Genomic DNA, 56,312 nt, shown 5'->3' with positions numbered 1-56,312 from the left:
CCTTCGACGACGGGCCGGAGGTCGTCACCGAACTCACCCTGGCCGCGTTCGGCAACACCCGCAGCTACGGCGGCGGCATGCTGATCTGCCCGGGGGCCGACCCGACCGACGGCTTGCTCGACATCACGATGGTGCACTCCGCGTCGCGCACCAAACTGATCCGGCTGTTCCCCACCGTCTTCAAGGGCACCCACGTCAATCTCCCCGAGGTCACCACCAAGCGGGCGGCCGCCGTGGTGGTCGACTCCCCCGGCATCAACGCCTATGCCGATGGCGACTTCGCCTGTCCACTTCCGGTGACGGTGTCGGCGGTGCCGCACGCACTGAAGCTGCTCCGCAGCTAACTTCCGGGTGGTTGCCAGCCACGCGTGCAACGATCTCCTGCCAGGACAGGAGGATGTCGTGAACTCAGCCACGCGACGGTGGCGCGCCGACGACGACGAGGCCCCATGCGGTTCTTCGGTCCGCCCGGCGACGTCACCCGACCATCTCGCAGCCGTGGCGCATCTCTTCGGGGTCGATCCGCCACCGGTGGCCGGCGCACGCATTCTGGAGATCGCCTCCGCCGCGGATCTGCTGCCTTCGGCGGCGGATCTGGCTGTACTGGGACAGTTCGATTTCGTCATCTGCCACGGTGTCTACAGCGGGGTGCCCGCACGCATGCGCGACGCCATCCTCGCGACCATTCGCACGGCGCTGGCCCCACAGGGCGTGGCCTATGTCAGCTATCACGTCCAACCCGGCTGGGAGTTCGGGGAAGCGCGCCACGATTCCTCGATCACGCCGTGCTATTTCGTCGATTTCGTGGAGCATCTGGACACCTACGACCTGGTTTACCTGGCCGACGCCCGAGCCGAGACGATGTACGCCGCCGACCACCACGAGGACACCGCCCAGGAACTGATCGACGGATGCCAGAGCCAGCTCGAACTGGAGCAGTGCCTGGATTTCGTGCGTCACCGCACGTTTCGGCAGTCACTGCTGGTGCATGCGCATCGTGCCGCGCGGATCCGCTACGACATCGGCCCGGATCGATTCCCGGCGCTGCACTTCGCCAGCAGCCTCCCGGTGGCCGACGGGTTCACCCGGTTCGACCATACGACCCAGCATTACGGTGCGGCCGGTACCCAGCAGATCTACACCAATGATCACGGCGTGAAAGCCGCCATCGACGTGCTGTCGGCACGGTGGCCGCACACCGTGGCCTGGCCCGAACTCACCGCGTCGACCCGGGACCGCCTCGCCGCGGCCGGGCTGGAGGTGCCGGCGGACCTGCAGACCCGCATCGACACGTTGTTGCAGATGCTGCTCGTCCGCGGACTCGTCCGCTATCGACTGAATTCCGTTGCGCCCATCGGCGATCCGATTACCCCGGGCGTGTTCACCAGGTAGCGCATCGCATCGGGCCACCTTTCGGATACCGTCGGCATCTGAAAGGTAGGCCCGATGACCCGCAGAGTCCGTATCGTCATCATCGGTGCCGGGATGGCTGGGATCGCTGCCGCGCATACGTTCCGCCAAGCCGGTTTCACCGATTTCACAGTGGTGGAGAAGGGCTCCGACGTCGGGGGCGTCTGGCACTGGAATCGCTATCCGGGTCTCACCTGCGATGTGCCCTCGCAGATCTATCAATTCGGTTTCGCGCCGAACCCGGCGTGGAGCCATCTGTGGGCCACCGGTCCCGATATCCAGCGCTATCACCGCGAGATCGTCGACCGCTTCGGGCTGGCCGCACACCTGCGGCTGAACACCGAGATCACCGCGGCGCGTTACCAAGACGGCAGCTGGCTGCTCACCACCTCCGGCGGCGACACCATGACCGCCGATTTCGTGGTGTGCGCGACCGGGGTGCTGCACCATCCGTTCATCCCCGACATCCCCGGCATGGACCGGTTCGCCGGCCCGGTGGTGCACACCGCGCGATGGGATCCCGACATCCAGACCAGCGGCAAGCGCGTCGCCGTGATCGGCACGGGTTCGACCGGGGTGCAGGTGGTCTCGGCGCTGCAACCCGAGGCCGCCGCGGTGCTGCACTTCGCCCGGTCACCGCAGTGGATCCTGTGGGCGCCGATGTGGCTGCGCCAACCTCGGGCACTGACGACGGCACTGCGGCGCTGGCCGGCGTTGCACGCCTTCACCTTCGACCGCCTGCAGTGGATGTCCAACATCCTCGCCGATGTCGTGACCACGCCGTCGTGGCGTCGTCGCGCCGTGCAGGCCTATGCCCGGCTGAGCCTGCGGGCCCAGATCCGCGATCCACACCTGCGGGCCACGTTGACCCCCGACTACCAGCCGCTGTGCAAACGGCAGGTGGTGTCGGGCAGCTATTACCGCGCGATCACCCGGCCCAACGCCCTGCTGGTGAGTGATCCGATCACGGAGATGACCCCGACCGGTGTCCGCACCGCCGACGGCGCGCACCACGAGGTCGACGTGGTGGTGCTGGCCACCGGGTTTCACGCGCACAACTACATGCGGCCGATGTCGATCGTGGGGCGCGACGGGATCACCCTCGACGAGGCCTGGGTGAAAGGTCCGCGTGCTTACCGGATGACGGCGATCCCCGGGTTCCCGAACCTGTTCACGGTGCTGGGTCCGAACTCACCGACCGGATCGATTCCCCTGCAGTACTCCGCGGAGACCACGGCCCGCTATATCGTGGCCTGGCTCACGCGGTTCCGCGACGGCGAGATCACCGAGGTGGAAGTCACCGAGGAGGCCACCGAAGAGTTCAATGCCGCGGTCGCCGACGCGATCGGCCCCACCGTGTGGAACACCGGATGCAATTCCTGGTATCTCACCGAGGCGGGCACCATCGACCTGTGGCCGTTCGACCGCGCCACGCTCACCCGGATGTTGGCCGAACCGGACCCGGGGCACTACCGGGTCAGCTAGCCGACTCCCCTGTTGAGCCAGGTCATCTCGCCGGTGTCGCCGCCACCGCGGTAGGGCTCCAGCGATTCGTCCCATGCGGTACCCAGCACGGTGTCCAGTTCGGCGGCCAGCGTGTCGGCGCCGGAGGCCATCAGCGTGCGCAGACGCTGCTCGCCGACGATGACGTCGCCGTTGGCGCTCATCGCACCGCTCCACAGGCCGAGTTGCGGGGTGTGGCACCAGCGGTGTCCGTCGACGCCCTCACTGGGATCCTCGGTGACCTCGAAGCGCAGCACCGACCACGACCGCAGGGCGTTGGCCAGCTGCGCGCCGGTACCGACCGGTCCGATCCAATTCGTGACAGCACGAAGCTGCCCCGGCATGGCCGGTTGGGGCGTCCATTTCAGGTTCGCCCGCGCCGACAGGGTCGACGAAAGGGCCCACTCCACGTGTGGGCATACCGCCGCGGGCGAGGCGTGAACGTAAACCACGCCAGTCGTCGCATCGGCGAACTGGTTCGACGCACGCATCATCTGCTCCTTCGGCTTCCACTAGGGACGTCTTCCCCAACGACCTGGTGTTACCAAAGCGATGCAGTTGTTTCGTGCGTGTCTATTGTGCCTTGTGGGGCCACAGTTGCGCTAGTGTGCTGCGAATTCTCTCAGGACCTCATCAGAGATTGCCGGCCACAGCGGGTAGGTCCAGTCGCCGAAATCGCGGTCGGTGAGCACCACGAGCGCGAGGTCAACGTCGGGATCGACCCAGAGGAACGTGCCCGACTGCCCGAAATGCCCGAAGGTGCGCACCGAATTGCGGGCCCCGGTCCAGTGCGGAGACTTGCCGTCCCGGATCTCGAACCCCAGCCCCCAGTCGTTGGGCCGCTGTGACCCGAACCCGGGAAGCACCCCGGCCAGGCCGGGGAACTGCACCGTCACCGCGGCTTCATGCATGGCCGCGGAGACCAGCGCGGGCCGCAGCAGCTCCCGGGCGAACACCGCCAGGTCTGCCACCGTGGACCGCCCGCCGTACCCGGCGGCCTCGGCCCCGCCCGCCAGCTCCGAATCGACCATGACGAGCGGATCGAACACCGCTTCGCGCAGGTAGGCGCCGAACTCGATCCCGGTGGCCTCCTGCAGCGCCGCCGCCAGCAGCGTGAACCCGTAGTTGGAGTAGATCCGGCGGGCTCCGGGCGTCGCGAGCACGTCGGCACTGTGCATCGCCACGCCGGAGGCGTGCGCCAGCAGATGCCGCACCGTCGCCCCGGGCGGGCCGGCCGGGGTGTCGAGTTCGAAGGCGCCCTCCTCCACGGCGATCTGCGCCGCGCGGGCGACGAGCGGCTTGGTCACCGATGCGAGCCGGAACGGATGGCGGACGTCACCGTGGACGGCGAGGATGCCGGACGGTCCCACCACCGCGGCGGCAGCGGCGGGCACCGGCCAGTCGGACAGGGCGTCGAGGGCGCTCACCCGCGCCAATCTAGCCGGGCGTCAGCGGGACGCGACCAGCAGATCCTCCAGCAGGCCGGCCACCGCGGCGTCGACCTCCGCGATCACCCGGCGCAGGTCCATGACCCGGCTCGCGGGCGGCTCGGCGTCCAGGCCGGCCCGCAGCACATTGCAGATGGCGCGGTAGGCGGCGGCATCGGTGGCCTCACTCCAGCGCTGCATCGACTCCGACCAGGCCCGCAGCCGGGCGGCGTCGGCATGCCCGCGGGCAAGGAGCAGCGCACGCCGGTACACGTCGCCCGCCCATTCCATCGGCAGCCGCTCGTCCAGCACCGGCAGCAGTGCCTCGTCGAGGAGGGCGTATCCCTCGGCGTGGCGCCCCTGGGCCAGGGCCGCGACACCGTCGGCGGCACGCGCCAGCGCCGACAACGCCGGGTCGGCGGCGCGACCCGCGATCGCGTGCAAGGCCGCGACGGCGTCGTCGTCGGACGCCAGCACGACGGTGAGATAGGCGACGTAGCCGTGGGCGGCGCTCTCCGGGGTTCCGGCGAGCAGCAGGGCGGCACGGTCGGCCCAGTCTTCGGCGACGGCCACGTGCCCGCGGGCCAGCCAGGCCAGCCCCAGCTCGGCGGCCTTGACCGCGGCCTGCACCGGATCGGTGCGCACCAGCAGCGCGTGCACCCGCTCGTTGATCCGCACGGCCTCGCGGCCGTGGCCCTGCCGCCACGCGGCGCCGGCGTAGGCCGCCAAGTCGTCGACCGCCAGGGTCTGCAGGCCCTCGACGCGCGCGAAGGTTTCGTAACTCGTGTGCCAATCGCTGCGCCGGAACGCCGAGCGCGCGATGACGAGGAGGTCGGCTCCCGTTCCGGCCGACGAAGACTGTGACGCCATGTCCCACGGTAACGCGCCGAGCTGCGCCGCGGTGTCGCCTTCGCGCTTCCCACCGGCAACCGGACATTTGTTTGGACACCATTCCATTTTTTGGCGGAGGCATTAGGTTGTACGCATGCCTCAGACAGTGCGCGGTGTGATTTCCCGGTCCAAGAAGCAGCCCGTCGAGCTGGTCGACATTGTCATCCCCGACCCGGGACCCGGTGAAGTGGTGGTCGACATCACCGCCTGCGGTGTCTGCCACACCGACCTGACCTACCGCGAAGGCGGCATCAACGACGAATACCCCTTCCTGCTCGGCCACGAAGCGGCGGGCACCGTCGAATCCATCGGCCCGGGCGTCACCCACGTCGCCGTCGGCGACTTCGTCATCCTCAACTGGCGTGCCGTCTGTGGGGAATGCCGGGCCTGCAAACGCGGCCGCCCCCACCTGTGCTTCGACACCTTCAACGCCACCCAGAAGATGACCCTCACCGACGGCACCGAACTGACCCCCGCCCTCGGTATCGGCGCCTTCGCCGACAAAACCCTGGTACACCAGGGCCAATGCACCAAAGTCGATCCCGAAGCCGACCCCGCCGTGGCCGGCCTGCTCGGCTGCGGAGTGATGGCCGGCCTGGGCGCGGCCATCAACACCGCCAACATCGGCCGCGATGACACCGTCGCCGTCATCGGCTGCGGCGGCGTCGGGGACGCCGCCATCGCCGGGGCCGCGCTGGTCGGAGCCCGCACCATCATCGCCGTGGACACCGACAACCGAAAGCTGGACTGGGCCAGAAGCTTCGGCGCCACCCACACCATCAACGCCAAAGAGCTCGACCCCGTCGCCACCATCCAGGACCTCACCGACGGGTTCGGCGCCGATGTCGTCATCGACGCCGTCGGACGCCCCGAAACCTGGAAACAGGCCTTCTACGCCCGCGACCTGGCCGGCACCGTGGTGCTGGTCGGTGTCCCCACCCCCGATATGACGCTGGAGATGCCGCTGGTGGACTTCTTCTCCCGCGGCGGCGCACTGAAGTCCTCCTGGTACGGCGACTGCCTACCCGAACGCGACTTCCCCACCCTCATCAGCCTCTACCGCCAGGGCCGGCTACCGCTGGAGAAATTCGTCTCCGAACGCATCGGGCTCGACGCCATCGAAGACGCCTTCCACAAGATGCACGCCGGCGAGGTACTCCGATCGGTCGTCGTCCTGTGAGCGTGCAGCGGGTCGTGACCAGCGGTACCTTCAGCCTCGACGGCGGCACCTGGGATGTCGACAACAACATCTGGATTGTGAGCGACGGCGGAAAAAATTCAGATGTGATCGTCTTCGACGCCGCCCACACCGCCGCGCCGATCGTGGAGGCCGTCGGCGGCCGCAACGTCGTCGCCGTCATCTGCACCCACGGCCACAACGACCACATCACCGTGGCCCCCGAACTGGGCAAGACCCTCGACGCCCCGGTCTTCCTACACCCGGCCGACGAGATGCTGTGGCGGGAGATCCACCCGGACAAGGAATTCCACAGCGTGGACGACGGCCTGGTGCTCACCGCAGGCGGTATCGAGCTGCACGCCCTGCACACCCCCGGGCACTCCCCCGGCTCGGTGTGCTGGTCAGCCCCCGCCCTCAATGCCGTCATCTCCGGAGACACCCTGTTCCAGGGCGGCCCCGGCGCCACCGGACGCTCCTATTCCAGCTTTCCCACCATCCTGGAATCCATCAGCAAGAAGCTGGGCACCCTGCCGGATGAGACCGTCGTCTACACCGGGCACGGTGACACCACCACCATCGGTGGCGAACTGGTGCACTACGACGAATGGGTGGCGCGCGGCCACTGACGTAGCGCTGCGAGGAACGAGCAGTGCGGAGGGCTGTGGCCCAACAGCCCGGCCACTGACGTAGCGCTGCGAGGAACGAGCAGTGCGGAGGGCTGTGGCCCAACAGCCCGGCCACTGACGTAGCGCTGCGAGGAACGAGCAGTGCGGAGGGCTGTGGCCCAACAGCCCGGCCACTGACGTAGCGCTGCGAGGAACGAGCAGTGCGGAGGGCTGTGGCCCAACAGCCCGGCCACTGACGTAGCGCTGCGAGGAACGAGCAGTGCGGAGGGCTGTGGCCCAACAGCCCGGCCACTGACGTAGCGCTGCGAGGAACGAGCAGTGCGGAGGGCTGTGGCCCAACAGCCCGGCCACTGACCCGCTTTGCGATCACGCTGAGCGAGTCCCTACCGGCACACCGACCGTCCACCGATAGTCATGCCATGACGACATCGAGTGCACGTTCCGCGGCCATCATCGGCGCCGGCCAGACCGGCGTGACCGCGGCACTGGGGTTGCTGGACAACGGATTTGACGTCACGCTCTACAGCGAGCGGGAACAGGCCCAGTTGCGCGACGGCATCCCGGCCAGCGGCACCGCGCTGATCTTCGGGGCAGCACAGCGTGCCGAGGAGAGTCTGGGGCTCAACACGTACCTGGCCACCGCTCCGCTGTCCACCGGACAGAGCGTGCGGGTCCTCAACGACGGCGCGGAGGACGTCGCGTTCGACGGCTGGTTCGACGGTGCCCGCGGGGTGGCCGTCGACACCCGGCTCAAGGCCGACGACCGGCTCACCCTGTTCCAGCAGCGCGGCGGCCGGTTCGTGGTGCAGCCGGTCGACCCGGAACGCCTCGATGCCATTGCCGCCAAGGCCGACCTGACGCTGGTGGCCACCGGCCGTGGCGGGCTGTCGTCACTGTTTCCGGTCGATCCCGCGCGCACGGTGTACGACGCACCGCAACGCAGCCTGTTGGCGTTCACCGTCACCGGGTTGCCGCATGGCCCGGAGATCTTCGCCCACCGCAGCACCGCCGGCGGGGCGCACAACGCGTTCACCGTCGTCACCGACCAGGGCGAATCCTGGTGGGGGCCTTACCTGCACAAGGACGCGGGGCCGACCTGGGCCTTCCTGGGCTGGGCCCGGCCCGGCAGCGACTGGGAACGCCGCTTCGCCACGGTGACCAGCGCCCGGTCCGCACTGCAGGTCACCACCGGGCTGCACCGCGACTACATCGACTGGGATCTGCCCGAGGTGTCCGCCCTGCGGGTCATCGACGAGGATCCGCATTCCTGGCTGACCGGAGCCGTCACCCAACTGGTGCGGACCGCGGTCGGGCACACCGCGAGTGGTCACCCGGTGGCCGCGCTCGGCGACACCGCGGTGGCGTTCGACCCGATCGCCGGGCAGGGCGCCCAGGGCGGTCTCGTACAGTCGGCGGCGCTGGTGCGCAAGGCCGCCGCCCACGACGGGCCGTTCGACGCGGCCTGGCTGAGCGCGGCGTTCGACGAGTTCTACGATCATCGGGCGCGGGCCGCCCAACTGGTGACCCGGTTGTTCCTGGCTGATCCGGAACTGTCCGGATACGGCGGCCTGTTCTTCGCCGCGGCCAGCGGGAGTGCCCGATTCGCCTCGAAACTGTTTGGCCTGCTGGACGATCCACGCCCGTTCGAGAGCGTGACCTCCGAGGCCGCGGCCAAGCAGCTGATCACCGACTTCACGGGTGAACCCGCCGACGAGCTGTTGGCCCGCTTCGTGCCGGCAGGGACCTTCCAGCGCTCCGGGCTGGCGTTCAGCGCGGTCTAGGAGCCCAGTAGCCGGCGTTTCTCGGATTCGAATTCGTCCTTCGTCAGCGCGCCGGAATCACGGAGCGCGGCAAGCGTTTTGAGCTGCTGAATGCGGACGCCGTCGTCGGTTGGGGTAAAGACGGCGCCGGAATCGGGCACCGCGTCGATGGTGAAGGTCGGCGCCATACCCGCCGGAGCGGGACGGCGGCGCACCTTGGCGGCCCACACCCGCGCGATGATCAGGTCCACCACGGCCACGCCGAACACCGCGGCGGCCCACCAGGGCAGGTGGGGCACCGGGCTACCGTGACCGAAGGCCAGCCGCGGGCTGATGAACGCGCTGACATTGCCCTCGGTGGTGATGCGGTAGTCGCCTTCCTCGGCGATCCTGGCCACCCACACCCGCACCCGCGCATCGTTGTTGACCGTGGTGGTCGTGCCGATGTTCTCGGTCAGCACGGGCTCGGGCACGCCGGCCGGCGGGTCGGCACGCAACTTGAGGTTCGGGATCGGCAGTCCACCGCCGCTGGTGCTGCCGATGATCTGGGTGTGAAAGCTGATGTTGACCTCGCCCGCCGGAAGGTGCAGTGTGCTGCGCCCCGGGATCGGCACCTCGCCGTAGGCGTCGTACTTGTCGAGTACGAACGCGTTGAGCACCAGCGCCACGACGAACGCGATACCCGACACGATCATGGTCACCACCGCGATCGCGGTGAGCAGTTTGGGCGCAGTCGCGGCACTCATGAGGCGAAGTGTGTCATGTCCGGCGTCCGGAGGTGCGTACCGCGACGGCGTACTACCGTCATCAAGGTGTCCAGTTCGAGCCGCGAGTCCAGTGTGGTGGTGCGACCGATTCCACCAGGAAGTGCGTTCTATACCGCCGGTTCCCGGCTGCAGGCGGCCGGCCTGAAACGGGCCATCACCCTGTTCGAGCAAGCCGCCCAGGTGGTACCCATCCCCGCTGCCCCTCGGCCCATCGTGCTGGCCGACTACGGCGCGGCCAACGGGCACAACTCGCTGCTGCCGATCTCCGCCGCCATCGCGGTCCTGCGTCAGCGGACCCGAACCGAGCACTCGATCATGGTGACGCACACCGACGTCCCCGACAACGACTTCAGTGCGCTGTTCCACATCCTCGCCGAGGATCCGGACAGCTACCTGAAGAAGGACCCCGCCGCGTACGCCTCGGCGGTCGGGCGGTCCTACTACGCCCAGATCATCCCGTCCAACAGTGTGAACCTGGGCTGGTCGGCCTGGTCGGTGCTGTGGCTGGGCCGGGTGCCCGCCCCGGTACCCGATCACATCCACGCATCCTTCAGCGCCGACGCGCAGGTGCGCGCGGCACACCAGAAGCAGGCGGCGTTCGACTGGCATGAATTCGTGGCGTTCCGCGGCCGTGAGCTGTGTCCAGGCGGGCGCGCGGTGGTGCTCACCATGGCCGTCTCCGAGGACGGCGAGTTCGGTTACCGGCCGGTGCTTCAGGCGTTGATGGCCGAACTGACCGAGCTGGCGGCCCGCGGCGTGATCACCGATGCCGAGCTGAGCCGGATGAACATCCCCATCGCCGGCCGGCGCGCCGCCGACTTCCACTCGCCGTTCGCTCCGTCCGGGCGCCTGGAACAACTCGCGATCGAGCATCTCGAAGTGTTCGACGCCGAGGACCGGTTCTGGCGTCAATATCAGATCGACGGCGATGCACGGCATTTCGGTGCGGAGTGGGCGGCGTTCATGCGAGCGGCGGTGTTCCCGGCGTTGACCGGGGTGCTACCGGCGGACCGCCGGCCGGTCTTCGCCGACGCGCTCGAGGCCGGCGTCGCGGCCCGGCTGGCGGCGGCACCCGAGCAGATCCAGATCCCGCTGGCCGTCGTGGTGCTGCACAAGCGGCCGAAGACGTACTAGCCCCAGGCGGGAATCGCCGCATCGATGAGATGCGGTCCGGGTTCGGCCACCGCAACCCGGAACTGGTCGGCCAGTTCCTCGGCGGTGCTCGCACGGCTGGCGGGCACGCCGAATCCTGTTGCGAGGGCGACGAAGTCGATATCCGGATTGCCCAGATCCAGCAGCGACCGCGACTGCGGCCCGGTGGCCGCCGAACCCACCCGCGCCAGCTCCAGCTGCAGGATCGCGTAGGCATGGTTGTTCAGGATCACCACGGTGATGTCGAGCCGTTCACGCGCCATCGTCCACAGCGCCGAAATCGTATACAGCGCACTGCCGTCGGCTTGCAGGGCGACGACCGGCCGGTCCGGGGCGGCGACCGCGGCCCCGACCGCCACCGGCAGTCCCTGCCCGATCGCGCCGCCGGTCAACGTGAGCACGTCGTGACGCGGGGACGTCGCGGTCGCCGCGGGCAGCAGCACCCCACTGGTGTTCGCCTCGTCGACGATGACGGCATTCTCGGGGAGCAGCGCCCCGATGACCTGCACCCAGTTGGCGACGTTGAGCGGGCCGCTGGGCAACGCCGGTGGCTGCTGCACGGCGGGCGGGAGCGCGGGTGCGGCGAGCACATCGGCGAGCCGGTCCAGGTCGGCCGGCTCCAGCGTCTGGATCTGCGTGCCGCGGGGTACCAGTCCGCTCGCTTTCCCCGGATAGGCGAAGAACGCGACCGGGGAACGGGCGCCCACCAAGATCAGGTGGGTGATACCGGAGAGCTGTTGCTCGGCTTGCTCTGCCAGGTAGGCCAGCCGCTCGATCGGTGGGACACCGGCCCCGCGGGTCAGCCTCGCCGGGAATGTCTCGACCAGTGCCCTGGCCCCGACCGCAGCCGAAATGCGTGCCGCTGCAATGAGTCCGGCCTCCGTGGTCGCCGCACCCCCGAGCAACAACGCGGTGCCGGGACCGCTGGTCCGCAGCAGTTCGGCCACCGGCTCGATATCGGCGGCGACGTCGTCGCGCATGGGCGCTTCGGGTGTCGTGACGACCGGGACCTCGGCGGTACTCCAGGAATAGTCGGCGGGCAGGATCACGGTGACCACCCGCCCGGGCGGCCCCGCCGCGGCCGTGATCGCCTCATCCACCGACACCGCCAGGGCATCCGCGGCGGCGGGCCGGAACACCAGACCTTCCGGCCACCGGGCGAGCGCCTCAATATCGGATTCCAACGGTGCGTCGAACTCCTTGTGATACGTGGCGTGATCCCCGACGATGTTGACCACCGGGCTGTGCGCGCGCCGCGCGTTGTGCAGGTTCGCCAGGCCGTTGGCCAATCCTGGGCCCAGATGAAGCAATGTGGCCGCCGGCGTGCCGGTGATCCGGGCATAACCGTCGGCGGCGCCGGTGGCCACCCCCTCGAACAGGCACAGCACCGCGCGCATCGCGGGGGTGTGATCGAGCGCCGCCACGAAATGCATCTCCGAGGTTCCTGGATTGGCGAAACAGACCTCGACTCCGCCGGCCAGCAGTCGGCCGATCACCACATCGGCACCGGTGTTCACCGGCTCCACCCTAGTGTGGAAGCGCTTGCCCCGGTTGCGGAATGAACGGCGGCAGGCCGGGGATCGTGGGGATCGGCGGAATGGTCGGGATCGTCGGGATGAACGGCGGCTGCGTCACCGGCGCCTCGGTGGTCGGCTCGGGTGACGGTGCCGGCGGCGGGGCCGCACTGGTGGTCTCCGGCGCCGGCGTCTCGGTGCTGGGCTGCGGCGGCTCCTGAGTGACCGGCGCCTGCCGGGTGACGGTCCGGGTCTGCTCCGGCGCCTCGGTCGCCGGGGCGGGCACCTGCGCGGGCGTCGGCTCCGACGGGGCCGCCGACTGCGTGGCCGGGTTCGCCGTCGCCGTGGCCGTCGTGGTCTGGGGGGCGGGCGTCTGCGCCTGATCGGTGCGCATCACGAAGACGACCGCGGCCACACACCCCGCCAGCACGACGGCGGCCCCGGTGCCCAGCAGCAGCGCGGGCCGCCGGTACCAGGGATCCGGTTCGGCGGCCGGTTCCTCGCCGTCGGTGAAATGCACCTCGGGCCTGGGCGGGATCGGGTTGTCGACGACGAACGGCTCCGGGTCGGGAACTTCGTCGGCGTCCTGGGACCAGGCCAAGGCGCGGAACGTGCTCGACATCGCCGGGTCACCCACCGGGGCCGCCATCGCCGCCAGGGGTGCCATCGCAGTCGCGCCGTCATCGGCGGGTCCGCGGGCGGCCCGGATACCGGCCCCGATCGCGGCTGCCAACTCCGGCTGCGGCATCGTCACCACCGGCGCCCGGAACCGTTCGGACAGTGCCGCCGTGACCGCGGGAATGCGCGCACCGCCGCCCACCGAGGCCACGGCAACCAACTCGGCCGGCCGGATCCCGCTGCGCTGCAACGTGTCCTGCAGGACGGCGAGAAAGTCGGTCAACGGTGCGCGCAGCACCGCGTCCAACTCGTCCCTGGTGATCCGCACCTGGGTGCGATGGCCAGGTAGATCCACTGCCACCGAGGCCACCGCGGCACCGGAGAGCTGTTCCTTGGCCGCCCGGCATGCCATCCGCAGCTTCGTCAACGAGCCGATCGCCGATGTTCCGGCCGCATCGACCGCGCCGGGCACGCCGGCGAGCACCTGGGTGAGCACCATCTGGTCGATCAGCGCGCCGGACAACTCGAGGTGGCGGACCGTCGGGGCGATCGGCTGATAGCCATTGGCGGCATCGGCCACCGTGATGCTCGTGCCCGTGCCGCCGAAGTCGCAGAGCACCACCACCCCGCGCGCCGGCAACCCCGGATTGTCGGCCAACGCGGTCAGCGCCGTGCCGGCATCGGAGAACAGCGGAGCGGTACGCAGTTCAGGGGCAGCGGCCAGCGCGGCCCGCAGCGCGTCGACCTGTCGGTCCTGCCAGTGCGCCGGGTGACTGATACCGGTGTGCCCGCCTGCGGGTACCGCCGCACGCAGCGCGCGCAGGGCCTCGGTGAGCACCGCCTCCGCGCGGTGGGTGGATCCGTCGGCGGCCACCAATCCCACCGGGTCGCCGACACGGTCCACGAAATCGGTGAACTCCGGGCCCCGCTCGCGCGTCAGCACGGCCGGCCGCGTCACCGCGGCCCGACCCACCGCCACCGCCGCCAGATTGGTGGCACCCACCGACAGCCCAACCGACTCCGTCATCACACCTGCCTTCGGCAAACCCTATCGGGTTGTCCATCCGGATTTGCCGGGACAGCGTTACTCGGTGCTGGTCAGCGGATGGTGCCCGCCCCCGGAATCAGCGGAAGGTCCAGCGCCGTGACCCAACCCGGCGGCAGCGCATTCACCGCGGGAACGGCGTTGAGCGCACGCAGACCGGTTGCCAGGCAACCCGCGGCCGCCGCATCGCGACCGGAGCCGTCGGTGAACCGGAACGCGGTCTCCTGCGAGATGCTGGGCGTGCCCTCGATATCCACCCGGTACACGTCGTTGTCGTTACCCGTCGGCCAGTCCGGTGCCGCGTCGAGTCCGATCCGGTTGACGTGCTCGAGCTGGATACGAGTCTCACCGCGGTATCGGCCATTGATGGTGAATCGGACCGCCGCGACGTTGCCGGCCTGGATGATCCCCTTGGCGGACTTGCGGTCCTCGGGGGTCACCCACTTCTCCCAGGTGGTGGTGATCTCATCCAGGGTGATGCCCGCCGCATGGGCGATCATCGGCACCGTGGCACCCCAGGACATGACGAGGATGTCGCGATGTTCCAGCAGCGGTGTGTAGTCCGGTGACTTGCCGATGCCCATCTCGAATTCGTAGTCACCGGTGTAGTTGGTGTAGTCGAGCAGTTCGGACGCCCGCACCGTGCGCACCTCCGAACACAGGCCCATCAGGGTCATCGGGAACAGGTCGTTGGCGAATCCGGGATCGATCCCGGTGGTGAAACACGAGGCCGCGCCGGCCGCGCACGCCTCGTCGATCGGCGTGATCCACGACGGCGGGTTGAGCCGCATGTGCGGCCACACCCACGGTGTCATCGCCGTCGAGCAGACGTCGATACCAGCCCGCAGGAAGCGGGTGATGAGGTCGATATTGGCGTCGGCCTGCGCCGCGGTCGGCCCGTAGTGCACCAGCGCGTCGGGTGCCAGTGCGATCAGCGCATCGACATCGTCGGTGGCGGTCAGCCCGATCAGGGTGTCCAGGCCGCAGATCTCACCGACATCGCGGCCCACCTTCTCCGGGTTGCTCACCCCGACCCCGACGAGTTCGAACAAGGGGTGCTTGACGATCTCCGCGATCACCATGCTGCCGACGAAACCCGTACCCCACACCACGATTCGCTTCATCGCGCGTCCTCTCCTGATCCCCGTCAATCCGCGTCGCTGCGCATCGCGTCGCGCAGCTTGCGGATCTCCTCCCGGAGCTCCTCGATATGCGCGGCGGTCGCCGCCTGGTTGGCGGTGTCCTCCTCGGCCACCTTCTCCACGATCCACGACGCGAGCGTCGCGGTGACGACACCGAGCAGGCTGATCCCGGCGACCATCAGCGCGACGGCGATCAACCGCCCGCTCAAGGTCACCGGCGTCAGGTCGCCGTAGCCGACGGTGGTCACCGTACTGACCGCCCACCACACCGCGTCGCCGAATGAGGTGATCTGCGCGTGCGGCGCATGACGTTCCACGTCGAGGACGGCCAAGGACGCGGCGTAGACGATCATCACCACCCCGCCCGCGGTGTACGCCGCGACACGGCCCCGGATACTGTGGCCGACGGCGCGCTGCAACACCTCCAGCACCACCGCCAGGCTCAGCAGGCGCAGTGGGCGGAACATCGGCAGCACGACGATCGCGAGGTCGACGAGATTGCGCAGGAACCACCGACCGCGTGGATCGGCGAGGTAGAAGCGCACCAGGTAGTCGGCGACGAAGACCAGATACAGACCGGCCATCGCGGCCCGCATCGCGATGTCGGAGAAGCCGTGCGGCTCCGCGAGCACCTGCACCGAATAGCAGCCGAGAAATATCAGCGCCACGGCGGCCATCAGCCATTCGGTCCGCTGTTCGAAGCGCTCCAGCCGGGTTTGATCAGACATCGTGCCGGTGAGCGTAGTCCCGCAGGTCAGAAGCAGCGGCGCAAGCCACCCGGCTCACAGATCAGCGGGTACTCGGTGACCGGCAACGGGAGCGGGCGCGCGAAGGTCAGCGTGAACGGCTTCTTGTCCAGGGTCGCGGGCAACCCGCAGACCTGGCTGTGCGATATGGTCCGGGTGCCTGTCAGGGTCTGGCTGTCGAACTGGAAATACTCCTTCAGCGCCGCGGTGCTGCCGTCGGGGCACTTCAGCCCGTCCATGGTGTTGATGGTGTAGGCCCACAGACCATCCGTCAGTTTCGCGTCGCCACTGGGCACGACCGTGGCAGGGAATGCACTGACGTGCAGGATGCAGGCGACCGGGTCACGGATCTCCGCGCGCAGATCACCCACCACCGGGACGCAGTTGGGGTAGATCGACCACTCCGCGTCTGGCAGCCCATCCTGGTGGAAGGTGTACACGCCCACCATTGTCTGCTGGTCCGCCCACGCCGGGCCGGCAAATCCCACCAGCGCCGCGCAGAGCAGAACTGCACCGACCAGTCCGGAAAAGTACTTCCTCACCGACGCAGTATTACAGGGCGCTTATGACACGTCTCGGGTTTGTCCCGTGAGAGAGTGCCGGGCATGAGTCAGCTGAGCGGCAAAGTGGCGTTGGTGACCGGAGCGTCGTCCGGTCTGGGTGCGGCGACGGCGAAGGTGTTCGCCGAGCGCGGCGCGACGGTGTTCGGTATCGCGCGCGACACCGACCGGCTCGCCGAGGTGTTCACCGAGGTGCCCGGAGGCCGGTACGCATCGGTGGACATCGCCTCCCCGCAGGAGTGCCGGCAGGCGGTCGCGAACTGCGTAGCCGCGTTCGGCCGGCTGGATGTGCTGGCCAACGTGGCCGGATTCCACCAGATGCGCCGCACCATCACGCTGACCGACGCGGAATGGGACCACGATCTCGCGGTCAACCTGAACGGTCCGTTCTTTCTCTGCCGCGCCGCGCTGCCGCATCTACTGGAAACCGGCGGCAATATCGTCAACGTCGCCTCCGTCGCGGGCGTCGAGGGTGAGGTCTACTCGGCGGGCTACTGCGCGGCCAAGCACGGGCTCGTCGGCCTCACCCGTGCGCTGGCAGTCGAATTCACCAAGGAGAAGCTGCGCGTCAACGCGGTCTGTCCGGGCGGCATGCTCACGGCGCAGGTGACCGAGTTCGCCGCGCCGGAGGATGCGGACTGGGATCTGATCATGCGGATCGCCGCCCCGCGCGGTTTCATGGACCCGGTGGACGTCGCCAAGACCATCGCCTTCCTGGCCAGTGATGACGCGGCGGCCATCCACGGCGCGGTGTACCGCGTGGACAACGGAAAGGGCGCGGACTAGTGAAGACCCCGGCGAACCTATCTCCGGACGGCAACGCCGTCGTCGAGGATTCCCTCGGCACCGTCGGCAGTGTCGCGGTGGACGGATCCATCGGCACCGTCGGCAGCGCCGCGGTGGCCGGATCCATCGCGACGCTCGGCAGTGCCGCCGTGGCGGGCTCGATCGCCACCGTCAACAGCGCGGGCGTCGCCGGATCGATCGCCACCGGCGCAAGTGCCGGTGTGGCAGGCGGTTTCGCCGTGTTCGGCAGTGCCTTCACCATCCTGTGCGTGGCGCTCATCGGCTGCGCGGCGTGCCTGGGCTGCGTCGCGTGCCGGAGATGCCGGGCCTGCGTGGGGTGCGTGGCATGTGCCGACTGCGTCGGCTGCATCGGCTGCGTGAACTGCTCGGGCCTGCGCGGCGCCGTCGGTCTGCGCGACGTGCACGCCTGAGCGAGCGCTACATTCCGCGCCGGCGGCCCATCAGCACCACCAGACCGACCGCACCCAGGCTCAGCACCGAGCACGCCACCGCCGCCGCGATCAGGTAGACCTGGTTGCGATCCAGCCCGCTGTCGGCCGCGCTGGCGGTGTCGGCGGTACTCCCCGAAACGAGCTGCATCCGGTAGTCACCCGGCAGCGGCGCCTCCCGAGGGTCGTCGAGCCCGGGGAACTGCTGGGTCCGGTGCACCTCGAATTGGCGCTCCCCACTGCCGGACTGGGTCCACACACCCCAGGCGGGTGTCACGCCGTCGAGCAGGACCTTGCGCTCGCCGTAGCGGGTGTCGTCGCCGACGTCGACGACGCGCTGTACCCGGAACGGCTCGTACACCGCCGATGAGTACCGGACCTGGACGGGCACGTTGTCATACCGCAGCACCGGTGGTGGAGGCGGCGGGGGCGCCATCCCGACCGCGGGAATGTACCCGCCGCCGAAGAAGCTGCCGACCGCGACGTTGACCGCGGTGTTCAGCGCGTTCACCACCACCGCGGTGAAGCTGTATGCGGCCAGGTCCGCGGCGTACATGATGACCCGCTGTAGGGGGTTGATCTGCACGATCCGCGGCGAGTTCTGGTACATGTACACGACGCGTACCGGATCCCGATAGGGGTTGAAGATCATCGGGCGGTAGTACTCGTCGTACTGCACCCAGTCCGGCCGCCACTGGCGCACCTTGCGGTCCCAGTTCAGACCGTCGTCGTGGCGACTGTCGCCCCGCGGCTGGAAATCCGGACGGTTCCAGTCCCGGTTGTCCACCCTGCTGTCGTCCCGATCGGTCACCTTCAGCGCCACCGCGAGTGCGGCGACGTCGTGCTGCGGCGCGGGTGCCGGCTTCTCCTCGACGGGCGTGGCGTGACGCGCCAACTCGACGTCGGATTCGGGGGCATCCAGCGTCTGCGGGCGCAGGGTCTCGATGGGCCGAGCGGCCTTGGCGACGGTCGAGGACGTCTCGGTTTCGGTGGGCTTGCCGGTCGCGGTAGGGGTGGCCTCCACCGCGGCAGGCAGCGTGGTCTCGGGCGCCGGGACCTGCGCGGCCGGCGTGACGGCGTCGGGGGTGGGTGTCTCGGTCACCCGATCGACCGGCGCCGGGCGGTCGTCCGTGCGCGACACCGGGGGTACGGAGGTGCGCTCGACGGCCGACTCGCTCGGCGTCGGGGTGACCGTCGGCTTCGAGGTCGAGGTCGAGGTCGGGGTGGTGACGGGTGCCGGTGCGGACGCCCTGGTGGTGGGTTCGGCGACCGTGGTGGTGCTGGGCTTGGGAGCGACGGTGGTCTGCGGAGCCGGTGTGACGGTGACGGGGGCCGGCGCGACGGTCGGTGACGGTTCCTGGACCGGAGTCTGCACGACGGGAGCGGGCGCGGTGGCCGCGGCCGGTGCGTGCGTCGTGGTCGTCACCTCGGGAGTCCGCGCCGGCTTGGGTGCCGGTTGTGTTGCGGCCGTGGGCACTTCGGCCTCGACCGTGGGCTGCTGCGAGGGCGTGTCCCGAGGTACGGGTACCTCGGCGACCGTGGTCGTCGGCGCCGAGGGGTCTGCCACCGCGGGCGCCAGCCCCGAGGTCAATGCGGTCAACGATATGACCACGGTCGAAGCCACTCCGGCGACCACGTGCCGTCGGGGCAGAAATTCGCGCGTTGCACCCACCGTGCATCCACTCCTCTGAAGGTCCAGGGAGCCTGGCATTCCAGCCACAGCTGCCATGTTGCAGCCATCTCCCCCGACACTGGCCCGGGGCCAGCAGCTGTCTCGCATGGTTCATCGCCGCGCACGAGGATGCGTTACAAGGGCTACGTCACAGTGCCGACTCGGCACGGCGGGGAACAAACGCACAATGCACACTGTTCGGGCGCGGGCGCATAAACTCAGGCCGTGCGGACGGGCAGACTACCTGCGCCAGTGACGATTTCCGCTGCGATTCTGCTGGTGAGCTGTGGCGCGCACCCCACCGCGGCACCACCGGCCCCGACCATCGCCGATACGGTGACATCGCACTCCGCGTCGGTGCCGGCGCCCGCAGCACGCACGCTGCCGTGGTTCAACCTCCAGGTCGGCGACTGCGTGGACCAGATCCCCGCCGTGGACGAAGGCGCGGTCGAGGTGACGCTGGTGGACTGCGCGACACCGCATCGAGCCGAGGTGTACCAGCGCGCGCCCGTCCCGGTCGACGCTGCTGTCACCGATGTGGCGAATCAACGCTGTAACGACGCCCTCACCGCGTACACCGGGTCTTCCGGCAGCTACACCGTCAGTTACCTCATCGACTCGAATCAGGACCGTACCGCCGACAATCCTCTGCCCAGTATCGTCATCTGCCTGCTGCAGGATGCCGGCGGCGGCGCGCTGACCCGATCCGCGCACGGCCGCTGAACGTCACTCCTTACCGATCTTCTTCTTGACCACCAGCAGCGGCAACAGCAGGGTGGCGACGGCCGTCACCAACCACACGACCACCGTCGCGGCGACCCAGGAGCCGGCGCCACGAATGCTCAGACCATGGGTCAGCACCGAGGCCAGCAACAGCGCCACAAATGTTGACACCAGGCCGATTCCGCCGAGAAACGCCGAGGCGTAGCGGGATGCCATCTTGGCGATGAACGGCGACAGGATCGCCTGCGCCAAGGCGAAGACCACCACCGCAACGACGAATCCACGCCACGACACCGATACCCCGGACACCAGCCGGTCGGCAGCCAGCAAACCGATCGCCGCCGAACCCAGGAAGACCAGCGTGTTCAGCAGTAGTCGCACCATATCGACGATGGTAAGGGGCCCCGCGGCTTTCGGAGTGAAGATAGGTCCCCGTTCCGGTAATTGACGCCTATGCTGCCCGACATGGCCGACTTCGCCCCCTCCTTCGCCCCGGAACTGGACCAGATCCCCTCCGCCGAGGGACCGCTTCCCGGCGCGGACGATCTGGCGGGACGGCCGTACGCGCTACCCGTCGACATCCTCGGTGAACTGCACGGGCCGCTGTTCTATGCCGACTACAGCGGCTTCCGAAAGCTGTACGCGTGCTCGATGGCGGTGGTCGAGGAACTCTGCGATGAGGAGCGGTTCGCCAAGAATCTGACCCCGTCGCTGGCCCGGGTCCGTCCACTGGCCGGCGACGGTCTGTTCACCGCGTTCCACGGTGAGCCGAATTGGCAGAAGGCACATGACGTTCTGCTGCCCGGATTCAGCTACGCCGGACTACGCAACTACCACGAGGCGATGCTCGCCATCAACCGCCGGATGATCACCGGTTGGGACGCGCAGGCCGGGCGGCAATCGGTGAACGTCTCCGATGACCTGCAGAAGCTCGCGATGGACACGGTGGCGCTGGCCGGCTTCGGAGCCCGTTTCGAATCCTTCGACCACGACGGCCTGGCGCCCATCCCGCAGAGTTTCACCGCTGCCCTCGGCGAGCTCGGAAAAGGCGGAGACACACCGCGATTCGAGTCCGAGCTGACCACCCTGCACACCTACTTCGACGAGTTGATCGAAGCGCACCGCAACGGCGGTGAAGACGCCGCCGACGATCTGCTCTACCTGATGCTCGGCCGCGGGTCCGCCAGCGAACCCGTTCTGGACCGACAGAACATCCGAAACCAGATCATGACGTTTCTCATCGCCGGCCAGTTGACGACATCGGAACTGATGCCCAACACGCTCTACAACCTGGTGCACCACCCGGCGGTGCTCGGCCGGGTCCAGGCCGAGGTCGATGCGGTGTTCGGTCCCGACGACGACTACCTGCCGACCTACGACGACATCGGCAAATTCGGCTATCTCCGGCAGGTCATCAACGAGACACTGCGGTTGTCTCCGCCGGTACTCAGCTTCGATCGGATGGCGTTGGCCGACACCGTCATCGGCGGTAGGTATCCGATCAAGAAGGGCGAAGCCGTCAGCGTGCTCACCGGGGCATTGCACCGGCAACCGGAATGGGGCGACAACGTCGAACTGTTCGACCCGGACCGGTTCGAATCCGACCGTGCCGCCGCGCGTCCGGCCGCGCTGTTCAAACCATTCGGCACCGGAGCCCGGTCGTGCATCGGACGCCAGTTCGCGCTGCACGAGGCGACCATGACCATCGCGCGGATCGTGCACCGCTACCGGCTCATCGATTCCGGGCACTACGTGTTGCGCTGGGACGGCCCGCTGAGCCGCCGGCCGGCCGGTTTCCGGCTCGACCTGGTGCGACGCACCCCCGCCGACCGCAAGCCCGCCACCGCGGCGGCCGTCCAGGACACCGCCCAGCGCACGACGCCCAGTTCGGTATCGGCCCTCAAAGCCGGTACCACCGTGGCCGTGCTGCACGGCTCCAATCTCGGCACCTGCCGCGCACTGGCCAAACAGCTGGCCGAGGAGGGCACCGATATCGGTTGTGCCACAACGGTCGGCCCACTCGATGACGCCGTCGGCGGGCTGCCCGAAGCCGACGCGGTGGTGATCGTCGCGTCGTCGTACAACGGTCAGCCGACCGACGACGCGCGCGAATTCCTCGCCTGGCTGACCGGGCCCGACGCCGCGATCGACGGCGCCCCGAACTTCGCGGTGCTCGGCGTCGGCGATCACAACTGGGCCGACACCTATCAGGCCGTGCCGAAGCGGATCAACGAACGCCTGACCGAACTGGGCGGCACGTCCCTCGTGCCGTTCGCAGCGGCGGACACCTCCGGTGACCTGAACGGCACCCTGGAAGAGTTCTCGACTGCGCTGTGGTCGTCCATGTCCGCGCTGTTCGGCGACCCGGATGCGGTGGCGGTGACCGATAGCGAGGAACCGCTCTACGATCTGCACCTCATCGTCGGCCCGGTCACCGCCGCCATCGACACCCGCTTCGGCGTGTGCCCCATGACCGTCTTGGAGAACACCGAACTGGTCAGCGACGAGACCGCGCAGGGGCACGCCAAACACTTTGTCCGCGTTGCCCTGCCCGAGGACGTCGAGTATCACACCGGGGACCACCTGACGGTGCTGGCGGACAATCCACCCGAACTCGTCGACACCGTGCTGGACCAACTGGATATCGACCCGGGGTTGCGCCTCTCGATCAACCCGCGCCGGACCTCGCGGCGGCTCATCGCCCTCGACCGTGAGGTGAGCGTGCGCGAACTGCTCACCCACTTCGTCGAACTGCGCAAGCCGGCGACGCGCAGCCAGTTGCGCCGGCTCGCAGCCGCCAACCCGTGCGCCCCCGAACGCCGGCGTCTCGAAGAACTCGCCGAGGCGACCGAACCGTGCGCCCTGAGCCCGATCGAATGCCTTCAGGAATTCCCGGCCTGCACGCTGACCGGTGCCGACCTGCTGGAACTGCTGGAGCCGATGACACCGCGGCACTACTCCATCGCCTCCTCGTCGCGGCTGTCACCGAAAGTCGTGGCACTGGTGGTCAGCGTCCTCGACGCCCCGGCTCGATCCGGGCGCGGGCTGTTCAAAGGTGTCGCGTCGAACCACCTGGCCACGCTGGGTTCGGGGGCGCAGATCCGCGCTCGCGTCGATCAGGCCCGTCAGGCCTTCCGGGCCGGTGCCGACCCGGCCAAGAACGTCATCCTGGTGAGTGCGGGGACCGGCGTCGCACCGTTTCGCGGGTTCCTGGGCGATCGGCTGGCAGCGCGGCAGGACGGTGACCCGTATGCACCGGCTTTGTGTTTCTTCGGAGTTCGCGATCCCGATGTGGACTACATCTTCCGCGAGCAGTTCGATATTGCCGAAGACCTGGGAATCGTGCGGATGCGACCGGCTTTCTCCCGGGCACCGGAGAACGGCGTCCGCTATGTCCAGGACCGGATCGCCGCCGACGCCGACGAGGTGTGGGACCTGCTCGGCGATCCCGCCAAGGACACCCACGTCTACATCTGCGGCGACGGTGCCCGGATGGCCCCGGCCGTACGGCAGGCGTTTCTCGACATCTATTGCGCGCGTACCGGTGCCGACGAGAGCGCGGCCCGCGACTGGCTCATCGACCTTGTCGAGTCGGACCGCTACGTCGAGGATGTCTGGGCGGGCTGAGCATCACAACCGGCGCATCTCGCGTCGCATGCAGGCATCGTTCAGGTAGGCCGGCCGCGCGCAGGGATAGCTCCGACGGGCGCGCGCCGCGCCGTGGCCGGGCAACCTCGCACGCGTCAACCACGCGGCGACGTGCTGGATGTATCTGCGCCACAACAACTTCAGACTGACAACCCCGGATGCTCCGTCGGCGGTGATCGACAGATCCGACATGACGGTCCCCAAACGTCGTGGTGGACATATCGTGAAGCGTTGCCCACCTTGATGTTCCGAACGTATGGGGAAATCGGCGCGCAGTGGCGCGTAGCCGCCTACTTGATCGACGCGATCAAGCGGTGAGCTCCATCACAGCGCCGCTTCGGCGCGACAGCCCGTCGACGCAGCCGGACCAGCATCAGTCAGGAAATGCGCCAGCACCGGGGCCAGCCAGTCGATGAGTTCGGCGTCGGCCATATCAACCAGTGGTGGGGTGCCGAGGATATGACGCGACACCGCGACCCCCAGGAGCTGTGCACCGACCAGCGCGGCCCGTTCGGCCGGCCGATCGGGCACGACCGCGGCCAGCGCCGGCGCGACCTGCGCGGCGAACACCTCCAGGAGCGCATCGGCGGCCGCCCGGTGGGTGGCCGCCGCGCGCAGCAGTGGCAGAAACGAGCCGTCCGGCCCCCAGACGTCGACGAACAGCGGGATCAGCACGCTCGCGATGTCCTCCGGCGCGACGCCCGAGAGATCGGGGAACGCGATGTCCAGCCGGGACGCCGCGGCGAACAGGCCCGCCTTGCTGCCGAAATAATGCATGACCAGGGCGGGGTCCACCCCGGTCGCGGACGCCACCGAACGGATCGTGGTGCGCTCGAACCCCTGCTCGCCGAATTGCGTCTGCGCAGCAGCCAGGATCGCGGCCCGCGTCGCTTCACCGTCGCGCGGTTTCGTCGCCATACCGGACAGCTTATTCAACAACCGTTGACAACAGCAACTATCGCGCTTAGCGTTGAGTTCAACAGTTGTTGAACTTGTTACCGGAAAGGACGCGGACATGACCGTCACCGCCATCCAGATCGGCCTGGATCCCGATGTGATCGATATCGCCTCACCTGATTTCGCCCAGTTCCCCGGGTTGTCCCGGGAGAAGCTGAGGGCCGCGAACGACGAGAACGTCGCGGGGCTGCGCACCGCGGGCTATCACGTCGACAACTGCCTCATCCCCTTCGGAGATGCGGGCGCCGCCAAGGCGCGCCGGTGGTTGGCGGCCGGTAGATATGACGCGGTGCTCATCGGGGCAGGAATACGACTCGTGGCCGGCAACACCTTGCTGTTCGAGTCGATCGTCAATGCCGCCCACGCCAGCCAGCCGGGCTGCCGGTTCGTGTTCAACAAGGACGCGGTGCCCACTCCGGACGATATCCGCCGCTGGTACCCGGACTCGGCGGCGGTGACCCGATGAGCAGCATCGAGGTGGACGCCCTGGTCGTCGGCGCGGGCCCCACCGGGCTCACCGCCGCAGGCGATCTCGCCCGCGGCGGCCGCTCGGTGGCCGTGCTGGAGCGCCGGCCCATACCCAACCCGTCCAGCCGGGCTTTTGTCACCATGGCCGGCACACTGGAGGCACTCGATGCCCGCGGATTGGCCGACGAACTGCTGGCCCATGCACACCGGACGCCGGGAGTGACGATCTTCGGTGGCGCCCGCATCGATCTCACCCACCTCGACTCGGCCTATCCATACGCCATGATCACCCCGCAGACGAATGTCGATGCCGCACTTGCCCGGTACGCTGCCGCCCAGGGCGCCGATATCCGGCGTGGGGTTGAGGTCGCCGAGTTGATCCAGGACGTGAACGGCGTGACGGTCACCGCGCGATCCCGTCAGGACGGCGGCCTCACGACGTGGCGGGCACGCTACGTCATCGGCGCCGACGGCGCGCACAGCACAGTGCGTACCCTGGTGGGCGCCGATTTCCCCGGTAAGACCATCCTGTCCTCGATCGTGCTCGCGGATGTGAAACTCGCACGCGGACCCGCGGACGACGGACTCACCCTGCGCAGCACCCGTGAGGTGTTTGCGTTCCTGGCGCCCTACGGACGCAGCGACGCCGAAGGCGCCTGGTACCGCGCGATGCTGTGGGATCGGCGACACCAGGTACCCGACAGCGCCACGGTGCGGCCTGCCGAGATCACCGACATCCTGCGCCGGGCGATGGATGCCGACCCCGGCGTCGTCGAAATCGGTTGGCATTCCCGATTCCATTGCGATGAAAGACAAGTCGAGCAGTACCGGCACGGCCGGGTGTTCCTGGCCGGAGACGCCGCGCACGTGCACTCCCCCATGGGCGGGCAGGGTATGAACACCGGCATTCAGGACGCCGCGAATCTGGCGTGGAAGCTCGATGCCGTACTGGGCGGAGCCGCCGACCATGTGCTCGACACCTACCAGGCCGAACGACACCCGATAGGTAAGCGAGTGTTGCGGCAATCCGGCCTGATGGCGCGCGGGGTGACACTGTATCCACGGGTGGCCCGCGGACTGCGCAATCTCCTTGTGCCCCGGCTGCTTCGGGTGCCTTCGGTGCGAGATGCATTGGCGGGCAGCTTCTCCGGAACCGGGTTGCGCTACGGTCGGGGTCCGGTGGGTGACCGAGCTGTGCATATCCCGCTGACCGACGGCCGGCTGACGCAGCTGGCGCGAACGCCCGGGTTCGTCCTGGTCCGCGAGCGCGGTACGGCAGCTGTCGAGGCCGCCGGCCTGACCCAGGCCGAGCGCGCCGATGCCGGACCGGCCGTGCTGGTGCGACCCGATGGGTACGTCGCGTGGTCCGGTTCCTCGGCGGACCACCAGGGTTGGCAGGCCTGCCTGACCGGCTGGGCCGCCAGTCGGTCGTAGCTCACCATTGCCTGACCGTATCTGGTACGAAAGAAACGACCTCTACGCCATCAGGAGAGTGCCAGCACGTGCCCGCCCCTACTTCGGTGACGGACACGTCCCCGCCCCAACACCAGCACAGCGGTATCCCGAAGTGGATCCGCACCTTCGCCATTCCGATCATCATCGGCTGGATCGCCCTGGTCGCCGTGCTCAGCGTGGTGGTGCCGCCGCTGGAAGTGGTCGGACAGATGCGCTCGGTATCGATGAGCGCGCAGACCGCACCCTCGGTGATCGCGATGAAGCAGGTCGGCAAGGTGTTCGACGAGTTCAAGTCGGACAGCGCGGTGATGATCGTGCTGGAGGGCGAGCAGAAGCTGGGCGCCGATGCCCACCTCTTCTACAACGACATGGTTGCCCGGCTGGAGGCCGACACCAAGCACGTCGAGCACGTGCAGGACTTCTGGGGTGACACGCTCACCGAGGCGGGGGCGCAGAGCCCGGACGGGAAGGCCGCCTACGTGCAGGTCTACCTCGCCGGCAACATGGGCGAGGCCCTGGCCAACGAATCGGTGGAAGCGGCCCAGAAGCTGGTCACGGCGGTGCCACCGCCGCCCGGTCTCAAGGTCTTCGTGACCGGGCCCTCCGCCCTGGCCGCCGATCAGCAGATCGCCGGTGACCGCAGTGTCCGCATGATCGAGATGGTCACGTTCGTCGTCATCATCACGATGCTGCTGCTGGTCTACCGCTCCATCACGACGGTGTTCATCGTCCTGTTGATGGTGGTGCTCGAACTCTCGGCCGCCCGGGGTGTGGTGGCCTTTCTGGGCTACCACGATCTGATCGGGCTCTCCACCTTCGCCACGCAGCTCTTGGTGACGCTCGCGATCGCCGCATCCACCGACTACGCCATCTTCTTGATCGGCCGATACCAGGAAGCCCGCACGCTGGGTGAGGACAAGGAGTCGGCCTACTACACGATGTTCCACGGCACCGCGCACGTGGTGCTGGCGTCGGGTCTGACCATCGCCGGGGCCATGTTGTGCCTGCATTTCACGAAGCTGCCCTACTTCCAGACCCTGGGTATCCCCATGGCGGTCGGCATGACGGTGGCCGTCGTCGCGGCGCTGACCCTCGGCCCTGCGGTAGTCACCGTCGCAAGCCGGTTCCGCAAGCTGCTGGAACCCAAGCGCGCCATGCGCATCCGCGGCTGGCGCAAGATCGGGGCCCTGGTGGTGCGCTGGCCCGGCCCGGTGCTGATGGGCACCATCGCGCTGTCGCTCGTCGGCCTGCTCACGCTGCCCGGCTACCGCACCAACTACAACGACCGCAACTACCTGCCCGCCGATCTGCCGGCCAACGAGGGCTATGCGGCCGCCGAACGGCATTTCTCCGTCGCGCGGATGAATCCCGAATTGCTGCTCATCGAGTCCGACCACGATCTGCGCAATTCGGCCGATTTCCTGGTGATCGACAAGATCGCCAAGGCGATCTTCCGGGTGCCCGGGATCGGCAGCGTGCAGGCCATCACCCGTCCCGACGGTAAGCCGCTGAAGTTCAGCACGATTCCGGCCCAGATGAGTATGGGCGGTACGGCGCAGCAGATGAACGAGAAGTACATGGAGGACATGTTCGCCACCATGCTGAAACAGGCCGGCGATATGGACACCACCATCGGCACCATGAACCGGATGATCACGCTGATGACGGAGATGAGCGCCACCACGCACAGCATGGTGGGCAAAAGCACCGACATGGCCGTCGACATCGCCGAGTTGCGGGATCACATCGCCGATTTCGACGACTTCCTGCGACCCATCCGTAACTATCTGTACTGGGAACCGCATTGCTATGACATCCCGGTGTGCTTCGCCATGCGCTCGGTGTTCGACGCCCTGGACGGTATCGACGCCACGACGGATCAGTTCCAGAACCTGCTGCCCGATCTGCAGCGTCTTGATCAGTTGATGCCGCAGATGCTGGCGACCCTGCCCGCGCAGATCTCCACCATGCAATCCTCCCGGGACATGATGCTGCGGATGTACCAGACGCAGAAGGGCATCCAGGATCAGTCCAACGAGATGCAGGCGAACCAGTCCGCCATGGGCGACGCCTTCAACAACTCGAAGAACGACGACACGTTCTACCTGCCGCCGGACACCTTCAACAACGCCGATTTCAAGCGCGGTATGAAGAGCTTCATCTCCCCCGACGGAAAGTCGGTGCGGTTCATCATCTCCCACGCCGGGGACCCGCTGACCGCGGACGGCATCAAACTCGTCGACGATATCAAGGCGGCCGCCAAGGAAGCCGTCAAGGGCACCCCGCTGGAGGGTTCCAGGATCTACCTCGGTGGTATCGCGGCGGCCTTCAAAGATATGCAGGAAGGTAACAACTACGACCTGATGATCGCCGGAATCGCGGCGCTGACACTGATTTTCGCGATCATGCTGATCATCACGCGCAGCCTGGTCGCCGCGGCCGTCATCGTCGGCACCGTGGTGGTGTCCCTTGGCACCTCGTTCGGCCTGTCGATTCTGTTGTGGCAGCACATCCTGGGCATCGAGTTGCATTTCATGGTCATGGCGATGACCGTCATCGTGCTGCTGGCCGTCGGCGCCGACTACAACCTGCTGCTGGTGGCGCGCATGAAGGAGGAGTTGCACGGCGGAATCAAGACCGGGATCATCCGCGCCATGGGCGGCAGCGGGTCGGTGGTGACCGCGGCGGGCCTGGTGTTCGCGTTCACCATGATGTCGATGGCGGCCAGCGAGATGACGGTGGTGGCGCAGGTCGGTTCGACGATCGGCTTGGGCCTGCTGTTCGACACGCTGGTCATCCGGTCGTTCATGACCCCGTCGATCGCCGCGCTGATGGGTAAGTGGTTCTGGTGGCCGCAGGTGGTGCGGCAGCGCCCGGCCCGCAGCATCCCGGCCTGGAAGAACCGCGAGACACCTGTCGACGTCTCGTAACACCTGGTCACACCGAGAACCCCGCGCAGGCACGGCGTGCCTGCGCGGGGTTCTCGATCAGTGTCTTGTTGTCAGCGCGGCGGGCACGGCGCCAACGGCGGGCAGGGCACCGGACCAGGTCCGCCGGGACCAGGGCCGGGGCCACCGGGACCAGGGCCGGGGCCACCCGGGCCGGGACCCGGGCCACCCGGGCCCAGACACGGCGCATTGGGCGGGCAGGGCGGCGGCGGGCCTGCGCTGGCCGCACCCAGGCCGAACACGCCGGACAATGCCAGGCCGCTGGAAAGCACCGCGACGCCAAGCATCTTCCGTGATCGATTCACGTTGATATCTCCTTCGGATCGGTAATCATCGTGCGACTACCGATCCTGACGCCCCGACATGGGCACAGGCTTAGGTTTCCTTGGTGGCAGGTATGGATCCGTGGCCGGTGTTCACACCAGGTAGATGACGAACGCCGCCCCGAACAGCACGACGAGCCAGGCATCGGTGGCCGATCTCAGCCACCGCGGGGCGGTGCGCACCTCCATGAAGTACCGGATGATCAACCGGGACTTCACCAGCGCCAGCGTGAGGACCACCGCGGTGATCGGCATGCTCGGCGCGGCGGTCCCCGAATGGGCCGGGGCGAGCCACCAGGACCCGAGAGTGATGGCCACCAGGGCCACCCAGGCCCAGGTGATCATCCGTGCGGCTCCGGTCATAGTCACCTCATCACATAGAACAGGGCGAAGATGATCACCCAGAGCAGATCGACCATATGCCAATAGATTGCGCCCGCTTCCACCATCGACGCTCGTCGCCGGCCGGGGTTGCGCAACTCGCGCACCAGCACGCCCAGCACGATGAGCCCGATCAGCACGTGTACCAGGTGCACACCGGTGATCACGTAGTAGAACGAGTAGAACATCTCCGAATTCGTGTGCCCCGCAGAGAGCTTGAGGAACCACTCATAGCCCTTCAGCGCCATGAAGAGCACGCCGCCGGCACCACCGGCATAGATCAGCCTGATCGCGTGATCATGGCGGCCCGCGCGGGTCTCGAGTACCGCCCGGGCCACCAACCACGAACTCGTCAGCAGGATCACGGTGTTGGCCACGCCGAGGGTGATGTCGAGATGCTGGGCGGCGGATAGGAATTCGCCCTGGTTCAGGGTCCGATAGATCAGGAAGACGACGAAGTAGCCGGCGAAGATGACCATATCGCCCAGGACCATCACCCACATGTCCCCGTCACCGGGCAGCCTGCGCTGCACGGCGGACGGTTCGGTCCGGGTCATGAGTTCGCCTCTCGCGCCGCGGCCTGACGCAGTAGCGCGATCAGCGCCACCAGCCACACTGAGAAGACCACCACCGCCCACCAGAAGGAGATCGACCCGTTCCAGGCGAACGGCCCGGATCTGAACACGAACATCTGGGTGGCGATGATCTCGGTGATGATCTGCCAGATGCTGACGTAGGCAAACCATTTCGGGAAGATATCGTTGCGGTCATACAGGATGGCCACGGCCAGCACCAGGTAAGCCACCGAGAAGCAGCCCAAAGATCCGTTGTACGAGAGCATTCCGAGGTCGTAGAGCAGGCTGATGAGCTCCGGGTCGCGGTCGGGGCGGAACGCAGCGGTCAGGAAGCACACCGTCACGAGCAGGAATCCGGGTACCGCACCTACGCCCATCCCGCCGATGTAGCCATAGGCGAAGACCGATCCCACCGACATCCGCTTCATCTGGTAGGCCACCAGCCCGTTGGTCATCGCCGCACCGCCGAGCAGGACCAGCAGCACGGTGAACCCGATCTGGATGGTCAGGTGGTGCGCGGTGAAGAAGGCGACCTTATCGGCCGCGGTGACGTCGGGCCGCGGTGGCGGGGTCACGCGTGTCAGGACACAGATGATGACCCCGAACAACCCATACCAGGCCGGGAAGAACCAGGTCATCAGCCAGACATCGCGGTTCTCACCGCCGGCGCGAACCGGTGCGGTCAGCACACTCATGGCGCGATCACACCGTCGGCGACGGCCTGTCGGTGCAGCGCGGCCCGCAGGACGAAGAACATCACCAGGACGAACGCCGCAAAGGCGCCGTTGCGAAGCCAGAATGACAGCAGCCCATCCCAGGCCAGTGGTCCGGTGCGGAAGACGGCGGCACCCGCGGCGGGCACCATCGCGACGGCGGTGGCCAGCGCGTAGTGGCCCACCCAGCGCGGGAACACCGGATCCGCACGGTCATCGAAGTACACCGCCAGCGCCAGGAGTACGAACTGGCTGACCACCATGCCGACGGGGGCGATGAACACGATCCATGCCAGGTCGTTGAGCAGCATGATCAGGTCCGGGTTGCGTTCCGGGCGAAAAGCCGCCACCAGGAAGAAGATGTTGGACAGGGCGAAGATGGTGGCGCCGCTGACCACCGCCGTCAGGTAGCAATACGCGAAGACGTGGCTCTGCCCTTTCATCCGTTTCATCTGTGCGACGATCACCATGAAGAACGGCAACACCATGATCCCGCACAGGTTGAAGGCGGCCTGGCTGAACCGGATCAGGGCGGTGTGGTCGGCGTAGAACGCGGCAACCTCTCCGGCCGTCATGGTCGGCGACATCGGCGGCCAGAAACCGGGAAACGCCAGCGCCGCGATCAGCAGCACCACCCCGACCACCGGCCCGGTCCACAGACTCACCCACTGCGCCTTGATATTCCCGGCTTTCGGCAGGTCTTGGGCCTGCTCGAGGATGTGCATCACGCCTCCACTGACTTGACTCAGGGTTTTTCGTTTCGAATCGGCATACCGGTGATCACCGAGTCATGTTCATATGCACGGTATCCGGCAAAATGCTCAATGGGAAGAACTTTCTGAGTAGAGTCAGTTTCATGCTGAAGCAGAAGGGTCTGCAGACCCGCGAGCGACTGCTCGGCGCCGCGCTCGCCGAGTTCAAGCGCGCGGGGATAGCCGGGGCGGATACCACGGCGATCGTCGCCGCTGCCGGCGTCGCGCACGGCACTTTCTTCTTCCACTTCCCGACCAAGGAACACGTCCTGCTCGAACTGGAGAAGCGCGAACAGGACCGGATGGCCGCCGAACTGACCCGATACTTCGCCACCGCGCACAGCGTGCACGACACGCTGGCCGAAGCCGTCCGAGCATTGGAGACGATAGAACGACGGCTGGGCCGCCGATTGTTCAAAGACTTTCTGGCCCTGCATTTCTCCACCACCCGGCCGCCATCCGAGGAGTGGACCAACTATCCGATGGCGGTGGCCGTCGTCGAAGAACTCGACCGTGCCCGCCGCCGCGGGGAGATACCCACCGACGTCGATGTGCTGCACAACGGGGTGTCGTTTCTCCTCGGCCTCTACGCGCTGCTGCTCACCCTCCCCGAAGCCGCCGAGGTCCGCCAACCTGCGATCGACGAATACCTCACCACCTACGGGTACGGCTTGCGCGTGATCTCCGGGAGCCGGTAAACAGACCGGTGAATAGACGTTGTCGTCAAAACCGAGCGGCAATGGGCGCCACACCCGACAATGAGCACTGCCAACACCACGCGCAGGCGGGGCTGCCCCGGATCGAAGGAGAACGTCATGAGCCGACGTACCACCTCAGCGTTGTTCGCGGCGGGGTTCGCCACCGCCGCGGCACTGATGCCACTGGTCAGCGCGCCCGCCGCCGGTGCCGATGTGTGCGCAGGCGCCGACGGCAGGCACTTCGCCGCCGGGGGTTGCACCAACATCGCAGGTGACGCCATCGCGGGCGCGGCGATCGCCGCGGCGCACGTCCCCTACGTGCCCGGCGAGGTGCCCTGCTACACCGTCGAAGGTGTGCCGTACTTCACCCCGCCCGGGGACCCCTGCTGAGCCGAACCACGCTGCGCGAACAGTTGTTTGGTGAGGCTAGGTTTGCTGGCGACCGGCGGCCGGACTGCTTAGTCTGACGCTGTGTCACATCCCGCCGAACCGCACATCGGGTCCGTTTCGTCGAAGCTGAACTGGCTGCGCGCCGGCGTGCTCGGTGCCAATGACGGCATCGTGTCGACGGCGGGCATCGTGGTGGGCGTGGCCGCGGCGACGGTGGAACGCGGCCCGATCCTCACCGCCGGTATCGCCGGCCTCGCCGCGGGCGCGGTGTCCATGGCGCTCGGTGAGTACGTGTCCGTGAGCAGTCAGCGCGATACCGAGCGCGCCCTCCTGAAAAAGGAGCGCTTCGAACTGCGCGACGATCCCGAAGCAGAATTCGAAGAGCTCAAGGCCATCTACGCCGCAAAAGGCCTGTCCGAGGCCACCGCGCAAGCGGTCGCCGCCGAGCTCACCGAACATGACGCGTTCGCCGCACATGCCGAGGCCGAACTCGGCATCGATCCGGACGAACTCACCAGCCCCTGGCAGGCGGCCTTCTCTTCGGCCGCGTCCTTCATCACTGGCGCCCTCCTGCCGCTTCTGGCGATTCTGCTGCCACCGCCGAGCCTGCGGATCCCGATCACCGTGGTCGCCGTGCTGATCGCGCTCGCCCTCACCGGATCCGTCGCGGCGCGACTCGGCGGCGCCGGCCGGCAACGCGCCATCCTGCGCAATGTCGTCGGCGGCGGCTTGGCACTTGCCATCACCTATGGCATCGGCCTGCTGGTGGGCACCGCTGTGGCGTGAGCTGGCGATCCTTCGCCACCGAGCCTGACTACTACAAGATATGTAGTATGTCGTCCGGATGATCCGGTCCTACGGAAGGCCTACTTTTGTCGACATTTCAAGGGCTGCCCGCCCATGTTCTGCTGGTGCATTTCGTCGTGGTGTTGGCGCCACTGACTGCCGCGCTCGCGATCACCTGCGCCCTGTGGCCCGCGGCCCGGCGGCGCCTCACCTGGCTGGTGGTCATTCTGGCCGTGGTGACCACGGTCCTCACGCCACTGACCACCGAGGCCGGCGAGTGGCTGGAGCATCAGACCGAACGCACCCCGCTCTTGCACGAGCACGCCGAACTCGGCGACACCATGGTCTATTTCGCGATTGCACTGCTCATCGGCGCGGCCCTGCTCGCCGTCGTGCACGTGCGGGAATCCCGCGAGCGCCCGTTCACCCCGGCCCTCACCTGGGCCATCGCGGCGCTGGTCATCATTGCCAGTGTCGCCACCACCGTTCAGGTGGTGCGGATCGGCGACTCGGGCGCCAGGTCAGCCTGGGGAGACAAGGCCACGGCCGACGCAGGCGAGTGAAAGCTCCTGCGGTTCAGCCGATCACGGTGGACAGCGGCTCACCGCGCTCGGGTGCAAAGCGGTCCTGGGCGATATCGGCAGCCAGATAGGTTTGCGCGCTGATCAATACGGCGATGACCGCGGCGAGCGCCAGCATGTACCAGCGCTGCCGAGGTGGTGCCTCATGTGTCAGCGCGAGGACTCTCGCCCGGACATCGCTCGGACGGCCGGTGATACGGCACCCGGGCGCCGGCTGAGCGTGCGCGCACAGCAGCGCCGCGCGGGCGATCGCCCGCGCGGCGTTGCCTCGGCCGCCACGTGCGGCGTGCTCGTCGGCGCTGCGCTCGACCGCCAATCGCACCACCCGGGTCCACGGTCGCAGTAGCGGATTGAGGCAGGCCGCGAGTTCGACTGCCTGGACGTGGAAATGGTGCCGCTGTCGTAGGTGCGCTCGCTCGTGGTCGATCACCGCACGCCGCTCCGCCGCTGTCATCACCGCGGTCAGGCCCGTGGTGAGCACGATCAATCCCCCGGCCCGCCCGGGCACGGCGAACGCGTCCGGGCGGTCGTCCTCGACGATCACCACCGCGCCGTCCTTATCGGCCGCGCCACACCGGATGGCCCGGCCGGCCCGCACCGACATCCGCACCCGCAGCAGGTGGCGGAGGGCCAAGAGCAGAAGACCCGCACAGATCCCGATCAGCGACAGAGCCTCGATCCGGCCCATGACGCCTGGGTGGCCGAGCAGAATCGAGGCACCGGCGACCATCGAGATCCAGGTACTGATCGCCATCATCAGCGCCAGCGTCGCCGCGACCGGGGCTTGCCAATACGGATGAAATCTGTCGGCGAGGGCGGGCAACACTGCGGTGAGTGCGATCGCCAGGACCCAAGGCGCCCCGAGCAGGATCCAGATGCTCACCGGCCGCCACCGTCGATCTCATGACGTGACAGCACTTCTCGAAGGAGCTCCTCGTCCTCGGAGGACAAGCTTGCGACGAAGCTGCTCAGCACGTCGGCCCGGGCATGCCCGCCGTCGAGCTCACGACGCATCCGCAGGGCAGCCTGCAACGCCGGGAGGTCGCCCGGCGCGGCGGCCAGCGTGTACCGGTGCGAGCGGCCGTCACGGTCCCGGGTGACGGTGCCCTTGCCGGCAAGTCTGGTCAGCACCGTCATCACCGTGGTGTACGCCAGACGCGACCCCAACTCGGCGCGCACCTCGGCCACCGTCATGGCCTCGCCGCCGGCGAGTACGGCGATGACAGCGTCTTCTAAGTCACCCGGGTCTCTGCGCACCTGTCGCTCCCTTCCGGACCAGCATAGGGAGGCTGCGGCAGGGACACGAAGTAGGCGTCCAGCACGCGCCGGCGACCTGCGGCCGCGGCGGTCTTTCGCGAAGCGAGGTTGAGTCGGTCGATGGTGCCGATCAACAGCACGTCCGGGTCTCGACCGGGTTCGGCCGCCCACGCCGCCTGTCCCGCGGCGGCGTACCCGTGGCCACCGTGCTCGACGGTGACCACTTCTTCGTTGATCACGTCACCGTCGATCCAGTCGATCACGCCTGGCACCACCGCCAGCAGACCGACGATGCCCGCGGTGGTACGGATGGCGCACAGGTGATCCCGGGTGTGCCAGTCATCGAGCTCGGCGGCGGTGGCGGCCGAGATATTGCGAGCCAAAGCGGAATCCAGCTGCCGGTACCGGTCCGCGACGATCGCCATGGCGGCTTCGGCGCTGTCGAAGGCCGCCAGCCACACATTGGGGGCCCGCGAGGTCATCTCGCGGTAGGCCGCCACGTAGACGCTCTCGTCGAGCACAACCCCCGCTCCGCCCAGCCGCCCCGGGGCGGTCCGCACCCTCAGACACAGCGGCGCGAACATCGCCCATTCCTGACTGACGCACACCCGCATCCGGTTCAGGTCGTCGAAGCTGTGCGCGATGATCTCGACGAAGGGCCGGTTGATATCGCGGCCGTAGAACCGGATTCCACCCAGCAGCGTTCCGGCTGAGGTGACGAGGTGGCGGTGCAGGTAGTCGGTGACCCGCACCCCGGGCAGGTCGACGTGATCGGAGAACTCGCGGGCGAAGGCGAGGTCGTGTGTGAGCGCCACCTGGCGGGCGAGCCATTCCTCGAGCAGCGTCCGGCCGCGCCGCCCGTAGAGAGCATCGGCGATATCGACTTCGTCGCGAAGAGAGGGCCAGGCCGCAGACATCACACTCAGTGAAGCCCAGCAGGCCCGGCCCCCTCAACCGAATTTCGGCGCAGCGAGGTGTGTCAGAACCGGGTGACGAAACTCAGTGCCGCGTCGGCCACCTCACGCCAGCCGTTGTCGACCACCAGGAATGTCCGCGACCGGCGAATTCGACGAATTCGGTCACGTTGGGGTTCTTCTTGTACTGCTTGTAGGAGGCCTTCGCGACCGCCGACGGAACGGTGTGATCCAACTCGCCGGAGATGACCAACAGCGGCCCCCGCTCAGGGTTCCTGGTGTTGACTTTGGTGGCCGAGGCCGGGTTGAAATTGGCGACGGCCGCCTGGAACAGGGGGCGACCCGGGCCGGCGACCGAATACCGGTCATACAGCCGCTGCGACTCCTCCTCGGATATTGCGTTGCCGAACCCGTACCGGAACTGCTTGGGCGTCAGCCCCACCGCCCGGCCATGGTTCAGCGGGTTACTCAGCACAGGGAACGCCGAGCGCAACGCCGACAACGGCAGGGGAAGTACCCCGCGGAACGGCGCAGGGTCGATGGCCACAGCAGCCTTGGCCAGGCCGAGGCCGGCGAGCTTCTGGGCGATCAGGCCGCCGAAGGAGTGCCCGATGATGATGGGCTTGCGATCCAGGGCGCGGATCACGTCGGCGTAGTGATCGGTGATCTCGGCAACCCCCTTCCCGGCGAACACCGACGGATCACGGCGCGCATCGGCGGTGGTGGCCGGATCGTCGGGCCAGCCCGGGGCCAGCGTCACGAAAGCCTGCTCTTCGAACAGGGCTCGCCAGTCGTCCCAGCTGTCGGGCAACAGCCACAGGCCGTGGACGAACACGACGGGCTGTGCACCCGAGCGATTCGCGCGGTCGATCTCGTCCTGCTCGCGTGCGGTGATGGTGGTCATCGGCTTCTCCTCTAGTAGAAAGAACGGTCGTTCTTCTTACTTGAACCCTCCCGGCCCGCCCGGTATTCCCCGTAAGAGAAAGAACGTTCTGCCTCGGGCGTACCGTGGTGGACATGGAAACCAGTGCGCCGGTGTCGGAGGCCCGTGAGCGGCTTCTGCGCACCGCAACCGACCTCTTCTACCGCGAGGGAATCCATTCCGTCGGCGTCGACCGCATCCTGGCCGAGGCCGGTGTCACCCGCGCCACCATGTACCGGCATTTCAAAGGCAAAGAGGACCTCGTCGAGGCGTACCTGGCGGCCGAGGACCAGACCATTCGCGGTTACTTCGCCGCCGCCGAGTCCGCCGGTGGCGACGCCGACATGCTGGAGCTGGTCATCGACGGTATCGCCGACGACATCACTCGGTATCACACCCGCGGATGCCCGTTCATCAACGCGGCGGCGGAGTACCCCGACCCGGGCAGCCGTATCCGGCGGCTCATCGCCGAACACCGCGGCTGGTTTCGCGGCGCCCTCGAGGAGGCCGCCGCCGGGCACGACAACCCTGCGGAGATCGCCTCGTCGCTGGCCTTGCTGCGCGACGCCGCACTGGTCGGGGGCTATCTGGATGGGGTCGCGCATACCAAACCCGCGTTCACGCGTACTGCCAGGCAGGCGGCGGGGCTACCACCGGAACCCCGGTTACCTCAGGTGTAGATGCGCGCGAAGCGGGTATACGATCCGTTGTCCACTGCCACAACATGATTGAGTGCCGTGATGGGTTACCCGTTCTCCCCCGATGAGCCACGCACCAGCCGAAGCCGGGACATGCCGCCGGTACCCAGACTGTGGATCGCTTTGGCGGTCACCGCAGCGACCGTGCTCGCGCTGGTGCTTGTCGTGCTGACATGACGACGCCGTCGCCCATACTGGTCGGGTGACGTCAACCGCCGTAGCCTGGGTCGTCGTCGGGTTGGCCTTCGTCGGCCTGATCACCCTCACCGTGCTGCTGATCGTGACGCACAGCAAGCTGACGAGCACGCGAAGCGAACTCGATCGACTTCGGCGCGAGAGTCCCCGCCGGCGCCGGCCTCGCGGACTGGCACCCGTCGCGATCAAGACCGTCTGGCAGGCAGCGGACTCACTGATCAACAAGGGCGTCCGCGCCACCGTCCGAAATTCGATCGAGGATCTGGCGGGCTGGGCCCAGGTGGAACGTCCCGACCTGGCCCGCCTGACCGCCGACGGCCAGGCCGTCATCGTGTTCTCCGATATCGAGGGCTCGACCGAACTGAACGACGTCCTGGGCGACCGCGAATGGGTGAAACTGCTTGAGCGCCACAACAAGCTCTTCTACAAGCAGGTCGAGAAATTCGGCGGACACGTGGTCAAGACCCAGGGCGACGGGTTCATGATCGTCTTCGCAGATGCGCGTCAGGCCGCCCGCTGCGGCCTCGGCGTCCAGCAGGCGCTGAATGCCGATCCGCAACGCTGGGACGACATTCGCGTGCGGATCGGCATCCACATGGGCACCTCGGTGCGTCGTGGTGACGACCTGTTCGGACGCAACGTCGCCATGGCGGCGCGGGTGGCCGCGCTGGCCGACGGCGGTGAGGTGCTCATCAGTGAACCGGTACGCGAAGCGGTCGGCAAGCTGCCGGGTGCCGAGTTCGGGCCCCCACGTGAGGTCGAACTGAAGGGCCTGCAGGGCAGCCACACCGTGTACGCGGTGTCTGCGAGCGACTCCCCTGCGCTGGAGAGCGCCGAGGAGCAGTCGGGACGGGCGTAGCGTCGCGCTACATCCGAAGTGTCACACCGAGCAGAGCGATGAGGCCGAGGCCGGCGATCAGGGCAGCGACGACCGAGGCGATCGAGTAGCGCATCGGACCGAAATCCGAAGAGAGTGCCCGCATTTCCTGTCGATGCTGAACCCAGCCCAGGATCAGCGCGGTCAGCCCGACCAAGATCATGGCCACCCCGACGACCTGGGGGCTGACGAAGGGTTCGCGCAGCCGGCCGCTGTCGGCGAGATACTGGAAGATCTGATAGATGGTGAAGCCGAAGGCGATCAGCGAGGTACTGGTGCGCGTCCACGCCATCAAGGTCCGTTCCAGTGCCAACCGGGTTCGCTCAGCGGCGAGCCGGGTATTGGGGTCCGGCGGGTGATCGGTCATGGCGGGCACTCCGTCCTTGCGCGGCGTCGATCGAGTTCACCGGAGCATACGGTCGAGGGTGAGCAGACCTCGACACATTGGCACTGCGATCGGAGTCAGCGGCCGAATAGGCGGCGATCGGTGCAGTGCAGGTTGTGAGTGTTGAAGTACTTGTCGGTCCAGCCGTCGGTCGTGGACAGGTACCAGCCGGCCGCAACCGCGGCGGCCTGCTTGTTGGCCGGGGCGATGGCGGGTGTGACCTTCGCCTTCTTGGCCAGCCTGTCGAGGAAGTCGTAGTGGTCGACCAGGAGCAAGGTTTCGATGACAAACGCGGTGGCCACGTCGGCATCACGGATGGCGAGCAGGTTGTCGCCGTTGTCACGTTCGCCGCCTTCGGCCAGGTTCGACGACCCGCAGTAGACCGTGGGCGCCTCGCCGTTGAAGCCGCACACCACGTACTTGTGATGGATCTCGTGGAACCTGATACCCGGCACCTGATGAAACGGCGCCGGCAGTGCAGTCTGGCCCGGTTTCCCCGTGACCAGCACCCCACCTTGTTCACCCACGCCGTAGAGCGTGACGCCCTTGGGTGCGTCCGAGATCCCGAAGCTGAAGATGTCGCGGTTGACATGCAGTTCGTTGAGCGCGTCGTACACGCGGTGGCTCCCGCGACCACTGATCTGCATCACCGCGAAGAACACCGACCCGATCGTCGGCGCGGCGACTGCCGCCTCGGCGTCGATGCGGTCGACGATGCCCTGCAGGATCTCATCGGCGAAAGGCCCGGCGTGCGGGGAGAACGTCGCCGTCGTCGCCGGGACCGGGCCGGCCGCGTCGCCCCAGACGAATGACTGGTTGCCCCAAGTGGATTCGGCGAACGGCTTAGGAGCAGTGTCGGTATCCCAGGATTGGTTGAACACACCGGAGTAGATGTCGGCGACGTTGCGGTCGTCGAACACCAGCACGTGGTTGGCGTTGACGTAGACACCGGTGACGGAGAAGTTCGTCGACCCGGTCAGCACGGTGCGCGCACCCTGCTCGTCGGAGACGATGAAGACCTTGTCGTGGGCGTAGCGCCTGAACTTCTTTCGCTTGATGGTGTCGGGGTCTTCGGCGTGGGCTTGGAACGCCGTGGTGAAGGCGTCCTCTGGCGAAGGTTTGTCGGCTGTGCCGGTGTGCAGGGCCGCGTTGTCCAGGATGATGCGCACGCGGTTCTGCTCGCCCAGCGTCAGCAACGCCGCCACGACGGACGGCTCGTCAAGGTCGTAGGCGAACACGTCGAGCGTCAGGGTCGGATCGGCAACCACCTGGTCGAGCAGGTCCAGTAGGGCACGTCGGGCGGTGAAGCCGAGCCAGTCGTATTCCTGCGCGTAGGTGTAGGTGTGGCCGTCGTTGTTGGTTCCGGCGGTCTGCGAGATGTCGAAGGTCAGCGGAGCGCCGGGCGGCTGGATGTGGACGTCGTCGCCGAAGTGCCGGACGAACGCCTGCGACTGGACGTAACCGCGGGTGAATGCCACCGTGAGGCCGCCCTTGACGAAGGGGCCGACCGGTACCTGCAGTGAGAGGCTGGCGTCGGGGTCCAGCGCGGTCAGCGCGCCGGCGTCGGTGAAATAGCGGGGGGTCACCACGTAGGTGTACGTGCCGAAGGCCGGCTGACCGCCCTGATGTACCAAGCCGGGGACATGGACCCAGCGGAACTTGTGGATCGGGGCGTTGGCACTGGAGAACGGATCCTCACCGGGAACTCGGGTGTGCGCGGGCGATTCGCGCAGCCGCAGATTGTTGGTCACGTAGTAGGGATGCGCAGCTCCGGGCGGATGTACCTGGATGCTGAAGCCGCCCAGGTTCTTTCGGGCTTTCTCGGTTTTCACGTTGAACGCCAGCAGAGACTTCGCATCTCCCGTGTACGCGGTAAACGTCATCTGATCGTTTTCTGCATGGACGGTGGCCATGGCTCCCCCACTCTCGGCAAGACGGGCACGGCACCGCCCTTATGAGCAACACCCGCGGCCCGATCGACCGCAGACATCGTCGCGCCGAGCGGTCAGCGGCAACAGAGTAGTGGCCTACCTCAATCTGGGGGCAGTCAGCCGGGGCAGAACGTTTGCCGTGCCCGGGAGTCGGGCAGTCCGTATGTTGTGCAAGCGCACATCTGCCCGTGCGCATCGCCGACCTTAGCGAAAGCGGGGCCTTACGGTTCTTCAGTTACTCAGTTGGGTAACCTCGATTAAGAGCGGTTCTGCCGCAGAACGGATTTCGCTCATCGTCATGGTCCGCAGCGGATGGATCGCGAGAATAAGCCGCACGTGATCGCTCTCGTCCAAGACGGGCGCGGAGATGGTGGCGACCGGGTGAGCACCGTCTGGGCTGTCGGCGGGCAGCAGGTTGGCCGAAATGAACTCGACGCGCAGTTGATCGATGACCGAGCGCAGATTGCGGGGAACTGTCTTGCCAGACAACCTTCCGATCGCACGGGCCGCTTGCGCCAGCTCCGGACTCATCCAGTCGACGTCATAACCGCGCTCGCGGGTCTGGGCCAACACGGTCTGCAGGCGCTCGGCTAGTGACGCGTCTCCGCCTGCCCCGCGCCGTACCCACGAATCCTGTTCGCTCGGTACATCCCATGCGGCGCAGGCGATCCCGAATGGCGGTGCATAGGGGATCCGCTCGTGCGGGAGAATGGACTCAGGGAAGCCATCAGGGTTTTCGAATGCAGTGATCACCAGATCATCGCCGGAGCGCTCGACTACGGAGGCCGGCATCCCTGTCGACGTGGCCAGGCGATGGATGCCCTCGCGCGCGCGGGCGGAAAGCGGGCGCGTAGTGGCGAGTCTTTCCGCGATGAGGGCCAAGGTGACTCCCAGGGTGAACTCTTTGGAAACGGGATCCCGGGTGGCCCAGCCGCGATCGCACAGTGTTTTGAGGATGGAATGCGCGGTTGCCTGGGACAAGTCGAGCTCGCGCACCACATCCGAGAACCGCATTCCCCGATCAGCCCGTCTGCCGAGCAGTTCGACGATGTCGAGAACTCGATCGGTCGGTGCTGAATGCGCTCCGCGCACCCTTGACTCCCCTCCATGAACATCTTACGGTCGTCTCAGTAATTAGAGACAATTTTATCGAATAATCGAGAGTAATGGAAGGAGGCGGCCCGGTGCGTGCGGTCGCGTTACGAGATGGGCGATTGACCGTCTGCGACACCGCCGACCCCGTTCCTGGTCCGAACGACGCAGGTGGTGGAAGCACATGCCGGGCCGATGTTGCAGCTGCGGGTGGGACTACCTCTGGGTCAACGAGGACCGCTAGGTCAAGCGCTGGGGCTGGCTCGTCGAGAGCGCGTGACAACAGGAAAGGTGGACGGTTTGACTCCCGAATACGTGCACTTCGATCCGTTCTCGGATGAGTTCTTCAACGATCCCTTTGCGACTTACCGCCAGCTGCGTGACCGGGCTCCGGTCTACCACAGCACCCAGTATGACTTCTGGGCCCTGTCGCGCTATGAGGATGTCGCGGACGCCATGCGCGACCACGAGACATACTCGTCGACCAAGGGCGTGACCCTCGACCATTTCATCGATCCGGACGCGATGATTCCCGAGGGCGTGATCATCATGATGGATCCCCCGACGCACACGCGCATGCGGTCGTTGGTGAACAAAGTGTTCACCCCCCGATCGATAGCCAAGCTCGAGCCCATGATCCGGAGCATCATCGAGTCGGCCGCCAAGACGGTCGACGTGGCGTCTTTTGATGTGGTCGAGGACTTCTCCGCGCGGTTCCCGGTGGAGATCATCACCACGATGCTCGGGGTGCCACCCGAGGGGCGCCAGCAGATACGGCACTGGCTCGACGCGCTCTTGGAACGAGAACCGGGGAACATCAGCACAACACCGGCCGGGCGAAAAGCGGCGATAACCATGTGGAAGTACTACTACGATCTTGTCGGCAAGAAACGTGCCAATCCGCAGGACGACATGATGACTCGGCTGACCGAGGTCGAGGTCGAACGCGAAGACGGCACCACCACCCGCCTCGACGACGTGGAGATCGCCGCCTTCGCATCTCTGCTCGGGGGTGCCGGCGCCGAGACTGTGACCAAACTGATCGCGAGTGCCGCCGTCGTATTCGCACACAATCGCGAGCAATGGCAAGAGCTCCGGCGCGATAGAAGTCTCGTCCCTGCCGCGTTCGAAGAGCTGCTGCGCTACGAGGGTCCGTCGCAGTACGACATCCGTTGGAGCAACGTCGATGTCGAGCTGCACGGCGAAGTGATACCCAAACACAAGCCGGTCATGCTCATCAATGGTTCAGCTACCAGGGATGAGCGCAAATTCGCAGATCCGGATCGCTTCGACATCCATCGGGGACATTCCGGTCACAACCTGGGATTCGGCTACGGCATACATAGCTGTTTGGGGGCGGCCCTGGCCCGCATGGAGGGCCGCATTGCCATCGACGTCATGCTGGATCTCATCCCGGAGTATGAGATCGACGTCGCGGGCCTCGAACGGGTCAAGATGCCCAATGTATTCGGCTGGGGGCGCGTGCCGGTCCACGCGCGACACGTCAGCGGCGGGCTAAATCAGCCAAGAAAAGGAATGGATTGAAATGGTCAACGATGCCAGTGCTCAACGCGTCCGAGTAGTTCACGTGGGCACGGGTCTCACGGGAAAGGAGGCCTTGCGTGCCATCATCAACGATCCGTCTCTCGAACTCGTCGGACTGAAGGTGTCTACTCCCGAGAAGGTCGGTGTCGATGCCGGTTCGCTGATAGGTGAACCGGATACCGGAGTCATCGCGTCGGCTGATGTCGATGACGTACTGGCATTGGCGCCCGACTGCGTGTCGTACTGCGCCACCGCTGTCCGGCGCGAGGCCGAGGCCATCGCAGATATGGTGCGGTACCTCGAGGCGGGGATCAATGTCGTGACGATCGCGACCATCCCGATGATATATCCGTCGGCTGCACCACCAGAGTGGCGCGCTGCCGTGGAAGCGGCAGCGGCGAAGGGTAATTCGACCTTCTACGCTACCGGCGCCGAGCCGGGCTTCATCAGCCTCAACATTCCCACTGCCCTACTGACCGGTGCTGGCGTCGTGGAATCGTATCGGATGGACGAGTATGCGATCGATTTGGACAAGTCGTATCCAATCTGGGATGTTCTGCACGAATCCATGGGCTTCGGAAAGCCGGACGGTCACGTACCTGCTCGAATCGCCTCGGGCAAGGTCAACCACGACTGGGAGACCGTGGTGCGATACATCGCCGATATCCTCGGCCTGGAACTCGACGGTGTCGAACTGGATTGGGAGACACTGCTCGCACCAGAAGATCTCGACACCGCGATCGGTGTCATTCCGCAAGGGACGATTTGTGCGCATCGCTGGCAGCTGGCCGGCGTTGTCGATGGGCGGCCCGCAGTCGCGGTGCAGTACTTCGCGACGGTGAGTTCCACGCCCTGGCCGCAGCACTGGCCAAGGCCGTCGCGGAATGACCAGGGCGGCATGGTAATCCGAGTCGAGGGCCGACCGAGTATGTGCTTGGAACTCTACTTCGAGCAGTCGCCCTCGGATCGGGTGAACCCGGGCGTGGCGGTGACGGCGTTAGCTGCGATCAACTCGATACCTGAGGTCATCAGGGCGCCACCTGGCGTGATCGCCAATCCCTTGGCAGGCCTCGCAATCGTAAGTAGGCAATCGCGGACGAGAAGTCACTAGAGGAGCGCTTCCCGCTGGTGGCGGCGCCAACGTCGCTCTCGCGGGCTGACGGCCCCCGCGGATAGCAACGGCACTGTCGCCAACCGCCCGTGCCGAGGGTGGGACAGCACGATTTCCCGTATCCAAGTGTTCTCGTGAGGAGTTGTGACCAGCAATGTCGAACGTGGCGGTGGTAACCGGTGGCGCTGGGGGGGAATAGATACGACGCCCCACTCGTCCTCATACGGCTTGCGAACTCGCTCCGTACTTCGCCACCAACGGCTGCTTGTTGAGCTTGCCCGCGTCGGTGCGGGGCAGCCGCTCCTCGAAGACCAGCCGGCGCGGACACTTGTGCCGGGCGAGGCGCTCGCCCAACCAGATCAGAAGCTCCCGGGCGGTCCCCTCGTCCGCCCGAGAGGCATCTGCGAGTTCCACCACCGCCATCACGGTTTGCCCGAGATCCTCGTCCGGGATCCCGAACACGGCCGCGTCGACGACCAGCGGGTGGCTCAGTAGTGCGTTCTCGGTCTCCTGCGGATAGATGTTCACTCCGCCGCTGATGATCATGTGGTTCTTGCGGTCGGTGAGATACAGATAGCCCTCCTCGTCGACGAATCCGACATCGCCGACCGTCGCCCAGCCCTGCGGGCTGCGCGACGCAGCGGTCTTGGCCGGATCGTTGAGGTACTCGAAGGGGTAGCCGCCGTCGAAATGGATCTCGCCGACCTGCCCTGGGGGCAGTTCGCGACCGTGGGTGTCGAGGATGTGGGGCTGGCCCACCAGCGGCTTGCCCACCGAGCCCGGCCGGCGCAGCCACTCCTCGGCCCGGATGAACGAGATACCCGCGCCCTCCGAGGAACCGTAGTACTCGTCGATGATCGGCCCCCACCACTGGATCATCTGGCGCTTGATGTCCGGTGGGCAGGGCGCCGACGCGTGCACCACGCGCCGCAGCGTAGACAGGTCGAACTGATCACGCACCGGCTGGGGCAGCCGCAGCATCCGCACGAACATGGTGGGGACGAACTGCGCATGGGTGACGCCGTGTCGTTCGATGCACTCGAGCACCTCGACCGGATCGAACCGCTGCATCACCACGGTGGTCGCTCCGGCCGCCTGGGCGCACATGGTCCACATGGCAGGAGCGGTGTGGTAAAGCGGTGCGGGACTGAGATACACCGACTCGGCGTCCACGCCGAGCGCCTCGAACACCGGTGTCGTCATTGTCGCGTGACCGGGCGGCGGCAGCGGCCGGCGGATGCCTTTCGGACGACCGGTGCTGCCGGCCGAATACTGCAGCAGCTGGCCGTCGACTCCGCCGTCGACCGCCTCGGTCCGAACGCCGGCGACACAGTCGGGATAGCGGCGCCAGCCCAGTAGATCGTCGTCGGCGAGCAGCGCGATCGCGGGCAACTCGGACGGCGACAAGTAGGCCGGCAGCTGCTCGCAGAGGTGGCGCAACGCCGCGGAAGAGATGATCGCTTTGGCGCCGCTGTCGGCCACGATGTACCCGATCTCGCCGGCGGTGAGGTGGATGTTGACCAGCGTGTAGTACAGGCCGCTTCGGCGGGCCGCCCACATCACCGCGTGGACGTGCTCGTTGTTCTCCATCAGCAGCGCGATGGTGTCGCCGGGAACCACGCCGGACTGCCGGAGGAAGTGGGCCAGCTGGTTGGCCCGGATGTCCAGTTCGCCGAAGGACACGGTTGTCCCGGTCGGATGGATCACCACGGCCGGTTTGTCCGCCGGGTGCGGGCGTCTCGTCAGCGGACCCTGCTGGAACCGGACCATCGACACCTCCTGACAATACGCACTCTCACCAATGAGACGATAAATTCTCACATACCGTCGCCGTGCTGGTCGATTCAGCACCGGAAGGAGTCACGTGTCCGAGGTGATGCCGCCGAGAGCCAGATCCGCGCGGGTCCGCTCGCCCTATCGGCGATCACGCATCGTCGATGCGGCCGGAACCATCGCCGCGACAGGGGGCTACGCCGCGGTCACCATGCGCGATGTCGCCGAACTGGCTCAGGTGTCGACCGCCACGCTGTACCGCCATTTCCGCTCGAAAGACCACCTGCTGGTCGCGACCCTCGGCAAATGGCTGGAGGAGTTCGACTGCCGGGTAGACGTGGAACTGTCCGGTCGGGATCAACCGTTCGACCGGCTGTGGTTCCTCGTCGACACGCTGTTCACCGCCCTGCGACAAAGCCCGTATCTCGCCGAGGCCATGGCGCGCTCGTACGTTGTCGCGCGCGGCGCGGCGACCGATCAGGTGGAGGACATCCGCACGCACCTGAGCGATATCTTCGCCGCTGCACTCCACGGCCGCACGGACGAACTCGACGGCCCCATCGCCGAACTGCTGGCAGATGTCTGGGCGGCGAATGTGCTGGCCGTCTCGCACGGTCGTATCAGCGACGCCGAACTGCGCAGGCGCCTGTTCACGACGGTCCGCCTGTTAGAGGCCAGGCACGGTTCTCCGAAAGCGATGAGCGCCTTCGGGCACCGACCACCTCGCGCCGATCCGGCCCCATGCGGTACGTTGGAAACGACTATTCTCGCTTGCGGGAATGGCTATGCTCGGTTCAAACCGTAGACAGTCCTCGAAGGAGTGCAGCGTTGAGCGCAGATATCCTGATCGTGTCGCCGGACGACCATCTCGTGGAACCGGCCGATCTGTGGACCAGCCGACTGCCTGCGCGCTACCGCGACATCGGGCCACGGATCATCCGGCACCGCGGCCGGATGGACCCCACGGTCACCTCCGACGTCGCTTTCGTCGACGACGAGGACGGTCGCGATGCCGACATCTGGCACTACGAAGATGCCATCATCCCGATTCCACTCATCAGCGCGGCGGCCGGCTACGAGATCGACGAGCTGACCACCGATCCGATCACCTATGACGAGATGCGACCCGGCTGCTTCCGGCCGGCCGACCGGCTCGCCGACATGGACATCGCCGGTATCGAGGCATCGGCGTGCTTCCCCAATACCTTGGTCCGCTTCTGCGGCCAACGCTTCCTCCACGGCAAGGACAAAGACCTCGCGTTGCTCTGTGTCCAGGCCTACAACGATTTTCAGATCGACGAGTGGGGCGGTGATTCGAATGGGCGATTGATCCCGCTGGGCATCATCCCGCTGTGGGACGTCGAACTGGCCGCGAAAGAGGTGGACCGGGTTGCCGCAAAGGGCATGCCGGCCGTCTGCTTCTCCGAGCTGCCGGCACGGCTGGATCTGCCCTCCATCCACAGCGGATACTGGGACCCTTTCTTCGCCGCCTGCGAACGCAACGACGTCGGCATCATGCTGCACATCGGCTCGAGCTCCACGCTGACCAAGTCCTCCCCCGATTCTCCGCATGTCGTGACCAGTGCACTGATGGCGGTCAACTGCACCATCGCCCTGGTGGACTGGCTGTTCTCGGCCAAGCTCAAGCAGTTTCCCAAACTGAAGATCGCCTTCGCCGAAGCCCAAGCCGGCTGGATTCCGTACTACCTGCAGCGTGTCGACGAGGTCTGGGAGGACCGGAGGGCATGGGGCGGGATCCATCCGCTGTTGACCGAGCCGCCCAGTACCCAGGTGCCCGGCCGCGTCTGGTTCTCCACCTTCGGGGATCCGGTGGCGTTCCGCATCCTGGACTTGGTCGGACCGGATCAGCTGATGTTCGAGACCGACTATCCCCACAACGACACCAACTGGCCGCACAGCACCGCCGTCGCCAACAAGGCGACCGAGGGTCTGGATGAAGAGACCAAACGGAAGGTGCTGTCCACCAACGCGAAGACCTTCTTCGGCCTGCCGTAGCACGTCGGCGGCGGGCCCGTCGCAGTCCTTCCCGGACCGCCCCGCGCCCGGAGGTCACTCATGTGAGCGCCGGCATCGCCTACGGTTGCGGTGACACGGCGGTCATTGCACAGTCCATGGTTGGTTCCATCGGTCGACGACGGCGACCTTCGACAGCGGCTTGCGGCGAACCTCGCGATGGCCGCCCTTGGGCCACCCCACCGTCAACAGGGTCGCCACCTTCCAGTCGTCGGGAATGCCGACCAGCTCCCGCAATTCACGATCACAGGAATCCTGCCATAGCGTGATCGCCGCGCCCAGACCCTGCGCACGGGCCGCCAACAGGAAGTTCTGGACGGCCGAACCGCCCTGCTGTAACTCGGTGGTACCGCGTTGGGGTTGGACGCAGAACAACACCAGCTGCGGCGCCTCGCCACCGACCTCCATGTGCTCGGCCATCGCGCGCAGCACCCTGGATTTCGGGTCTGCTGCCCCGTCGGCCACCGCCGGCAGCTGATAGAAATCCTTCATCACCTCCCAGGTGCGGTGCGCGGCGTCGGTCAGTACGTCGCGGATCTGCTGCGAACGCAGCACCACGAAGCGCCACTGCTGCTGATTACCACCGGAAGGTGCCCACGACGCCGCCCGCAGACACCTGTCGAGCACCTCGTCGGGGACGGGTTCGGCACGATATCTGCGCACCGCGGTGGCCGTGCACATGACGGTCCATAGGTCGGCCGTAACCTTGGGCACCGGTTGGCTTGTCACACCTGACTCCTCGTTGGAAGAACACCGCGCCAGCGGCCGCCGCGCATCGGCCCGGTGATGACCGGCAGATCCAGGGTGGAGAGCAGTCCGGGTGGTGCAGCGATCACCGCGGGGATGGCGTTGAGCTCTCGCATGACGGTCGCATAGGTGAGCCCGCGCAGATTGTCCCCGCGGCCATGCATCTCGATGTCCACGGTGTAGGTGGGCATGCCATCGACGATCACCCGATATCCGCCGTGCGGCGACGGATGACGCGGCCAGTCCGGTGCCGACGGCTCCCCCATCCGGGTGAAATGTTCGAGGATCACCCGCTCCTCACCGTCGACCACGCCTGCGAGCCGGAAGCGCATGGCCCCCATGGTGCCCGGTTCGATCCAGCCCGAGGCCACCTCATACCGTTCGGTGGCCAGCCAAGGTTCGATCTCGGTGTCGACCCGGTCCAGCACCAAGCCGAGCCCCTCGGCCACCAGATGTACCACCGGTGCCCACAGATGGGCGAGCCGGGCCCGATCCAGCAGCGGCGCCGGAAAATCCGGCGGATGGCCGAATCCCATGAAATCGAACATGATCTCGGGCTGATCGATCCCGCCGTAGTCGAGGATCTCCTGCGTGGTGACGGTGTCCACCCAGCTGCTGAAACCCGACAGCACCAGGGGGATGACATCGTTCGCCCAGCCGGGGTCGACTCCGCTGTTGAACAGACTCACCTGCCCAACGGCACAGGCCTTTTCGAGCAGCTCGACCGTTTCACGGTCGGCGGCTGGTGGGTAGCACAGCGGCACGAGCGAGGTGCACACGACGTTCTTGCCCGATCGCAGACAGCGGGCGATGTCTTCGGCGGCCTCACGGTACCGGTAATCCCCGGAGGCGAAGAACGCCACGACGTCGGCATCCACCCGCAGTGCGGCCTCGATATCGCGCGTGGCGATCACTCCGGTGGCCGGCATCCCGCACAGATCGCCGGCATCCCTGCCCGCTTTGGTCTCGGAGTGCACCACGACGCCGACGAGCTCCAGCCCAGGGTGCGCAATGACCGCACGCAGGGCGCCCACGCCGACCTGACCGGGACCCCAGAGGATCACCCGAGGCACGCGTTCAGCGCCCACCCGGCACCGCCGTCAGCAGCTCGCGCAAGTTCGCGCCCATGATCCGGTCGATGACCGGATCGCTCAGCGCGGCGATCTCCGGGGTCAGCTCGGCGGGATCGGCCAAACCCTCGGGGTGCGGATAATCGGAGCCGAAGAGCACCCGGTCGGCACCGATGAGATCGATCAGCCCGGACATGTCCTCTTCGTGGAAAGGATTGACCCACACGTGCCGTGTGAACTGTTCCACCGGATGTTCGGCGAATTCCGCAGGCATCTTCTTGTACACCCGGTCGAACAACTCCAGCAGCCGGGGCACCCAGTTACCGCCGTTCTCCACCACCCCGACACGCAGTCCGGGGTGCCTGGTGAACACACCGTGGGCGACCAGCGCCGCACAGGTGTCGAGGATCGACCGGGCGTCCTCGTACACAATGGTGCGAAACGCATCTGGTGTGAACGGAAGATACTCGGCGCCGGCGCCCTCCCAATCCCGACTGTACCTGTCGTAGCCGGAGTCACACGCATGCATGAGCACGGGGATCCCGTGATATTCCACCCGCGACCAGAATGGATCGAAATACGGCTGCCCCATCGACGTGGTGTGGCCTGACACCGTCGCCACCGGTCGCGGGTTCACCAGGACCGCGCGGGCCCCGTGCTCAACGCACCAGTCGAGTTCTGCCACCGCAGCGGTCACGTCGGGCAGGGTGATCACCGGGGTGGCGAAGATCCGGCCCCGGTAGTCGAACGTCCATTCCTCCAGCAGCCACTCGTTGTAGGCGTGCACCACGGCGTGCGCGAGTGCAATGTCGTCGAGCATGCGCTCCTCGAGCATCCCGCCCGTCGTGGGGAACATGACGCAGGCGTGGATTTGCTGCGAATCCAGCAGGGCCAGACGCTCTTCGGCGCGACGAAACGAGTCCGGGCAGGCGATCGGGTTGGCGAGTTCGCGCAGCGTCTTGCCTTCCGGATTGTTGCCCCGGAAGTAGTCGGCCCAGGCGCCCGGCGAGGCCACCACGTCATAGGTGGGATTGGGAATGGTGTCGGTGAGTCGACCCTTGATCATCAGCTTGGTCTGACCGTCCACCTGAATCCACTTGATCGCGCCCCGGTACTGCTTGGGCAAGTGACGCGTGTACGCGTCCGGCGGCTCGTACAGATGGTTGTCGGCATCCCAGATCTCTCGGGCCGTGGTGTTCATAACGGGGCGCACCCTTCGCTGGCGATACGAGAATATGTATTCTCACTAGACGAGAACATTATTGCTGGATTTCGTCAAGGGAGAAACGTTGAGCGACTACCGGTTCCTCAAAGTGAGCACGTACGACGACGGCCAGATCGTGCGCATCTCGCTCAACCGCCCAGAGCAACGCAATGCCCAGAATCGCGGCATGCTCGTCGAACTCGACGATGCCTTCGGCGCTGCAGAGAAGGACGACACCGTCCGGGTCATCATCCTGGCCGGGGAGGGCAAGATGTTCTCCTCCGGTCACGACATCGGATCCAAAAGGGCCATCAGCGAGTACCTGCCCGGCCCCGATCAGCATCCGACCGCCTCCATCAACGGCGGCAGCCGGGACGGCGCCGAGAAGACCATGCTCCAGGAGTGGCACTACTTCTTCCAGAACACCCTGCGCTGGCGCAACCTACGCAAGATCACCGTCGCCCAGGTGCACGGCGACGTTTTCTCCGCCGGGCTCATGTTGATGTGGGCCTGCGACCTCATCGTCGGCAGCGACGACGTCCGTTTCGCCGACGTGGTCGGCACCAGGCTCGGGATGTGCGGAATGGAGTACTTCGGCCACCCGTGGGAGTTCGGCCCGCGAAAAGCCAAGGAGCTCATGCTCACCGGTGATGCCATCGACATCCACGAAGCTCACCGACTGGGCATGGTCAGCAAGGTCTTCGGCCGTGACGAACTCGCCGCCAAGACACTCGAGTTCGCCCGGCGGATTGCCGCGGTGCCCACCATGGCCGCCCTGCTGATCAAGGAGTCGGTCAATCAGACGCAGGACAACATGGGTTTCTACACCTCCCTGCAGGCTTGCTTCACCTTGCACCAACTCAACCATTCGCATTGGTCGCAGGTGCGCCAAGACAAGCGGCCCACCGCCGGCCCGGAGAACGGCGTGCCGGATTGGCGTGACGCTCCGCCCGTCGTGGTCGCCGAGAAGGGCACCGTGCGTGCACCACACTGACCAGGCATCAGCCCGTCAGCGGCCGACCGTAGCCTCCGACCGCGCACCGTAGCGTGCGTCGGCGGCCCGATCGAGCGCAGTGTCGGCCGCACCGAATACCATCGCCCAACCGCGAATCCGCCGGTAATAGAGCTGGACGTCGCCTTCCATGCCGAATCCATAGCCACCGTGCACGTGCAGGCTGCGGTAGGTGGCGTCGCGAGCCGTCTCGTAGGCGAAGGCGAAGGCCATCGCGGCGAGTTCGGTGGTGCGGCTCGACTCCTCGGTGAACGAGCACGCTGCCCTCAGAGCCAGCAGCCGGGCGCCGTCGATGGCCGTGGCACTGTCCGCCAGCGGATGCGCCACCGCTTGGAACCCACCGATGAGCGTCCCGAAAGCCTGCCGCTGCTTGGCGTACTCGACCCCGAAGGCCAGTGCACGGTTGGCCGCCCCCACCATCGCCGAGGCCGTCAAAGTCAGCCACAGATCGACTGCGCCGGAAAATGATTCGTGTGCGGTAGGGCCCACTGCCAGCACGTGGGCGTCGGACCCGATCTCGATATCGGCCAGCGGCAGGGAGCCGAGGTTGTCCACCCGGGTGCGCATGCCCGAGATCGGGATGTACATCAACCGACCGCCGACCATCGCGACCACGGCGTCGGCCACCGCGCCGCCGGGCACAAGCCGAAGGTGCCGTACGTCGCCGTAGGCGCGCGGCGCGAACGTCACCAGGCGGTCTCCGCTCAGGACCCCGGGGAGCACGTCCGCGCCCGCGTCGCCACCCGCCGCGAGGATGCGAGCGGCCACCTGGGCTTCGATCAGCGGCGCCGAGGCCACCACCCGACCGAGCTGTTCGGCGACAAGGGCAAGGTCGACTTCGTCGGCGCCCCATCCGCCGGAGTTTTCGGCGACGGCCATTTCGACCGCGCCGGTGCCGCTCAGCGCGGTCCATAGCTGCGGGTCGAATCCCACCGGCTCGCTGGCCCGGATCCGCTCCGATGGGGATTCCCGCTCGAAGAGTGCACCGAACGAGTCGACCAGCTGACGTTGTTCATCGGACAGCATGAGGTCCATGCATTAATCCCATCTACATGCGGATATGATCCCTCTCAAAACTGAGAGTATCATTATGCGCGCCGTCCGATCCCCTCGGCCGCCCGTGCACCCAACGACACAGATTGGTCGCCCGCATGCACTTCCAGCTCGACACCGACGCCGAGAAGTTCCGCGACGGTGTTCGCGAGCATCTGCAGCGCACGCTCACCCCGGAGTTCGAGGAGCGGGTGTACCGCAGTGGCGTGGCGCACGATGACGACTTCGCCAAGAGCCTCGTCGACGCAGGCTATTTCGCCCCGAGTTGGCCCGCCGAATACGGCGGGCAGGACCGTGACGCGTGGACCGAGCAGATCCTCAAGGAGGAGCTGATGCGTTTCGACGCCCCGGTCTACCTGTCCGAGACCACCCGCATGGTCGCCTCGATCATCCGGCATATCGGCAGCCCCGCCCTCAAGGACCGCATCCTCGCCGGCGCGCTGAAAGGCGACATCACCATCGCACTGGGATTCACCGAACCCGAATGCGGCTCCGATGTGGCCGCGGCCGCGACCAAGGCGGTGCGCCACGGCGACGACTGGATCATCAACGGGTCCAAGATGTTCACCACCAACGGGCACATCGCCGACTACGTTTTCCTGCTGGCACGAACGAACCCGGACAAGCCCAAACACAAGGGCCTGACCATGTTCCTGGTCCCCCGGGACGTCGACGGGTTCGAAGCGCAGGCGGTGTGGACGCTGTCTGGCGAACGCACCAACATCACCTTCTACAACGACGTCCGGATCGGCGACGAATGGCGCATCGGCGATGTCGACGCGGGATGGCAGGTTCTCGGCCTGTCGCTGCAGGACGAGCACGCCTCCGGGTGGGGCCCGCATATCGCACGGCTGTTACACCATGCCGAGAACTGGGCGCGGCAAGCCGACGGCACCGACGGGCGTCCGCGGATCGACGACCCCGATGTGCGTCGCCGGATCACCAGGGTGGCCATGGAAACCGAGATCTCGATGCTGCTGCAGCGACGCTGCGTGTGGATGACCGAAACCGGATCCGTTCCCGTCGCGGAAGGTCCGATGTCCAAGGTCTTCAGCACCGAGGCCTTGGTGCGAGCCAGCCAGGACGTCGCCGAACTGGCGGGTCCCGACGGCGTGCGTAGCTACCTGGAGCCGTCGGCACCGGAAGAAGGGCGGTTCGACCACACGCTGCGGTTTGCCCTGGGCACCACGATCTATGCCGGGACCAGCGAAGTGCAGCGCAGCATCATCGCCCAGCGCGGGCTGGGCCTACCCCGTTAGTTTGCGCGGCCGGCGCGTGGTGGTGCGCTTGGCCGGGATCGCCTTCGGCTGGGTACCCGGCGGCGCCGTCAGCGCCTGACGGCACCACGCCCACAACTGATCCTGATTCAGCTTCGCGCCTTTGATGCCCAGCTGGAACACGCCGATCTGCGCGAGCGCGGTCATCGTGGAGTTCAACAGCGTTGTCAACTGTGCGGGTGTCAGATCGTCCCGGATCAGTCCGGCACGCGAGCAGGAGGTCAGAATCTTGGTCAGCAGCTTCTGATGAGGTTCCCAGATCTTCGCGAAATCCGCGGGGCGCTCGATCTCCAGGCTGAGGTTGTAGATCGTCATGACGCGGCCGCCTACCGCTTCCGAGGACTCCGCGCGGGACAGGAATCCACGACAGAACGCCTCCAGCTGTTCCATCGGGCCGTCCGCCGCGGCGACCTCTTGGCGGATGCCCTCGGTGAACTGACTGGTGACATTCTCATAAAGCGCCAGCAGCAGTTCTTCCTTGCCCGCGAAGTGCTGATAGAAGGCACGCAGGCTGAGATTGGACCGGTCGATCAGGGTCTGGATGGTGAAGTCGGCCCGGCCGGACTCCT

At 66.9% G+C, this 56,312-nt stretch carries 59 protein-coding genes (2 of these 59 running past the window's edge); 28 read left to right on the top strand and 31 right to left on the bottom strand.

Going from position 1 to position 56,312, the window contains the following annotated elements; translation table 11 throughout:
• The 3 genes in view from FHU31_RS21575 to FHU31_RS21565 are tightly spaced (at most 58 nt apart) and all read left to right on the top strand, a layout consistent with a single transcriptional unit that may run on beyond the window.
• Positions 1–344, top strand: the final stretch of a protein-coding gene (locus FHU31_RS21575; RefSeq protein WP_167162298.1) for a diacylglycerol kinase. Its footprint begins 547 nt before the window's first position; only the last 344 of its 891 coding nucleotides appear in the window; the start codon falls outside the window, past its left edge; its stop codon occupies positions 342–344.
• A 58-nt stretch (positions 345–402) separates the two neighbouring features.
• Positions 403–1,392 carry a methyltransferase regulatory domain-containing protein gene (locus tag FHU31_RS21570; RefSeq protein WP_167162296.1) on the top strand — a complete coding sequence of 330 codons (990 nt, stop codon included), beginning with the start codon at positions 403–405 and terminating at the stop codon, positions 1,390–1,392.
• A 54-nt stretch (positions 1,393–1,446) separates the two neighbouring features.
• Positions 1,447–2,895: a flavin-containing monooxygenase gene (locus FHU31_RS21565; RefSeq protein WP_167162294.1), complete on the top strand. Its 1,449-nt coding sequence runs from the start codon at positions 1,447–1,449 to the stop codon at positions 2,893–2,895.
• Here the strand turns inward: FHU31_RS21565 and FHU31_RS21560 are convergent.
• From FHU31_RS21560 to FHU31_RS21550, 3 genes are all read right to left on the bottom strand, one after another.
• A complete protein-coding gene (locus tag FHU31_RS21560) occupies positions 2,892–3,404 on the bottom strand; it encodes a DUF3145 domain-containing protein (protein WP_090353990.1) in 513 nt (170 codons plus the stop codon). The genes FHU31_RS21565 and FHU31_RS21560 overlap by 4 nt on opposite strands.
• Positions 3,405–3,515: 111 nt before the next feature.
• Complete coding sequence (locus FHU31_RS21555; RefSeq protein ID WP_167162292.1) at positions 3,516–4,340, bottom strand: serine hydrolase domain-containing protein; 825 nt, start codon at positions 4,338–4,340, stop codon at positions 3,516–3,518.
• Between the two features lie 21 nt (positions 4,341–4,361).
• Entirely contained in the window at positions 4,362–5,210 is an 849-nt protein-coding gene (locus FHU31_RS21550) for a chemotaxis protein CheY (RefSeq protein ID WP_167162291.1), read from the bottom strand.
• Positions 5,211–5,325: 115 nt separating this feature from the next.
• On the opposite strand from FHU31_RS21550, the gene FHU31_RS21545 reads away from it, so the two are divergent.
• From FHU31_RS21545 to FHU31_RS21535, 3 genes are all read left to right on the top strand, one after another.
• A complete protein-coding gene (locus FHU31_RS21545; RefSeq protein ID WP_167162289.1) occupies positions 5,326–6,411 on the top strand; it encodes an S-(hydroxymethyl)mycothiol dehydrogenase in 1,086 nt (361 codons plus the stop codon).
• Positions 6,408–7,037, top strand: coding sequence for an MBL fold metallo-hydrolase (locus tag FHU31_RS21540; protein WP_167162287.1), 630 nt, complete (start codon positions 6,408–6,410; stop codon positions 7,035–7,037). The genes FHU31_RS21545 and FHU31_RS21540 overlap by 4 nt, the downstream gene beginning before the upstream one ends.
• Before the next feature lie 419 nt (positions 7,038–7,456).
• The gene (locus FHU31_RS21535) at positions 7,457–8,818 is read left to right on the top strand and encodes a styrene monooxygenase/indole monooxygenase family protein (RefSeq protein WP_167162285.1); all 1,362 of its coding nucleotides are present in this window, start codon (positions 7,457–7,459) and stop codon (positions 8,816–8,818) included.
• Here the strand turns inward: FHU31_RS21535 and FHU31_RS21530 are convergent.
• A complete protein-coding gene (locus FHU31_RS21530; protein ID WP_167162283.1) occupies positions 8,815–9,543 on the bottom strand; it encodes an SHOCT domain-containing protein in 729 nt (242 codons plus the stop codon). The two genes, FHU31_RS21535 and FHU31_RS21530, sit on opposite strands and share 4 nt — an antisense overlap.
• A 60-nt stretch (positions 9,544–9,603) precedes the next feature.
• On the opposite strand from FHU31_RS21530, the gene FHU31_RS21525 reads away from it, so the two are divergent.
• Positions 9,604–10,698 (top strand): class I SAM-dependent methyltransferase, encoded by a 1,095-nt coding sequence (locus FHU31_RS21525; protein ID WP_409371165.1) that lies wholly within the window; start codon positions 9,604–9,606, stop codon positions 10,696–10,698.
• On the opposite strand, the gene FHU31_RS21520 is transcribed toward FHU31_RS21525, so the two are convergent.
• From FHU31_RS21520 to FHU31_RS21500, 5 genes are all read right to left on the bottom strand, one after another.
• Positions 10,695–12,233 (bottom strand): acetolactate synthase large subunit, encoded by a 1,539-nt coding sequence (locus tag FHU31_RS21520; protein ID WP_263987756.1) that lies wholly within the window; start codon positions 12,231–12,233, stop codon positions 10,695–10,697. The genes FHU31_RS21525 and FHU31_RS21520 overlap by 4 nt on opposite strands.
• A gap of 10 nt (positions 12,234–12,243) precedes the next feature.
• Positions 12,244–13,875 (bottom strand): Hsp70 family protein, encoded by a 1,632-nt coding sequence (locus FHU31_RS21515; protein ID WP_167162277.1) that lies wholly within the window; start codon positions 13,873–13,875, stop codon positions 12,244–12,246.
• Between the two features lie 71 nt (positions 13,876–13,946).
• A complete protein-coding gene (locus tag FHU31_RS21510; protein WP_167162275.1) occupies positions 13,947–15,017 on the bottom strand; it encodes an NAD(P)H-dependent amine dehydrogenase family protein in 1,071 nt (356 codons plus the stop codon).
• Positions 15,018–15,040: 23 nt separating this feature from the next.
• A complete protein-coding gene (locus FHU31_RS21505) occupies positions 15,041–15,763 on the bottom strand; it encodes a potassium channel family protein (RefSeq protein WP_167162273.1) in 723 nt (240 codons plus the stop codon).
• Positions 15,764–15,789: 26 nt separating this feature from the next.
• Positions 15,790–16,323 (bottom strand): hypothetical protein, encoded by a 534-nt coding sequence (locus FHU31_RS21500; protein ID WP_263987757.1) that lies wholly within the window; start codon positions 16,321–16,323, stop codon positions 15,790–15,792.
• Positions 16,324–16,386: 63 nt separating this feature from the next.
• Between FHU31_RS21500 and FHU31_RS21495 the strand changes: the two genes are divergently transcribed.
• Together FHU31_RS21495 and FHU31_RS21490 are read left to right on the top strand one after the other, a co-directional pair.
• Positions 16,387–17,127 (top strand): SDR family NAD(P)-dependent oxidoreductase, encoded by a 741-nt coding sequence (locus tag FHU31_RS21495; protein ID WP_167162271.1) that lies wholly within the window; start codon positions 16,387–16,389, stop codon positions 17,125–17,127.
• Positions 17,127–17,558: a hypothetical protein gene (locus FHU31_RS21490; RefSeq protein ID WP_167162269.1), complete on the top strand. Its 432-nt coding sequence runs from the start codon at positions 17,127–17,129 to the stop codon at positions 17,556–17,558. Before FHU31_RS21495 ends, FHU31_RS21490 begins: the two co-directional genes overlap by 1 nt.
• A gap of 7 nt (positions 17,559–17,565) precedes the next feature.
• Here the strand turns inward: FHU31_RS21490 and FHU31_RS31615 are convergent, their stop codons facing one another.
• Positions 17,566–18,678, bottom strand: coding sequence for a hypothetical protein (locus FHU31_RS31615; RefSeq protein WP_234901546.1), 1,113 nt, complete (start codon positions 18,676–18,678; stop codon positions 17,566–17,568).
• 28 nt (positions 18,679–18,706) lie between these two features.
• Here FHU31_RS31615 and FHU31_RS31610 point away from each other — a divergent pair, with 28 nt between their 5' ends.
• Positions 18,707–19,267 (top strand): hypothetical protein, encoded by a 561-nt coding sequence (locus tag FHU31_RS31610; RefSeq protein ID WP_234901545.1) that lies wholly within the window; start codon positions 18,707–18,709, stop codon positions 19,265–19,267.
• 233 nt (positions 19,268–19,500) lie between these two features.
• The gene (locus FHU31_RS21480) at positions 19,501–19,971 is read left to right on the top strand and encodes a septum formation family protein (RefSeq protein ID WP_263987759.1); all 471 of its coding nucleotides are present in this window, start codon (positions 19,501–19,503) and stop codon (positions 19,969–19,971) included.
• A 3-nt stretch (positions 19,972–19,974) separates the two neighbouring features.
• Here FHU31_RS21480 and FHU31_RS21475 read toward each other — a convergent pair whose 3' ends face one another.
• Complete coding sequence (locus tag FHU31_RS21475) at positions 19,975–20,355, bottom strand: phage holin family protein (RefSeq protein WP_167162263.1); 381 nt, start codon at positions 20,353–20,355, stop codon at positions 19,975–19,977.
• An 81-nt stretch (positions 20,356–20,436) separates the two neighbouring features.
• On the opposite strand from FHU31_RS21475, the gene FHU31_RS21470 reads away from it, so the two are divergent.
• The gene (locus FHU31_RS21470) at positions 20,437–23,598 is read left to right on the top strand and encodes a bifunctional cytochrome P450/NADPH--P450 reductase (RefSeq protein ID WP_167162261.1); all 3,162 of its coding nucleotides are present in this window, start codon (positions 20,437–20,439) and stop codon (positions 23,596–23,598) included.
• 3 nt (positions 23,599–23,601) lie between these two features.
• Here FHU31_RS21470 and FHU31_RS21465 read toward each other — a convergent pair whose 3' ends face one another.
• Together FHU31_RS21465 and FHU31_RS21460 are read right to left on the bottom strand one after the other, a co-directional pair.
• Complete coding sequence (locus tag FHU31_RS21465; protein WP_167162259.1) at positions 23,602–23,811, bottom strand: hypothetical protein; 210 nt, start codon at positions 23,809–23,811, stop codon at positions 23,602–23,604.
• A gap of 132 nt (positions 23,812–23,943) precedes the next feature.
• The gene (locus FHU31_RS21460) at positions 23,944–24,537 is read right to left on the bottom strand and encodes a TetR/AcrR family transcriptional regulator (RefSeq protein ID WP_167162257.1); all 594 of its coding nucleotides are present in this window, start codon (positions 24,535–24,537) and stop codon (positions 23,944–23,946) included.
• A gap of 97 nt (positions 24,538–24,634) precedes the next feature.
• Between FHU31_RS21460 and FHU31_RS21455 the strand changes: the two genes are divergently transcribed.
• From FHU31_RS21455 to FHU31_RS21445, 3 genes are all read left to right on the top strand, one after another.
• Positions 24,635–25,042: a hypothetical protein gene (locus FHU31_RS21455; protein WP_167162255.1), complete on the top strand. Its 408-nt coding sequence runs from the start codon at positions 24,635–24,637 to the stop codon at positions 25,040–25,042.
• Positions 25,039–26,478, top strand: coding sequence for an FAD-dependent monooxygenase (locus FHU31_RS21450; protein WP_167162253.1), 1,440 nt, complete (start codon positions 25,039–25,041; stop codon positions 26,476–26,478). Before FHU31_RS21455 ends, FHU31_RS21450 begins: the two co-directional genes overlap by 4 nt.
• A gap of 86 nt (positions 26,479–26,564) precedes the next feature.
• Positions 26,565–29,429 carry an MMPL/RND family transporter gene (locus FHU31_RS21445; RefSeq protein WP_263987760.1) on the top strand — a complete coding sequence of 955 codons (2,865 nt, stop codon included), beginning with the start codon at positions 26,565–26,567 and terminating at the stop codon, positions 29,427–29,429.
• A 7-nt stretch (positions 29,430–29,436) separates the two neighbouring features.
• On the opposite strand, the gene FHU31_RS31255 is transcribed toward FHU31_RS21445, so the two are convergent.
• The 5 genes from FHU31_RS31255 to FHU31_RS21420 all read right to left on the bottom strand — a co-directional run bounded on the left by FHU31_RS31255 (position 29,437) and on the right by FHU31_RS21420 (position 32,164).
• Positions 29,437–29,637, bottom strand: coding sequence for a hypothetical protein (locus FHU31_RS31255; protein WP_208411131.1), 201 nt, complete (start codon positions 29,635–29,637; stop codon positions 29,437–29,439).
• A 226-nt stretch (positions 29,638–29,863) separates the two neighbouring features.
• Positions 29,864–30,133 (bottom strand): cytochrome C oxidase subunit IV family protein, encoded by a 270-nt coding sequence (locus tag FHU31_RS21435; protein ID WP_167162249.1) that lies wholly within the window; start codon positions 30,131–30,133, stop codon positions 29,864–29,866.
• A 2-nt stretch (positions 30,134–30,135) separates the two neighbouring features.
• A complete protein-coding gene (locus tag FHU31_RS21430; protein WP_167162247.1) occupies positions 30,136–30,708 on the bottom strand; it encodes a cytochrome c oxidase subunit 3 in 573 nt (190 codons plus the stop codon).
• Entirely contained in the window at positions 30,705–31,421 is a 717-nt protein-coding gene (locus tag FHU31_RS21425; protein ID WP_167162246.1) for a hypothetical protein, read from the bottom strand. The genes FHU31_RS21430 and FHU31_RS21425 overlap by 4 nt, the downstream gene beginning before the upstream one ends.
• Complete coding sequence (locus FHU31_RS21420) at positions 31,418–32,164, bottom strand: hypothetical protein (protein WP_167162244.1); 747 nt, start codon at positions 32,162–32,164, stop codon at positions 31,418–31,420. The genes FHU31_RS21425 and FHU31_RS21420 overlap by 4 nt, the downstream gene beginning before the upstream one ends.
• 131 nt (positions 32,165–32,295) lie before the next feature.
• Between FHU31_RS21420 and FHU31_RS21415 the strand changes: the two genes are divergently transcribed.
• From FHU31_RS21415 to FHU31_RS21400, 4 genes are all read left to right on the top strand, one after another.
• Positions 32,296–32,889 carry a TetR family transcriptional regulator gene (locus tag FHU31_RS21415; protein ID WP_167162242.1) on the top strand — a complete coding sequence of 198 codons (594 nt, stop codon included), beginning with the start codon at positions 32,296–32,298 and terminating at the stop codon, positions 32,887–32,889.
• A 117-nt stretch (positions 32,890–33,006) separates the two neighbouring features.
• Positions 33,007–33,279, top strand: coding sequence for a hypothetical protein (locus tag FHU31_RS21410; protein WP_167162240.1), 273 nt, complete (start codon positions 33,007–33,009; stop codon positions 33,277–33,279).
• An 81-nt stretch (positions 33,280–33,360) separates the two neighbouring features.
• Complete coding sequence (locus tag FHU31_RS21405; protein WP_167162238.1) at positions 33,361–34,065, top strand: VIT1/CCC1 transporter family protein; 705 nt, start codon at positions 33,361–33,363, stop codon at positions 34,063–34,065.
• 86 nt (positions 34,066–34,151) lie between these two features.
• Positions 34,152–34,628 carry a DUF2231 domain-containing protein gene (locus tag FHU31_RS21400; RefSeq protein WP_167162236.1) on the top strand — a complete coding sequence of 159 codons (477 nt, stop codon included), beginning with the start codon at positions 34,152–34,154 and terminating at the stop codon, positions 34,626–34,628.
• A gap of 13 nt (positions 34,629–34,641) precedes the next feature.
• Here the strand turns inward: FHU31_RS21400 and FHU31_RS21395 are convergent, their stop codons facing one another.
• From FHU31_RS21395 to FHU31_RS21380, 4 genes are all read right to left on the bottom strand, one after another.
• Positions 34,642–35,529: a M56 family metallopeptidase gene (locus FHU31_RS21395; RefSeq protein ID WP_167162234.1), complete on the bottom strand. Its 888-nt coding sequence runs from the start codon at positions 35,527–35,529 to the stop codon at positions 34,642–34,644.
• Positions 35,526–35,903, bottom strand: coding sequence for a BlaI/MecI/CopY family transcriptional regulator (locus FHU31_RS21390; protein WP_167162232.1), 378 nt, complete (start codon positions 35,901–35,903; stop codon positions 35,526–35,528). Before FHU31_RS21390 ends, FHU31_RS21395 begins: the two co-directional genes overlap by 4 nt.
• Positions 35,879–36,820, bottom strand: a complete 942-nt coding sequence (locus tag FHU31_RS21385) for a hypothetical protein (protein ID WP_167162230.1) — start codon at positions 36,818–36,820, stop codon at positions 35,879–35,881. The genes FHU31_RS21390 and FHU31_RS21385 overlap by 25 nt, the downstream gene beginning before the upstream one ends.
• An 82-nt stretch (positions 36,821–36,902) precedes the next feature.
• Positions 36,903–37,721 carry an alpha/beta fold hydrolase gene (locus tag FHU31_RS21380; protein ID WP_308206687.1) on the bottom strand — a complete coding sequence of 273 codons (819 nt, stop codon included), beginning with the start codon at positions 37,719–37,721 and terminating at the stop codon, positions 36,903–36,905.
• A gap of 113 nt (positions 37,722–37,834) precedes the next feature.
• On the opposite strand from FHU31_RS21380, the gene FHU31_RS21375 reads away from it, so the two are divergent.
• The 3 genes from FHU31_RS21375 to FHU31_RS21370 are packed head-to-tail and all read left to right on the top strand — an operon-like array spanning position 37,835 to position 39,491.
• The gene (locus tag FHU31_RS21375) at positions 37,835–38,419 is read left to right on the top strand and encodes a TetR/AcrR family transcriptional regulator (RefSeq protein WP_167162228.1); all 585 of its coding nucleotides are present in this window, start codon (positions 37,835–37,837) and stop codon (positions 38,417–38,419) included.
• 60 nt (positions 38,420–38,479) lie between these two features.
• Positions 38,480–38,614: a hypothetical protein gene (locus FHU31_RS31895; protein ID WP_263987761.1), complete on the top strand. Its 135-nt coding sequence runs from the start codon at positions 38,480–38,482 to the stop codon at positions 38,612–38,614.
• Positions 38,615–38,639: 25 nt separating this feature from the next.
• Complete coding sequence (locus tag FHU31_RS21370) at positions 38,640–39,491, top strand: adenylate/guanylate cyclase domain-containing protein (RefSeq protein ID WP_167162226.1); 852 nt, start codon at positions 38,640–38,642, stop codon at positions 39,489–39,491.
• Positions 39,492–39,498: 7 nt separating this feature from the next.
• Here FHU31_RS21370 and FHU31_RS21365 read toward each other — a convergent pair whose 3' ends face one another.
• From FHU31_RS21365 to FHU31_RS21355, 3 genes are all read right to left on the bottom strand, one after another.
• Positions 39,499–39,876 (bottom strand): YidH family protein, encoded by a 378-nt coding sequence (locus FHU31_RS21365; protein WP_167162224.1) that lies wholly within the window; start codon positions 39,874–39,876, stop codon positions 39,499–39,501.
• A gap of 95 nt (positions 39,877–39,971) precedes the next feature.
• Positions 39,972–41,777: a phospholipase D-like domain-containing protein gene (locus FHU31_RS21360; protein WP_208411130.1), complete on the bottom strand. Its 1,806-nt coding sequence runs from the start codon at positions 41,775–41,777 to the stop codon at positions 39,972–39,974.
• A gap of 279 nt (positions 41,778–42,056) precedes the next feature.
• Complete coding sequence (locus FHU31_RS21355) at positions 42,057–42,917, bottom strand: helix-turn-helix domain-containing protein (RefSeq protein WP_167162220.1); 861 nt, start codon at positions 42,915–42,917, stop codon at positions 42,057–42,059.
• A 276-nt stretch (positions 42,918–43,193) separates the two neighbouring features.
• Here FHU31_RS21355 and FHU31_RS21350 point away from each other — a divergent pair, with 276 nt between their 5' ends.
• Both FHU31_RS21350 and FHU31_RS21345 read left to right on the top strand, forming a co-directional pair.
• The gene (locus FHU31_RS21350) at positions 43,194–44,462 is read left to right on the top strand and encodes a cytochrome P450 (protein WP_263987762.1); all 1,269 of its coding nucleotides are present in this window, start codon (positions 43,194–43,196) and stop codon (positions 44,460–44,462) included.
• 1 nt (position 44,463) lies between these two features.
• A complete protein-coding gene (locus tag FHU31_RS21345; protein ID WP_208411129.1) occupies positions 44,464–45,573 on the top strand; it encodes a dihydrodipicolinate reductase in 1,110 nt (369 codons plus the stop codon).
• Positions 45,574–45,792: 219 nt separating this feature from the next.
• Here the strand turns inward: FHU31_RS21345 and FHU31_RS21340 are convergent, their stop codons facing one another.
• The gene (locus tag FHU31_RS21340; protein WP_167162945.1) at positions 45,793–47,343 is read right to left on the bottom strand and encodes an AMP-binding protein; all 1,551 of its coding nucleotides are present in this window, start codon (positions 47,341–47,343) and stop codon (positions 45,793–45,795) included.
• A gap of 94 nt (positions 47,344–47,437) precedes the next feature.
• Between FHU31_RS21340 and FHU31_RS21335 the strand changes: the two genes are divergently transcribed.
• Complete coding sequence (locus tag FHU31_RS21335; RefSeq protein WP_167162218.1) at positions 47,438–48,151, top strand: TetR/AcrR family transcriptional regulator; 714 nt, start codon at positions 47,438–47,440, stop codon at positions 48,149–48,151.
• Between the two features lie 23 nt (positions 48,152–48,174).
• Positions 48,175–49,362 (top strand): amidohydrolase family protein, encoded by a 1,188-nt coding sequence (locus tag FHU31_RS21330; RefSeq protein ID WP_167162216.1) that lies wholly within the window; start codon positions 48,175–48,177, stop codon positions 49,360–49,362.
• Between the two features lie 102 nt (positions 49,363–49,464).
• Here FHU31_RS21330 and FHU31_RS21325 read toward each other — a convergent pair whose 3' ends face one another.
• Genes FHU31_RS21325 through FHU31_RS21315 form a run of 3 tightly spaced genes read right to left on the bottom strand, consistent with a single transcriptional unit; the run spans position 49,465 to position 52,398 of the window.
• A complete protein-coding gene (locus tag FHU31_RS21325; RefSeq protein ID WP_167162944.1) occupies positions 49,465–50,061 on the bottom strand; it encodes a nitroreductase family protein in 597 nt (198 codons plus the stop codon).
• A 44-nt stretch (positions 50,062–50,105) separates the two neighbouring features.
• Complete coding sequence (locus FHU31_RS21320) at positions 50,106–51,191, bottom strand: NAD(P)H-dependent amine dehydrogenase family protein (RefSeq protein WP_167162942.1); 1,086 nt, start codon at positions 51,189–51,191, stop codon at positions 50,106–50,108.
• 13 nt (positions 51,192–51,204) lie between these two features.
• The gene (locus FHU31_RS21315; protein ID WP_167162214.1) at positions 51,205–52,398 is read right to left on the bottom strand and encodes an amidohydrolase family protein; all 1,194 of its coding nucleotides are present in this window, start codon (positions 52,396–52,398) and stop codon (positions 51,205–51,207) included.
• 88 nt (positions 52,399–52,486) lie between these two features.
• Here FHU31_RS21315 and FHU31_RS21310 point away from each other — a divergent pair, with 88 nt between their 5' ends.
• Entirely contained in the window at positions 52,487–53,395 is a 909-nt protein-coding gene (locus tag FHU31_RS21310) for an enoyl-CoA hydratase (protein WP_167162212.1), read from the top strand.
• A 15-nt stretch (positions 53,396–53,410) separates the two neighbouring features.
• On the opposite strand, the gene FHU31_RS21305 is transcribed toward FHU31_RS21310, so the two are convergent.
• On the bottom strand, positions 53,411–54,448 hold the full coding sequence (locus FHU31_RS21305) for an acyl-CoA dehydrogenase family protein (protein WP_167162210.1): 1,038 nt from the start codon (positions 54,446–54,448) through the stop codon (positions 53,411–53,413).
• Between the two features lie 116 nt (positions 54,449–54,564).
• Here FHU31_RS21305 and FHU31_RS21300 point away from each other — a divergent pair, with 116 nt between their 5' ends.
• A complete protein-coding gene (locus FHU31_RS21300) occupies positions 54,565–55,725 on the top strand; it encodes an acyl-CoA dehydrogenase family protein (protein ID WP_167162208.1) in 1,161 nt (386 codons plus the stop codon).
• On the opposite strand, the gene FHU31_RS21295 is transcribed toward FHU31_RS21300, so the two are convergent.
• A protein-coding gene (locus FHU31_RS21295) for a TetR/AcrR family transcriptional regulator (RefSeq protein WP_167162206.1) crosses the window boundary here: on the bottom strand, positions 55,714–56,312 show its 3' portion. It continues 175 nt past the right edge of the window; 599 of the gene's 774 nt are visible here — the last part of the coding sequence; the start codon falls outside the window, past its right edge; its stop codon occupies positions 55,714–55,716. The two genes, FHU31_RS21300 and FHU31_RS21295, sit on opposite strands and share 12 nt — an antisense overlap.

The sequence above is a fragment of the Mycolicibacterium fluoranthenivorans genome, assembly GCF_011758805.1.
Taxonomy (GTDB): Bacteria; Actinomycetota; Actinomycetes; order Mycobacteriales; family Mycobacteriaceae; genus Mycobacterium; species Mycobacterium fluoranthenivorans.
This window is presented reverse-complemented; position numbering and strand designations above follow the sequence as displayed.

Excerpts from the sequence above, each read along its gene's own strand:
- FHU31_RS21565 (WP_167162294.1), top strand. The coding sequence starts at position 1,447 with ATGACCCGCAGAGTCCGTATCGTCATCATCGGTGCCGGGATGGCTGGG.
- FHU31_RS21560 (WP_090353990.1), bottom strand. The coding sequence starts at position 3,404 with ATGCGTGCGTCGAACCAGTTCGCCGATGCGACGACTGGCGTGGTTTAC.
- FHU31_RS21550 (WP_167162291.1), bottom strand. The coding sequence starts at position 5,210 with ATGGCGTCACAGTCTTCGTCGGCCGGAACGGGAGCCGACCTCCTCGTC.
- FHU31_RS21545 (WP_167162289.1), top strand. The coding sequence starts at position 5,326 with ATGCCTCAGACAGTGCGCGGTGTGATTTCCCGGTCCAAGAAGCAGCCC.
- FHU31_RS21535 (WP_167162285.1), top strand. The coding sequence starts at position 7,457 with ATGACGACATCGAGTGCACGTTCCGCGGCCATCATCGGCGCCGGCCAG.
- FHU31_RS21530 (WP_167162283.1), bottom strand. The coding sequence starts at position 9,543 with ATGAGTGCCGCGACTGCGCCCAAACTGCTCACCGCGATCGCGGTGGTG.
- FHU31_RS21515 (WP_167162277.1), bottom strand. The coding sequence starts at position 13,875 with ATGACGGAGTCGGTTGGGCTGTCGGTGGGTGCCACCAATCTGGCGGCG.
- FHU31_RS21510 (WP_167162275.1), bottom strand. The coding sequence starts at position 15,017 with ATGAAGCGAATCGTGGTGTGGGGTACGGGTTTCGTCGGCAGCATGGTG.
- FHU31_RS21505 (WP_167162273.1), bottom strand. The coding sequence starts at position 15,763 with ATGTCTGATCAAACCCGGCTGGAGCGCTTCGAACAGCGGACCGAATGG.
- FHU31_RS21495 (WP_167162271.1), top strand. The coding sequence starts at position 16,387 with ATGAGTCAGCTGAGCGGCAAAGTGGCGTTGGTGACCGGAGCGTCGTCC.
- FHU31_RS21475 (WP_167162263.1), bottom strand. The coding sequence starts at position 20,355 with ATGGTGCGACTACTGCTGAACACGCTGGTCTTCCTGGGTTCGGCGGCG.
- FHU31_RS21470 (WP_167162261.1), top strand. The coding sequence starts at position 20,437 with ATGGCCGACTTCGCCCCCTCCTTCGCCCCGGAACTGGACCAGATCCCC.
- FHU31_RS21465 (WP_167162259.1), bottom strand. The coding sequence starts at position 23,811 with ATGTCGGATCTGTCGATCACCGCCGACGGAGCATCCGGGGTTGTCAGT.
- FHU31_RS21460 (WP_167162257.1), bottom strand. The coding sequence starts at position 24,537 with ATGGCGACGAAACCGCGCGACGGTGAAGCGACGCGGGCCGCGATCCTG.
- FHU31_RS21455 (WP_167162255.1), top strand. The coding sequence starts at position 24,635 with ATGACCGTCACCGCCATCCAGATCGGCCTGGATCCCGATGTGATCGAT.
- FHU31_RS21450 (WP_167162253.1), top strand. The coding sequence starts at position 25,039 with ATGAGCAGCATCGAGGTGGACGCCCTGGTCGTCGGCGCGGGCCCCACC.
- FHU31_RS31255 (WP_208411131.1), bottom strand. The coding sequence starts at position 29,637 with ATGCGCCGTGTCTGGGCCCGGGTGGCCCGGGTCCCGGCCCGGGTGGCC.
- FHU31_RS21435 (WP_167162249.1), bottom strand. The coding sequence starts at position 30,133 with ATGACCGGAGCCGCACGGATGATCACCTGGGCCTGGGTGGCCCTGGTG.
- FHU31_RS21430 (WP_167162247.1), bottom strand. The coding sequence starts at position 30,708 with ATGACCCGGACCGAACCGTCCGCCGTGCAGCGCAGGCTGCCCGGTGAC.
- FHU31_RS21425 (WP_167162246.1), bottom strand. The coding sequence starts at position 31,421 with ATGAGTGTGCTGACCGCACCGGTTCGCGCCGGCGGTGAGAACCGCGAT.
- FHU31_RS21420 (WP_167162244.1), bottom strand. The coding sequence starts at position 32,164 with ATGCACATCCTCGAGCAGGCCCAAGACCTGCCGAAAGCCGGGAATATC.
- FHU31_RS21415 (WP_167162242.1), top strand. The coding sequence starts at position 32,296 with ATGCTGAAGCAGAAGGGTCTGCAGACCCGCGAGCGACTGCTCGGCGCC.
- FHU31_RS21410 (WP_167162240.1), top strand. The coding sequence starts at position 33,007 with ATGAGCCGACGTACCACCTCAGCGTTGTTCGCGGCGGGGTTCGCCACC.
- FHU31_RS21385 (WP_167162230.1), bottom strand. The coding sequence starts at position 36,820 with ATGTCTGCGGCCTGGCCCTCTCTTCGCGACGAAGTCGATATCGCCGAT.
- FHU31_RS21380 (WP_308206687.1), bottom strand. The coding sequence starts at position 37,721 with ATGACCACCATCACCGCACGCGAGCAGGACGAGATCGACCGCGCGAAT.
- FHU31_RS21375 (WP_167162228.1), top strand. The coding sequence starts at position 37,835 with ATGGAAACCAGTGCGCCGGTGTCGGAGGCCCGTGAGCGGCTTCTGCGC.
- FHU31_RS31895 (WP_263987761.1), top strand. The coding sequence starts at position 38,480 with ATGGGTTACCCGTTCTCCCCCGATGAGCCACGCACCAGCCGAAGCCGG.
- FHU31_RS21365 (WP_167162224.1), bottom strand. The coding sequence starts at position 39,876 with ATGACCGATCACCCGCCGGACCCCAATACCCGGCTCGCCGCTGAGCGA.
- FHU31_RS21360 (WP_208411130.1), bottom strand. The coding sequence starts at position 41,777 with ATGACGTTTACCGCGTACACGGGAGATGCGAAGTCTCTGCTGGCGTTC.
- FHU31_RS21345 (WP_208411129.1), top strand. The coding sequence starts at position 44,464 with ATGGTCAACGATGCCAGTGCTCAACGCGTCCGAGTAGTTCACGTGGGC.
- FHU31_RS21340 (WP_167162945.1), bottom strand. The coding sequence starts at position 47,343 with ATGGTCCGGTTCCAGCAGGGTCCGCTGACGAGACGCCCGCACCCGGCG.
- FHU31_RS21325 (WP_167162944.1), bottom strand. The coding sequence starts at position 50,061 with ATGTGCACGGCCACCGCGGTGCGCAGATATCGTGCCGAACCCGTCCCC.
- FHU31_RS21315 (WP_167162214.1), bottom strand. The coding sequence starts at position 52,398 with ATGAACACCACGGCCCGAGAGATCTGGGATGCCGACAACCATCTGTAC.
- FHU31_RS21305 (WP_167162210.1), bottom strand. The coding sequence starts at position 54,448 with ATGGACCTCATGCTGTCCGATGAACAACGTCAGCTGGTCGACTCGTTC.
- FHU31_RS21300 (WP_167162208.1), top strand. The coding sequence starts at position 54,565 with ATGCACTTCCAGCTCGACACCGACGCCGAGAAGTTCCGCGACGGTGTT.